The organism is Vibrio sp. 10N.222.55.A1, from assembly GCF_041473835.1.
Taxonomy (GTDB): Bacteria; Pseudomonadota; Gammaproteobacteria; order Enterobacterales; family Vibrionaceae; genus Vibrio; species Vibrio crassostreae_C.
This window is the reverse complement of the sequence record NZ_JBFRSX010000028.1, coordinates 57,672-99,902: the sequence shown is the minus strand read 5'-3', so window position 1 is coordinate 99,902 and position 42,231 is coordinate 57,672. Positions and strand designations below refer to the sequence as shown.

Genomic DNA, 42,231 nt, shown 5'->3' with positions numbered 1-42,231 from the left:
ATAGAAATACTGCTCTGAATTTTCAACTATTCATCTCACTTTTATATTTAAATATGTAATAGAAGAAATACTATTTGTTTTATTCCTAGGCTCTGTTTATTATTAGGAAGATTATTTAGTTTACCTTGATGGAAAATATCATGTCTGAATTAACAAAAACTCTATTAAATATCCGCAGCCTTCGTGCGTTCTCACGTGAATTAACTCTTGAGCAACTTGAAGAAGCGCTAGACAAGCTGACTATTGTTGTACAAGAGCGTCAAGAGTCTGAAGCTGAAGAGCGTGCTGCTAAAGCAGAGCAAGAAGCTAAGCTTTCTGCTATTGCTGAACAAATTGCAAAAGACGGAATTGATGTTGCCGATCTTATTGCTGCACTTTCTGGTGAAGCAAAATCTAAAACAACAAAAGCTAAACGCGCTCCTCGCCCAGCGAAATACAAATACGTAGACGCAAACGGCGACGAGAAGACTTGGACAGGTCAAGGCCGTACGCCCTCAGCTATCCAAGAACAGCTAGATGCTGGTAAATCTCTAGAAGAGTTTGCTATCTAAACATTTAGTTTACTTAGTGAGTAATCAATTACACGCTAAGCGATAGAATTAATATTTAAGTCGACCAAAGTATTATTTACGACTTCAATATATTCAGAAACAAAAAAGGCTCCTTTCGGAGCCTTTTTTATATTTGTACTATCAGTATTAGAAACCAACTGATACTGATAGTACTACTGATTAAAGAAAGTAACTTATCTTTCCCAGTACGCTTCTTCTAGGCTATCTTCTCTTTCAGGAAGGCCACGAGATAAACGTGGAGAGTGTTGAACCAACACTTCATAGCTAGCACGGTTAGAATATTTACAAACTTGTGAGAACGAAGAGTACGTCAAGAATGAATGTTGGTGTTTACTTGAGTTTGGCACGTTTTCTTTGTGGTACTTATTAGCAGCCATATCATGTAATAAAGCTGATAACGCAGCATCACCTGCACCATTGGTATTTTTGATCTTTTCTGGTCCACCCATGTATGGCGCAATGTGCGAATACACTTTAGTTGGGTTTTCACATAAATCTTTATGCGCAGGACGGCTAAATTCAAAACGGTTGAATTCCGCAATTGAACCTGGAAGTAAAGGCAGTGACGTTTCACGCTTAGCTGCATCTTCTGTATAACCAGCCATAAATAGGCCAACAGGTCCCGCAGTACATAGAACAAGGTCTACCCAGTCTAGCGCTTTATCTGATGCAGCCAGTGGATCGCTTTCACCCGTTAACGCTTCAGCTTCGTCTTCATTCATTGCAACAACCGTTACGTGTTGCTCAAGGAAATCTTTCCAGAATTCTGGATCATCTTGAATAACGAACTTAGTACCTAGTGTAAGAACGACTGGCACATCGTATTTCTTCGCGTATTCGATCGCTTTCATTGTTGCTTCAGGCATCGGGTCGCCTGGCTTACAGCGAACTAAATAAGCCGTTAAAACTAAAGCAGAAGCACTTTTGAAGATTTTTTCAGGAATGCTTTCTGGTTTTAATTGGTTCATTTGTCCTTCGCTAATTGCGAAAGTACGTTCACCGTCTTCTGTAATTAATGCAAAGCAGCGACCAATTGCGCCATCTACCCCTTGTAAATGGTTCAGATCCATTCTGCTTGATGTATTACATAAATAGCGGTAACCGTAACTACCAATCTTAATATCTTGGCTCATTACACCAAGCAGTGTTGAACGGTCATCCGCCAATACTGAGTAATTGTGTAATGTGTTACCAATTGTGCCACCAGCGTATTCATTGGTAATCAGGCACTGCTCTTTTAATTCTTGATACAAAGATTCAGCGGCTGCGTCGCCAATAACCAGTGAATGTCCCTTGCTCAAACCATACTTCTCAATAAGTTCAGAACTCACCTTTGCTTCAATATCCACCAATGTTTGGTCAATACCGATAATATGAGTGCGTGACATTCTTTTACTGCTTTGAGCTTGGCTCACTAGAGGATCACGAGCGTGAACCGGAAAGTAGTGCTTTGATTTACGTTGTCCAGGGAATTTCATAGGGCTAGTCTAAGTCAAGGGGAAATAGGTGGCGGATTCTACCGCGCTATATTTAACGCGGCAATCTTTCAAACTATAGCAAACGTTTGCTGAAGGTTTTTTTTATTCCCCTTCCATAAAGCTTAAATCAGGCAGCATGCCCAAATGCTCTGCGTAACGTTTTTGATTAAACTCCGCGCCGTTTTTCATAACGTCAAATACTTCAATTGCCAGTGCACATGCCATAGCCGCAATTGCTTCTTCACGTGGAGTGCCTGTCATCATTAAACGCATCAACGTCTCTTTCACTTTCACTGGTTCGCCATCTTCAAGCTGGTTCTCGATGATCTCAATCAGCTCTTCTTCTTGCATAAATTCATTTTGTTCAGACATTTTTTTATCTCAGGTCTTGGATTTCGAGCGACTATGCCACATATACTTCTGACATCCTAGCGACTCACCTCGCTCTCATGCGATTCTCTAACAAAGTCAGCGCACTATTTGTGCAAATGAAACTGTGATTCCGGTCTCGGATCTGTCACGGCGTTTCTCTTTCTGTTAGAATCTGCGACCAAGTAATAGTAACGGTGTTTAGACATGTCAGATATCAGCTCTGGAAACAGCGAAAAGAAAGTAATTGTCGGTATGTCCGGCGGTGTAGATTCGTCAGTATCGGCGTATCTTCTTCAGCAACAAGGCTATCAGGTAGAAGGCCTTTTCATGAAAAACTGGGAAGAAGACGATAACGAAGAATACTGCACGGCAGCTGAAGATCTTGCTGATGCTCAAGCGGTATGTGACAAACTAGGTATCCACCTTCACACTATCAACTTTGCTGCAGAATACTGGGACAACGTATTCGAATACTTCCTTGAAGAGTACAAAGCAGGTCGTACACCTAACCCAGATATTCTTTGTAACAAAGAAATCAAATTTAAAGCATTCTTAGAGTTTGCGGATGAAGTGCTAGACGCAGACTACATTGCGATGGGTCACTACGTTCGTCGTACTTTCCCAACTCAAGAAGAGCTTGATGCTGGCGTAAAACCAGAAATGCTACGCGGTCTAGACAGCAACAAAGACCAAAGTTATTTCCTATACACGCTAAGCTCAGATCAAGTGGCACGCAGCCTATTCCCTGTCGGTGAATTAGAGAAGCCAGAAGTGCGACGTATTGCTGAAGAGCAAGACTTGATCACAGCTAAGAAGAAAGATTCAACAGGCATCTGCTTTATCGGTGAGCGCAAGTTCACTGAGTTCCTAGGCAAATACCTACCAGCACAACCGGGTAACATCGAAACACCTGAAGGCCAAGTGATTGGTCAACACCAAGGTTTGATGTACCACACGCTAGGTCAGCGTAAAGGCCTTCATATTGGCGGCACTAAAGGTGGTGGCGGTAACGAAGAACCATGGTTTGTTGGTGAAAAAGATCTGAAGCGTAATGTTCTGATCGCAGTACAAGGTAAAGATCACCCTCTTCTAAAATCAGAAGGTTTGATCGCTTCTCAGCTTCACTGGGTAAATCGCACACCAATTACTGAAGTTATGACATGCACGGTAAAAACACGTTACCGTCAAACCGATATTCCTTGTACAATCATCCCAATTGATGATGAGAACATTAAGGTTATTTTTGATGAGCCACAGATTGCTGTGACCCCTGGTCAATCGGCAGTGTTCTACCTAGACGACGTTTGTCTTGGTGGTGGTATCATCGAAAAGCGCATCTAATCAATCAAACGATAAACGATAGAAGACAACTAGGAGTTACTACGTGGCTAATACACTTTATGACCGTACTATTGCTTTCGCCGGAATTTGCCAAGCTGTGGCTTTGGTTCAACAAGTAGCGAAAGACGGCCATTGTGATAAAGATGCCTTCGAAGCTTCACTCAGTGCCATTTTAAATACCAACCCAGCGAATACCGTGGGCGTGTTTGGACGTGAAGCGAACCTAAAGCTTGGCCTGGAGTGCTTAGTAAAAGGTATCGATAGTACTCCAGCAGGTAGCGATATCACTCGTTACATCATCAGCTTGATGGCGCTTGAGCGTAAGCTGTCTTCTCGCAACGACTCTATGTCTCAGCTTGGTGACCGCATTCAAACTGCAGAGCGCCAAACTGAACACTTTGATCTGTTTGACGAGCAAATGATCAGCAACCTTGCGAGTATCTACCTTGATGTCGTCAGCCCTATCGGCCCTCGCATTCAGGTTTCTGGTACTCCGTCTGTACTTCAGCAGACATCGAGCCAACATAAGGTTCGCGCACTGCTTCTATCAGGGATTCGAAGCGCTGTGTTATGGCGTCAAGTTGGCGGTAAACGTCGCCACCTTATCTTCGGTCGTAAGAAGATGATCGAGCAGGCTCAAATCCTACTAGCTCGAATGTAGTTTATTAGCTCGCGCCTCGTCGCGAGCTTGTTTTTTGTATCAACACAACTCTCACGCAAACGATTGCGCAATGTGCGTGACAATTGAGATTGTTACTGGTATAAACCTCTCAAAATTTAGAAAACTCAATTCAGGAGAACACCATGGAACTGTCAGCATTGACTGCTGTTTCACCAGTAGACGGCCGTTACGGAAGTAAGACTATTGCATTACGCAGCATCTTTAGTGAGTTTGGACTACTAAAGTACCGCTCTATCGTTGAAATTCGTTGGTTACAAAAGCTTGCAGCAACTGATGCAATCAAAGAAGTACCAGCGTTCAGTGCAGAAGCTAACCAGTTTCTTGATGAACTAGCCGCTAACTTCAGCGAAGAAGATGCTCTACGTATCAAAGAGATCGAGCGCACGACTAACCACGACGTTAAAGCGGTTGAGTACTTCTTGAAAGAGAAAGTTGCTGGCGTTCCTGAACTTCACGCTGTAAACGAATTTATTCACTTTGCATGTACTTCTGAAGACATCAACAACACCTCTCACGCGCTTATGCTTAAAGAAGCTCGTGACACAGTGATTCTTCCAGAAATCCGTAACGTAATTGATGCTATCAAAGCACTTGCGAACGAGTACCGTGATATTCCATTACTGTCTCGTACACACGGTCAGCCAGCTTCTCCTTCTACTATGGGTAAAGAGATGGCTAACGTTGCGTACCGTATGGAACGTCAATACAAGCAAATCGAAAACGTTGAGATCCTAGCGAAAATCAACGGTGCTGTAGGTAACTACAACGCACACCTTTCTGCATACCCAGAAGTTGAATGGCACCAGTTTAGCGAAGAGTTCATCACTGAATCTCTTGGCGTAACTTGGAACCCGTACACAACTCAAATCGAACCTCACGATTACATCGCTGAGCTATTCGATGCAATTGCTCGTTTCAACACTATCCTTCTAGACTTCGACCGTGACGTTTGGGGTTACATCGCTCTTGGTCACTTCAAGCAGAAGACTATTGCTGGCGAAATCGGTTCTTCGACAATGCCGCATAAAGTTAACCCAATTGACTTCGAAAACTCTGAAGGCAACCTTGGTCTAGCGAACGCAGTATTCAGCCACCTTGCACAAAAACTTCCAGTTTCTCGCTGGCAGCGTGACCTTACTGACTCTACGGTTCTTCGTAACCTAGGTGTGGGTGTTGGCTACGCAATCATTGCATACACTTCGACTCTGAAAGGTATTAGCAAGCTTGAAGTTAACCGCGCTGCGCTACTTGCTGAACTAGACAAGAACTGGGAAGTATTGGCTGAACCAGTACAAACAGTAATGCGTCGTTACGGCATTGAAAAACCATACGAGAAGCTAAAAGAGCTAACTCGTGGTAAACGTGTAGATGGCGAAGGCATGCGTGCATTCATCGATGGTCTTGAGATTCCTGCAGACGAGAAAGTTCGTCTGAAAGAGATGACTCCAGCAAACTACATCGGTCAAGCAATCGAGCTAACTGACAAGCTGTAATATTCGAATTTCGAATCGCAGAATAGACTAAGGCTTCCCATGTGGAAGCCTTTTTATTGCGTGGAACTAAATCTATCGCCACAAGAATCGTCAACATAAGAACACCAAGCCTTCTCCAATTGATCGACTCGTCTCCTACTGATTCAATTTAATCACCTAGCGACAACTGCACCTCATATCTCATACTTCATGTCTCAACACTTGTTATCTTAAACGCCAAGATCAAAAAAGACCTCCCGAAGGAAGCCTTTCAAATGTATCTTGTCGATTAGCGACTGAAGAATACGTAGCGATTACATGTTACGTAGAGAAGCAATACGCTTGTCTAGCGGCGGGTGGCTCATTAGAAGCTCAGTTAGAGACTTCTTACCGTTGATACCAAACGCCATCATAGAACCTTCTAGTTGTGGCTCATGGCTCACCTTTAGACGCTCTAGCGCTGCAATCATCTTCTCTTTACCAACCAAGTGCGCAGCACCTGCATCAGCATGGAACTCACGGTGGCGGCTGTACCACATGGTAATGAAGCTCGCTAGGAAACCAAATACCAGTTCCAGCACCATAGACACACCGAAGTACACCATCATGTTGCTGCCACCCTCTTCTTCGTTGTCATTCGACGCAACAATGTTGGCGATGAAACGAGATAGGAAGATAACGAACGTGTTCACTACACCTTGCATTAACGTCATGGTCACCATATCACCGTTCGCGATGTGGCTCACTTCATGCGCTAATACTGCTTCAGCTTCATCACGCGTCATGTTGTGCAGCAGGCCTGTTGATACTGCTACCAATGAATCGTCACGCTTAGCACCTGTCGCGAATGCGTTGATGTCTGGCGAGTCGTAGATCGCCACTGTTGGCATACCAATACCAACTTGTTGAGATTGACGGCTTACCGTCTCCATCAACCAATGTTCTGTTTCGTTACGTGGGCTTTCAATGACCATGCCGCCTACAGAGCGTAGCGCCATTTTCTTCGACATCATTAATGAAATGAATGAGCCGCCAAAACCAAATACCGCAGCCATCACCAATAAGCCTGATAGGCTACCGGGTTGCATACCTGTGACTGCGTATACAATATTAAGAACAACACTTAGTACCAATACAACCGCTAGGTTAGTTGCAAGGAACAACATTACTCGCTTCATTACTTATCTCCGCATGAAAGCTGTTTTTATAAAACTTATTGTTATAGACAAGGCAGACAGCAATAGTTTCAACCTTGAAGACTTATACTTACTTATACATATAGTCTTAGATTAAGAAAACAAGGTTAAGCATTAAATTGCAACATTTGATTACGAGACCATATCCGAATTAAATCCACTCTATTAGACCTAAGTCGTATGGTGTCGATATAACAATCCGTTTACAGTGACTTCAGATGATTTATTGGCTAGTCCATGTACAAAAAGGAAAGGATCATGGTTGAAGGTACTAACACTCAAATGGCTATCGATTTACTGTGCTGTCACCTAGGGATTACTGAAGAAGAAGCGAAAAAGCAGGTTGGAATCCTAACACCGCAAACGGCACAGACAAAAATCACAGAAACTCAGCAAGCTTTAATGGGACTGACTAAAGAACATTAGTTCTAAGCTTGTTTATTAAAAGACCGGTTGTTTATCAACTCAAGGTCTAAAGGCTTAAAATAGCAAAAGGGCTGCAATCGCAGCCCTTTTCTTATTTAGTACATAACGTGGTAATTAAAGCGCAAGCAAAGGCTGCACATCAATGTACTTACCAATGTTTTTAGACTTCGCTTTTGGGACGTAAGGGATTTCACCTAACTTAGGTGCACCTAACTTATCTTCAAGCATCGCAATAATATCTGCGTAGTGCTCAGTACCTGGATTGATACGGTTTGCGACCCAACCTACTAGGTTTAGGCCATCAGCACGAATCGCTTCTGCCGTTAATAGAGCGTGGCTCAAACAACCAAGTTTAATACCCACAGTCAGTACCACTGGCAGTTGCTCTTTTTTAACCCAGCTAGAAAGATATTCATCGTCTGAAACCGGGACTCGCCAACCACCAGCACCTTCAACTAACACGATGTCAGAGTTTTTCTTATGCTCTTCTAGCTTCGCTGATAATACCGCCTCATCAATTACAACACCATCATGCTTAGCAGCGATGTGAGGCGATGATGGTAGCAACAACGCGTATGGATTGACGTCTTCGTAAGCAATATCTTGCGTCGCCGCTTCTTGAAGATGCAGTGCATCACTATTACGTAGTCCTTCAGGGGATTTTTCACTCCCTGCAGCAACTGGCTTGTAACCAATTGTTGATAAATCTTGTGCGGCCAAAGCTTGAAGAATCGCTTTTGAAACCACAGTTTTTCCCACTTCGGTATCCGTACCTGCAATGAATAATGCATCAATCATAATTGAATAACCCCTAAACAAACTTGATATGTTGCTGGTAAGAAACCTTGATGGTTCTTAAACTCTCGATATTCCCGATCAACAAGCTGCAACATGCGACGACTTGTTAAACCTTGTGAGCGACCACTTACGTGATTAGCGCCGATACCTTTAAGGTCGCGCATCAGTTCAAACGCAGTGTCGTACCAAACGGTGATGGTGGGCAAGTCTAGTTGATGAACGGTACAGCTAGATTGCGCTAACGCAATTTTTACCTTATTGATTGTAATAAAATGGTTAACGTGTTGATGTGCGTCAATTTTGGACCACGACTTTTTCAGTTCAAACAGCGACCCATCAAGCAAAGTTGAGAAAATAACACGCCCACCAGCCGCTGTAACACGCTTCATCTCTCTCAAAGGCGACGACAAATCGTCACACCATTGCAACGCAAGGCTAGAGAAAACGATGTCAAAGCACCCATCTTCAAACGGCAATTGTTCGGCATCGGCTTGTTGATATAAAGATACAGATGCACCACACCGCTTCTCTGCTGTTGCTAGCATTCCAACAGAAAGATCAGCGCAAACCACTTCGGCGCCTCGTTTTACAAGTTGCTCGGAGAAATAGCCAGTACCACAACCTAGATCCAGCACCTTAAAGCCTGACAGATCGCTGGGTAATTTATCCAGTAATCGGTGGCCAACATCGCGTTGAAATTCAGCGTGTTTGTCATAGGTTGTTGCCGCTTTACCAAAGGCTTCGGCAATCGCACTCTTATCTTGGCCAACGTAATTATGCACTACTGCTTCTTGTGACATTTACTGAGCCTCTTTATTTGATTCAAAGCTTGGATGGATACCCGGTTCAGTGCTTAAGTCGATGTTTCGTTCAATGGCTTGATGCAACGACCTGGTTAACTGGAGAATCTGTTTTGGGCTATGGTTAGCTGTTAACGTGATTCGTAATCGAGCAGTTCCAGCAGGTATGGCTGGCGGCCTTATTGCGGTCACCCAAACTTGGTTTTGCTTTAACTCTTCAGCTATTGATAATGCCGCTTGTGCTTCACCTATCACAAATGGCTTAATCGGAGTCTGAGTATCCACAAAGCCTTTCAAGCCGCTCACCTGCTCTGCATAGAGAGACCCTAACTCAGTCAGCTTTTCTCGGCGCCACTCTTGAGTTTGAGTCATCTTACAGGCATGAGATAAAGCCACCGCTTGTGAAGGTGGCATCGCCGTCGAGTACACATGATGACGAGCAAACTGAGTTAAGTAATCACCCACTTCTGACGAACAAAGAATCGCAGCACCAGAAACGCCAAATGCTTTGCCAAAGGTCACCACCAAAATATCGGGGGAGATTTGTGCTGCACTGCAACTCCCAGCTCCTTTATCACCTAATACGCCGATACCGTGGGCATCATCAACCGCCAACCAACTGTCGTATTGATGAGTCAGGTTAGATATCTGGCTGAGAGGCGCTTGATCGCCGTCCATGCTGAATACGCCCTCAGTGACGACCAAGGATTGTAGAGATCGGCTTAATAGAGACTCTAGATGCTGCGTGTCGTTGTGTTTAAAGCGTTTCATGGTTGCATGAGAAAGCATCCCCGCTTCCATCAAAGAGGCGTGATTAAGCTTGTCTTGCAGCAGAGAGTCGTCTTTTTCGAGCAGAGAAAACAACAAGGCTTGGTTCGCACTGAAACCAGAACTAAAGAGAATCGCACGTTCAAAGCCCAACCATTCACACAGCTGAGCTTCTAAATTTCTATGAGCAGGACTAAAACCCGTGACCAATGGCGATGCCGCACTGCCAGCACCATAAAGGGAAAGCCCCGCTTGCCACGCCTCTACCAATTCAGGGTCGTTCGCCAAGCCTAGGTAATCATTACTCGAAAAATTAATAAAGCGAGAACCTTCGCAATTAAGCAAAGGACCATTACTGTTTTCGAGCACTTTAAGTTGACGAGTTAGCCCCTGCTCACGGCGTTGAACAAGGGCATCTTTGATACGGGATTTAAACAGTGGCATCGTAGAACATGTCATCTTTCGTTGGACGAGCAGCAACGCGCTCCACTACTTGATCTAACAGTTCGTTTTCTTGAATTTCATCAGGCTTCTGAGCCACTTGTTGGCTGTTGATGCCTAACTTCTTAAACAGCTGCATGTCCGTGTCTTCATCTGGGTTTGGCGTAGTCAGTAGCTTACAACCGTAGAAGATAGAGTTCGCGCCAGCCATGAAGCACATCGCCTGCATCTGTTCATTCATATTCTCGCGACCTGCAGATAGACGAACCGCTGACATTGGCATCATGATACGAGCAATCGCAATCAACTTAATGAAGTCAAAAGATTCAACATCATCGACGTTTTCCATCGGTGTGCCTTTCACTTTCACGAGCATGTTGATTGGCACACTCTCAGGGTGTACCGGAAGGTTCGCTAGCTCTACCAGCAGGCCTGCACGGTCATTGGTACTTTCGCCCATACCAATAATGCCACCAGAACAGATCTTCATACCGGCATCACGTACGTGAGATAGCGTATCTAAACGATCTTGGTAAGTACGAGTGGTGATGATGCTGCCGTAAAACTCGGGAGACGTATCAAGGTTATGGTTGTAGTAATCCAAGCCTGCATCCGCTAACTCGCCAGCTTGATCAGGGGTTAACATGCCTAGTGTCATACAGGTTTCTAGACCCATACCTTTCACACCTTTGATCATATCAGTCAAGTGAGGCATATCGCGTTCTTTCGGGTTTTTCCACGCCGCGCCCATACAGAAACGAGTCGAGCCCGCGTTCTTGGCTTTTTGCGCCGCATCCAAAACACGCTCTACTTCCATTAGGCGTTCTTTGTCGACATCCGTTCGGTAGTGAGCACTTTGAGGACAATACTTACAGTCTTCAGGACAAGCACCAGTCTTAATCGATAGAAGCGTACTCACCTGCACGTGGTTGTGCTCTTGGTACTGTCTATGAACCACTTGAGCTTCAAACATTAAATCCATAAACGGTTTTTCAAGCAGTGCTGTTACTTCAGCAACTGTCCAGTCATGACGAACTTCCACGTGTCGATCCTTTTTTATTATTTGATGTTTCATCTCTATCAATAGAGATTGCATTTATGCTTGGCTAGTCTACCGACAAGCTTTAGACTGTCAACACATTGATAATATCAAAAGTTTACATATGGTTATTTTTTAACCGCACCAAGAATGGAAGTTACTATGGATCTCGCCTTTGATCGCCAGCATATCTGGCATCCCTACACATCAACGTTAACACCTCTGACCTGCTACCCAGTCACCAACGCAGACGGTGTTTACCTAGAATTAGAAGGCGGAAAACGAATTATTGATGGTATGTCATCTTGGTGGTCAACCATCCACGGCTACAATCATCCAGAGCTAAACGCTGCAGCTCATAGTCAAATCGATAAGGTTTCACACGTTATGTTTGGTGGCATCACCCACCAGCCCGCTATCGATCTATGTAAGAAGCTTTTGAATCTCGCGCCAAGTAATCTTGAGCATGTATTTTTGGCCGATTCAGGTTCAGTTGCCGTAGAGGTTAGCCTCAAGATGGCATTGCAATATTGGCACGCTAAAGGACAACCTCGTTCAAAGTTCCTCACACTAAGAGATGGCTACCACGGTGATACCTTTGCGGCGATGTCAGTGACCGACCCTGACAATTCGATGCACAGCCTCTACAAAGGCTTTTTGCCGGAACATATTTTCGCTGATTCGCCAAAAACAGGCTTTTGGGATGAGTGGAACTCAAGTGACATCGATAGTTTTAAAGAAAAGCTGGCAGCACACCATCAAGAAGTCGCAGCGGTGATCTTAGAGCCAATCGTTCAAGGGGCTGGTGGCATGCGCATCTACCACCCTGAGTTCCTAAAACAAGTTCGCTTACTGTGTGATGAATTCAACGTATTGCTGATCTTGGATGAGATTGCGACCGGGTTTGGCCGTACAGGGAAACTATTCGCTTGTGAGCATGCCGATGTTCAACCGGACATCTTATGCGTAGGCAAGGCTTTAACTGGTGGTTATATGACATTGTCAGCGACGCTGGCGAGTAAAGAAGTTGCTGACACGGTATGTGGCGGTGAAGCGGGCTGCTTTATGCATGGGCCAACCTTTATGGGCAACCCATTGGCTTGCGCAGTCGGTGCGGCAAGTTTATCCATCATCGAGCAAGGCCATTGGAAAAATCAGACTCAACAGATTGAACAGCTCTTTTCTGAGTTGTTACCACCGTTGCGAGAACATGAACTGGTTAAAGACGTGCGTTGGTTAGGCGCTATTGGCGTCGTTGAAACTCACACACCCGTCGATATGGAAGCCATTCAAGCTCACTTTGTAGAGCAAGGCGTTTGGATCCGTCCGTTTGGTAAGCTAATTTATATGATGCCTCCGTTTATTATCAAACCACAACATATTGAGCAATTGGTCGCTGCTATCGACACTGCATTACAAAATACTCATTGCTTTAAATAAGGCGTTTATTGCTCTAAACAAGAGCGACGATTATTTCTATATATCTTCATTAATAAATCATTTAATTAAACTAAAAGGCCTTACATAAAAGTAAGGCCTTAACTGCTTGAAGGTAACCGTCAGTTTAACGTAATTGGCTATCTTTACTTGCTCGACGGTTAAACAATGAATGTCGATGTGCGTCATGCTCTAATATTGACTGACATTCTATACACAAACGAACGCCTTTGATCGCGAGTCGTCTTTGTTCCGGAATCTCATCACCACACTCATCACAATAACGCAAACCCTCACCACCTCGAAGGTTTCCTCTTACACGAGAGATCTCATCATCAATGGTATTTTGTATTTGCTGGCTGACACTATCGTCACCAGCCCATCCTACGGCCATAAGCCCTCCTCAGTATTTGAACGAGAAAATCTATACCTACCGCGGTAAGAGCATATTATAGCCACATTTAAGGATTGTAATAATTATCAAAATCAATAAAACACTATTACACATAGGTAACAAAAATTATTTATTTCTCGCCACTGCACTATTCTATAGGCAATAAAAAACCCAGCCTGTTGGCTGGGTTTTATAAGTAACCTAATGCTTAATCAATCTAATTAACCAATGTGCGTTACGCCGCCCATGTATGGTTGAAGTACTTCTGGGATAGCAATACGGCCATCTGCTTCTTGGTTGTTCTCAAGGATAGCAACCATAGTACGACCAACAGCAAGACCAGAACCGTTTAGTGTGTGTACAAGTTCAGGTTTTTTCTCGCCTTTACGACGGAAACGAGCTTGCATACGACGCGCTTGGAAATCCCACATGTTTGAACAAGAAGAAATCTCACGGTAAGTCTCTTGTGCTGGAACCCATACTTCTAAGTCGTAAGTTTTCGCAGAACCGAAGCCCATGTCACCTGTACATAGAATCACTTTACGGTAAGGAAGCTCTAGAAGTTGAAGTACTTTCTCAGCGTGGCCAGTTAGCTCTTCAAGCGCTGCCATTGAGTCTTCTGGCTTAGTGATTTGTACTAATTCAACTTTATCGAATTGGTGCATACGGATAAGACCACGAGTGTCACGACCGTAAGAACCCGCTTCAGAACGGAAACACGGCGTGTGAGCTGTCATCTTAAGTGGCAGTTCAGCTTCATCAGTGATCGTGTCACGAACCATGTTCGTTACCGGTACTTCCGCAGTAGGGATAAGCGATAAAGTCTTAAGAGGTACGTCACTTACTTGCTCAGTTAGCGGGCTTGTGTGGAACAAGTCTTCGCCGAACTTAGGAAGTTGACCAGTACCGTAAAGGCTATCGTGGTTCACTAGATACGGTACGTACATTTCTGTGTAGCCGTGCTCATCAGTGTGAAGGTCCAGCATGAACTGAGCAATAGCACGGTGTAGACGTGCAAATTTGCCTTTCATCACGATGAAACGAGAACCCGAGATTTTAACTGCGCTAGCAAAATCAAGACCGCCAGACATTTCGCCAAGATCGACGTGATCTTTCACTTCAAAGTCGTAAGTCTTAGGTTGACCCCAACGAGAAACTTCTACGTTATCGTCTTCATCTTTACCATCTGGCACTTCTGCATCAGGTAGGTTAGGAATAGACATTGTGATCGTTTCTAGCTCAGATTGAAGATCAGCCAATGCTACTTTAGCTTGGTCTAGTTCTGCGCCTAAGTTGCCTACTTCTGCAAGGATACGCTCAGCTTCTTCATGGTCGCCTTTTGCTTTCGCTTGACCAATGGACTTCGATCGAGAGTTACGTAACGCTTGTAGCTCTTCAGTTTTCATCTGAAGGGACTTACGTTTTTCTTCAAGTTCACGAATTGTCTCTACATCAAGGGTGAAGCCTCGACGTGCTAATTTTGCCGCTGTTTCATCCAGCTCAGCTCGAAGTAATTTAGAATCCAGCATTGCTAATCCTATGCTTTAGTTATTTGAATATTCAGTAGTTTGCTACTGAATCACTGCTAAACCCCTAAAACTGGTGCTATTTCGACCAATTTCTAACGATTTAATTGAATTTTTATGACTAGGTAACGATATCCAAAAAAGACTACTTTTCATAGCGTTTTTGTGGGCTTTTTGCGTCCAAATCCGCCAGATAATCTAGCTTCTCGCCAATTTTGGTCTCTAAGCCTCGTTTTGTTGGGAAATAGTATTGCTTCTCTCCCATTTCAGGAGGCAGATACTTTTCCCCAGCCGCGTAAGCTCCAGGTTCGTCATGAGCATAACGGTATTCTTGCCCGTAGCCCATGTCCTTCATCAAAGTTGTGGGTGCATTCCGTAAATGATGAGGGACTTCATATTCAGGCAGATTGTGCGCGTCTGTTAACGCTTGCTTCCAAGCTGTATAAACGGCGTTACTCTTTGGTGCACACGCGAGATAAACAACCGCCTGTGCAATCGCACGCTCCCCTTCAGCAGGGCCAATACGTGTAAAACAATCCCAAGCCGACATCGCGACTTGCATTGCGCGAGGGTCAGCATTGCCAATATCTTCAGAAGCAATCGCCAGCAAGCGTCTAACGATATACAGAGGATCGCAACCTGCCGCAATCATGCGTGCCGACCAATATAAAGCCGCATCCGGGTTTGAACCACGAATTGACTTATGAACTGCAGATATTAGGTCATACCAAATATCGCCTTTATTATCAAAACGAGCGACTTTCTCACCGGCCACTTCAGCCAACAGCTGCAAGGTTATCGATTTCTCACCTTTATCGTTGTCTTCTGCCATGTCATACAGCAGTTCAAGATAATTAAGCGACATACGCGCGTCGCCGTTAACCAGTTCTGCAAGGCGATCTAAAACATTATCAGCAAAATCAGCAGGCACATCACCTAACCCACGTTGCTTATCTTCAATCGCTTGGCGGATGACGAGGGAAATATCCTCGGTATTGAGAGAAGTCAGTTTGTAGACACGCGCACGTGACAACAAAGCGTTGTTCAACTCAAAAGAAGGGTTTTCTGTCGTCGCACCAATAAAGGTCACGGTACCATCTTCGATATGAGGCAGAAAAGCATCCTGCTGACTTTTGTTAAAGCGATGGACTTCGTCCACAAACAGGATGGTTCTGCGCCCTGCTTGCTTGTTCTCACGCGCTTTTTCAATCGCAATACGAATGTCTTTTACGCCCGAAGTTACCGCCGATACGCGTTCAACTTCTGCATTCGCATAGTTTGCCGCTACTTCGGCTAACGTCGTTTTACCGGTGCCCGGAGGCCCCCACAAAATCATCGAGTGGATATGACCCGCTTCCAATGCTCTGCGAAGTGGTTTACCTGGGCCTAATATATGTTGCTGACCGATATACTGTTCGACAGTTTCCGGTCTCATACGAGCAGCAAGGGGACGAAAATCTTCGTCCCCCGCAAAATCTAAGCTGTAATTACTCAATTGCAATCTCTTGATTCGTTGATGGCATTAATGCCTATCGACGTACTACCAAACGATCTGCTTCTTTAGATCAGTTTCTTTGGTCGTCGACCTCGACACCTTCCGGCGCCACAAAAGTAAAACGGTCTGCTGCAGGTTTACCCAAATCAACATTGCTAAAGGTAAACTCACCTTTTTGACCGTCTTGTTCAATCACATTAAAGCCCTGAACAATGCCCTTTTCGGTGATATTAATCTGGAAGTCACCCTGATTAGAATCGACAGCAGTTGGCGTTAGCGTGAATTGGTTACCCGTTTGCGCCACATTATAATTATCCCAATCACTTTCTTGGTTACGTGTAAGCAGGACAAAAGGTGTCTGTGATGTCGCTTGCTCTTGCCAATAAATGCTCACTTGCTCAATGAACGGGCTGTAGTACCACAAGCTTTGGCCATCAGATACCAACAAGTTTTCATCAGGGAACGTGGTCTCCCAGCGGAACAGGCTTGGGCGTGCAATCTCTACCGTGCCCTCACCTTCCATAACAACATCACCATCAGGGCTGGTCACGACTTGTTTAAAGTCAGCGCTGAAGCCTGCGTTTAATGCCAAGCGGCTACTCAACTCTTCTTTCGGAGAAGCAAACACTGAGAAGCTCATAAATAAAAGTGCGAATACTTTTTTCATCAATAATCCTGTTAGAACATAAGTCGGTCATATTTTCGATTTGACCGACTGAATAGTTATGAGTTCCTACCGGAACTAATCTTTTGGTGGCGCTGGTGCTAAGACTTCTCGGTTACCGTTATGACCTGGAGCACTTACGATACCTTGAGCTTCAAGTTGCTCGACAATACGTGCAGCACGGTTGTAGCCAATCTTGAATCGACGCTGTACGCCTGAAACTGAGCCACGACGTGAATGAACAACGTGTTCTACCACTTGATCAAACAGAGGATCGACCTCTTCATCACCTTCCATCTTCTCACCCGGAAGCAAGGTTTCTGGGGTTTGTTCGCCGTTGGTGATTTCATCAATATAGTTTGGCTTACCACGCGCTTTCCAGTTATTCACAACTGCGTGTACATCGTCATCAGATGCAAAGGCACCGTGAACACGAGTTGTATGGCTAGAACCCGGTGGCAAGTAAAGCATATCACCCATACCCAATAGTGATTCCGCACCACCTTGATCAAGGATAGTTCGTGAATCCGTTTTGGTTGATACCGTAAAGGCAACACGGGTTGGAATGTTCGCTTTGATAAGACCAGTAATAACATCCACTGATGGACGTTGCGTCGCTAGGATCAAGTGAACACCCGCCGCACGTGCTTTTTGTGCCAAACGTGCAATCAGTTCTTCAACCTTCTTACCAACCACCATGATTAGGTCGGCAAATTCATCAACGATAACCACAATGTAAGGCAGCTTCTCAAGCAATGGCGCTTCTGGGTCCATGCTGTCGCCCGGCTTCCACAGTGGATCGTGAATTGGGTGACCCGCTTCCGCTGCCATCTTAAGCTTATCGTTGTAACCTTTAATGTTACGAACGCCTAATGCTGACATCAGCTTATAACGTCGTTCCATCTCGCCAACACACCAACGAAGGGCGTTCGACGCATCTTTCATGTCGGTTACCACTTCAGACAATAGATGAGGAATACCCTCATAAACCGATAGCTCAAGCATTTTCGGGTCGATCATGATGAAGCGAACATCTTCCGGTGATGCTTTGTAAAGCATACTCAGAATCATTACGTTCACACCTACCGACTTACCAGAACCGGTTGTACCTGCAACCAGAACGTGAGGCATTTTCGATAGATCAGCAATAACGGCTTCACCAGCGATGTCTTGTCCTAGAACCACTGTCGTTGGCGATTTCGCTTCTTGGAACTGAGGGCTAGCAACCACGTCTGAGAAGAATACCGTTTGGCGACTCATATTCGGCAGTTCTAAGCCAACATAAGGTTTACCCGGAATCACTTCTACGACACGTACTGCCAATGCAGAGAGCGAACGCGCTAAGTCCATAGAAAGGCCAGAAATACGGCTTACTTTCACACCTGGAGCCAGATCAAGTTCGAATCGAGTGATTACTGGACCTGGGAAAATGTCGACAACGTCTGCTTTGATCTTGTAGTCCGCTAGCTTAGATTCAACAAGACGAGCAATTGCCTCTAGCGCATCACGGTCAATAAAGGTTTCACGCTTTTCAGGGTGGAATAACAATTCAAGCGTGGGTAATGGCTCAGCAGGCTTAGGTAAATTAACATCTTGTTGAACCAAGAACGGATTCTGCGCCGCTGCCATATTCGCTTGGGCTTCAGAAACAATGCTTTGGAATGCGGCGACATCTTGATCTTGATGCGCAGGTTCTTCTTCCGTTACTTCTTCCCAAGGAAGATCAACAGTTGGCTCTAGGTTTTGTGCTGTTGGCTGTTCAGGTTCTGAATGTTCTTCTTGATAAGGGAAAGGTTCAAACTGTTCTTCGATTAATGCTGCGTCAGCTAATTCAGCTTCAGCCTGTTCTGATTCAAGCTCTGAGCCCTGTTGGTAGCTTTGCTCTTCCGTCACATCAAACGGTGAAGGTTGTGCAGAGAAATCGTCTTCCACGGTTGCTTCTGGCTCGCCCATAGGTGAAGCGTATAAAGATTCAGGTTGAACATCTTCAGAACCAAATTCGCCATTTACTTGTGGTGAGCTATCTAATTCTGGTTCAGCACTTCTAAGGTCAGCATGAGCAGGGCCAACTTCTGGTTGTTCGTTCTGCATGTATTGTTGGTAAGCAACCTGAGAATCACGCGCGTCAACCTGATCTTGTTCTGCTAGGTCATCTTCATACATGGCCGCATTTTCTAGCTGCTCTATCGTTGCATTCAACTGTTTAGAGCGCTCAATACCTTCTTCTAGCGGTTCTTCTGGCGCTTGGTAAACAGCTGCTGCAGGGATCGTTTGCTCTGACTCAATTACCGCTTGAGGCTGAACCTGAGGTTGTTCATGAACAGGAGCTTCTTGTTTCGCAGGAGCATCGACAGGCATATGAATATTGTAATGACGCTTCGGCGATGCAGCATTGTCTCGCGCATTTGTCGCCACGTCTGACGACTCATTGGTCGCAGAAAAACTCATCGCAGGATCTAGCCGATCATGCTCTGTTGATTCTTTGTTGCCTTCTATAGCAGGAACATCGCGGTAAGTTGGCGCTTGATGCTGGTGATGACGTTCTTCGATTAAATCGCGGTCTGCTGATTCTCTTAATTGAGGCTCAAGCAGCTCTTGGTCTTGGCCACGAGCCTTATTAACAGTAGACGTGAAAAATTTGATGGCACATTCACCCAACCATTCCACAATGCTTAGCCAAGAGATACCGGTTAATAGAGTGAAACCAGCACCCCATAAGAAAAGAAGAACCAGCGTACTACCAAGAACATTCAACGTTGGAAGTGCAAGGCTTGTTAAAACGTCACCTACCACGCCACCGGATGAAAAGTACCAGATGTCGTCAAAGTTGATATCCGCTAAACCACAACTCGTAAGAATTAGGATAGTCAGGCCAAGTAAGCGAGTGCCCCACAGCATGAAGTCGATCTGCTCGTCTTCATTACGTTTGCGGAATAAAACCCACGCAGCAACCGTCACTAAGATAGGCAGAGGGTAAGCCAAAGAACCAAATACGAAGAAAAGCGTATCCGCCAACCAAGCACCTAGGTAGCCACCCGCATTTTGAATGTCACCACCCCACGCCGTTTGCGACCATGATGGGTCTGCAGGACTAAAAGTTAATAACGCAACGGCAAGTAGAATAGAGAAGAGAACACCGAGAATCAGACTGCACTCTTTGAGACGTTGAGAACCACTCAAACGAGGAGACTGAGGCTCTTCACTCGTTTTAATGATTGTTTCTACTTTATTACTGCTCTGCTTGAACATAAACCAACTTAATAATTAAAAGGGATAAAAACATCTCGAGCGGCCAAAGCCGCTCGTTTCAATGAAACTACTGTTGATTTAACCATATCAAACAGAAAAACCCAATTCCAGAAAGCAAGAAAGCGGAACAAATGTCCGCTTTCTTTCATTTCACCAATTGTGACTAACGAGTTTTAATCACAAGTTGATTGGTTTGTTTCACTTCTTCCATTACTACGTAAGTTCGAGTGTCGTTTACGCCCGGTAGACGAAGTAACGTATCACCCAGTAGCTTACGGTAAGCACCCATATCAGATACACGTGTTTTTAGAAGATAGTCAAAATCACCCGACACTAAATGACACTCTTGGATGTCATCCAGTTTCTGCACAGCGGTGTTGAATTGTTCGAACACATCTGGCGCACCACGGTTCAACGTAATTTCAACAAACACTAAAAGTGAAGCATCAAGGTACTGTGGGTTCAGCAACGCTGTGTACCCAGTAATGTAACCTTGACGTTCTAAACGACGAACACGTTCAAGACATGGAGTTGGAGAAAGTCCTACTCGTTTTGAGAGTTCAACGTTTGAGATACGACCGTCTTTTTGCAACTCATTAAGAATGTTGCGGTCAATACGATCTAGTTCCTTGGACGGCTTCTTATAATTGTCTGCCATTTTTTATTCCACCTTATTACTTCCTTGCAAAAAAATATACTACAACTTTTTAATATTCAGTATCAAATTTTATCTAAACCTATCTATACTAGATATTAATTCGACAGAATTACCCTACACATAGATAAAACAACCAAAATAAAATGAGGAGTCAGGATGATCATTGGCGTACCTAAGGAAATCAAGAACCACGAATACCGCGTTGGTATGACCCCAGCTAGCGTGAGAGAACTAATCTCACACGGCCACCAAGTTTTTGTAGAAACCAATGCCGGTACTGGTATCGGTTTTTCAGACGATGATTACATCGCTGTAGGCGCATCCATTCTTCCTACTGCTGCTGACGTTTTCGCGAAAGCAGAGATGATTGTAAAGGTTAAAGAACCTCAAGCTGTCGAGCGAGCTATGCTTCGCGAAGGGCAAATATTATTTACCTATTTACACCTTGCACCAGATTTTCCACAAACTGAAGAGCTTATCAAGAGCAAAGCTGTCTGCGTAGCCTATGAGACTGTAACAGATAATATGGGTCGCTTGCCACTATTAGCACCAATGTCTGAAGTAGCTGGTCGTATGTCTATTCAAGCAGGTGCACAAACATTAGAGAAATCTAACGGTGGTTGTGGTCTTCTTCTTGGTGGCGTTCCAGGTGTTGAACCAGCAAAAGTTGTTGTTGTTGGTGGCGGTGTTGTAGGTGCTAACGCAGCACGTATGGCTGTAGGCCTTCGCGCTGATGTTACAATTCTTGACCGTAACGTAGATACACTGCGTCGACTTGATGAAGAATTCCAAGGTCGCGCAAAAGTGGTTTATTCTACTGAAGACGCCATTGAGAAGCATGTTCTAGAAGCAGACCTAGTAATTGGTGCAGTACTAATTCCTGGCGCAGCAGCTCCAAAATTGGTTACAAAAGAGCACATCGCTAAGATGAAGTCAGGTTCAGCAGTTGTTGATGTTGCAATCGACCAAGGCGGTTGTTTCGAGACTTCTCACGCAACCACTCACGCAGACCCAACTTACATTGTTGATGACGTAGTTCACTACTGTGTTGCAAACATGCCTGGCGCTGTTGCTCGTACTTCAACTTACGCACTAAACAATGCAACACTTCCTTACATTGTTAAGCTAGCGAACAAAGGCTACCGCGAAGCACTTCTATCTGATGAAGGCTTCCTAGAAGGTCTAAACGTTATTCACGGTAAAGTAACTTGTAAAGAAGTTGCAGAAAGCTTTGACCTTGAATACGTAGACCCAGCAGAAGCAATCGCAATGTTTAACTAATGATGTAATGACTAACTGAACGCAATAATCTTCTCGTTGAAGCGTTCAGTTAACTCATACACATTAAACAAAAAGCCAGTACGACATTATGTCGCGCTGGCTTTTTTGCATTAATGGATTTAGTTAGTAAAAACACGTAACAGTACGGTTTACCACTAGCGCTCGATTTTAACCCCATGAATCAATAGATTTCTTGGCGTAATACTGCGTTCACAGAACTCTTCAATCGTAGCTTCATAACCTTGCTCTTGCAGATAGATAGCGCGATCTAAAGCCAGCCATATCTCTAATGGTCGTCTAAAGACTTGTTGAACCAAACTCAGCTTTTCCATTTCCCAGAAAAGCGCTTCGCCTTGAATCAAATAAGAGTCAAAATCAATATCTGAGCCCAGCGATAGCTCTTTCACTTCAGATGCCCAACGGCAGAAAGATTCAAAACCCTCAGCTAACTCTGATTTTTTGATGCTCGGTACAGGAATGTATTCGTCAATGTTAAGTTCAGCCTTAAGCAACTGGCTGAAGCCTAGACGATAGCTCATCTCTAGTTGACGATGTCTTTTTACTCTTTCACCACCAGTAACGGTTTCTTGAAGCGGGATTCTCAAGTCGCTCTTACTTAACGTTAATGCTGAGCTTTTCGCGATAGAAGACATCGCTTGATAGTTTTCGTCTCGAATAAGATGATAACAACAAGGAGAAATAGTGACCGCTGGTAGCCCATGTGACACTGACTTTTTAACTAGCTCAACATGAAGATCACCACAAGCATGAAGGGCCACGGCATGTTGGTACGAATTAAACACGTCATCGGCCTTGTCTGAAAACGCATCTCCTTGAACAAAATCCATCGCTAACTTCTGGTCATCCGCAATCTTTTGTCCGCTTTCGCATAACGATTGCTGCCATTCAAAGCTAGTGACTTTTTGATCCGATTGCTGAGATAGGATTCGACCAAGAAAGCCTTTACCAGAACACCACTCGAGCCACTCTTTGCCATGGTGATGGCATAATGCAGCCTCGCCCATTGTGACAATTTGATGTAGCTTTCGGCCAGGAATACCATCAGCAGTACCACGTGGGAGGTCTAAACCAACCAAAGCAGTGTTATCGAACTGGATGTTTTGGGTAGCAGTTTCTAATTCAGGTAGGAAACGAGTCAGTTCCTCAATCAAAAGCTGAGGCTGCTCTTTTAAGGTTTGAATGCTTTCATTATCTAAGCTTTCTAACCAATCAACGAGTGGACGATTGACCTCTTTCCACGGCTGCTGTTGAGTTTGGCATAGGTGAAAAGGCTCTGAACGCCAGTAAATCTGGTGCTCTAGCAAAAATGAATCGAGTATTTTAAATCGTGAATGCATGCTTCCCCCTATGATGCGTGGATTGTAGGGGTAAGAGGTCGAAATGGAAAGGCCCGATAAAGAAAACGAAAACTAAAAGCCCAAAAGAAAAACGGCCTGCAAATACAGGCCGAATAAGAATCAAAATTTACACGATGAGATTAACGAACTGGCAGTTCGATATCTTTAAACATCTCTTCGATCTCTTCGTTCGATTTCAAAGAAATAGCTTGCTCAACCACAGGGCGAGTTAAGTGCGGTGCAAAACGCTCCATGAAATCAAACATGTAAGAACGCAAGAAGGTGCCTTTTCTAAAACCAATGCTGGTTGTGCTCGCACCAAATAGATGGCTCGCATCAATCGCAACCAAATCAGTATCTTGCTCGTGGTCAATAGCCATACTTGCAATTACACCAACACCAATGCCCATACGAACGTAGGTTTTGATTACGTCTGCATCGGTCGCAGTAAACACAACACGCGGTGTTAAACCTACTTTGTTAAACGCGGTATCAAGCTCAGAACGGCCAGTGAAACCAAATACATAAGTCACGAGAGAGTAAGCCGCAAGATCTTCGATCGTGATATTACGCTTCTGTGCCAGGGGATGATCTTTGGTCACGACGATCGAACGGTTCCAGTGGTAACAAGGCAGCATAATCGCATCTTGGTAAAGGTGTAGCGCTTCCGTTGCAATCGCAAAATTCGCTGTACCTTTAGCGACGGCTTCTGACATTTGGCTTGGCGTACCTTGGTGCATGTGAAGCGATACTTTTGGATAGCGCGCCGTGAAACCTTTAATCACATCAGGCAGTGCATAACGAGCTTGAGTATGAGTCGTTGAAATATTCAATGTACCCATCTCTGGATGTGTGTGTTCACCCGCTACCGCTTTAATGCTTTCAACGCGCGCCAAAATCTCTTGAGAGATACGAATGATATCCTCACCCGCTTGGGTAACCTGCGTTAGATGCTTGCCGCTACGCTCAAAAATCTGAATGCCTAGTTCGTCTTCAAGTAATCTAACTTGCTTACTAATGCCAGGCTGAGATGTGTACAAACTCTCTGCTGTAGCTGAAACATTTAGGTTATGGTTTACAACCTCAACAATGTACTTCAGTTGCTGTAACTTCATATCTAACCTCGTAATCCTTTACTCATTTCTGTGCTAACTTATTTGCAAAGAGAGCGTTATAGTCGCGTGTAATATAATTAATAGTTATAACGCTTCGAACACAAAAATGACAGGAAAATTGAGTTTTTCTAGCTTAACAAACAAAAACATCACTAACGCTTTGCAACCCAACCCTCATTCTCATACATTAGTTGGTAAGTTTTGATTGCCGATTTCGCTCAACAAGAGATAATCAGAAATTGCAATTTACGAGTGCCGATACACAATGGAATCGTGTATCCTCTCCAGTTAGCTATAGAAAATAATAAGCAGACTCAAATATATGAATATTGGTTTAATAATCGTCTTAGTAGCCGTTCTTTTGGTGTTAGTTTTAGGCTACAACATCATGCTTCAATATAAAGTTAAGGTAGAAACAGCGAAGAAACAGGAAGCTTCTCGTTATCTAACCATTATTGACGGTACAGAAGAACTGATTGGCAACGCTCATCACATGCCGTTTAGCCAAGATCTTCTTGTATGCTTAAACAATCGAATTCTTGATGCATTAGAAAACATGTATCAACTCGATCCAAAAAATAAGCAGCTTGCCCAACGCATTGAAAGCGTAAAACAACAAATCACTCAGCTAAAAGAGAACTACAAAGGTGGCGAGAGTACCGCTTTCCGCGTACCAAGTAGTGACAAGCAAGCGATCATGATGCTTAAGTTAGTTAAACGCCTGCGTGATACGGTGCGCAACGAGCACAATAAAGGCCGTTTCGAGACTCAAGCTTATGTGGTTGAAAATGCTCGCCTAGAAACAATTCAAATCCGTATTAACATTGAAAATGTTATCAAACGTGCAAACGATTCGATTTCTCGCGGACAACCGGGAACAGCGATTCAGCTATTACGCAAAGGTATTGATGCTTTGGCGACTAAGAACGACTCGTACTCTAATCAAGCCAAAGAAAAGCTTCAACAGATGCTTAACGAGCTTGACCAGAAACGCCAAGACAAAAACGCTCAAGATTTGCAGCAGATGGAATCTAAAGAACGAGAAGACGATATGGATGCCCTCTTCGGTCAGAAGAAGAAATGGTAACAGTCTAACTCAACACTTAAAGGCCGCCTTATTTACATTAAATAGGCGGCCTTTTTTGTAGCTGTTGAATTTCCTTTCTCTGTATAGGGAGATCTCTTGAGCTGTGATAAAATCCCCGCATTATCAACAAACTTTCCCTGACCATGTATCAAGAATTACTCGCTCCAATCCACTCTTTTCTTAAAGCCGAAACGCCAGATTCATGGATAGATGAAGCCAAAAAGCCAGAAAATCTTCACATCATTCTACGCGATCACATGCTGTGTGAACTTAAGGCGGCACAGAGTGCTTTATTCCTTATTCGCAAGTACGCCGTCGATAAAGAAAGCGCGAAGCAACTGAATGAATGGATTTTGCCATACGAGCAATTTGCTTACCGTCGTATCGGAGACTTAGAGTCTCTGCGTGGTAAAAGCAACGTATCCAAGCAAATCACAGCGAAAGAAGGCTGTAATTACGGTGCTGACCTAATCGATAAGATGGTTTTACTGATCAAAGAAGAGCTGCATCACTTCTACCAAGTCATGGAGTTGATGGAGAAGAAAGGCGTGACTTACCAGCCAATCGAGGCGGGTCGTTACGCTAAGGGCTTGATCAAACAAGTTAAGACTTACGAGCCTGATGCTCTGGTTGATAAGCTTATCATCGGTGCGTTTATTGAAGCTCGCTCTTGTGAGCGCTTCGCTAAATTGGCTCCTTTCTTGGAAGAAGACATGGAGAAGTTTTACGTGTCTCTACTTCGTTCAGAAGCTCGCCACTACCAAGATTACCTTGAGCTAGCAGAACAGATCGCAGGGAAAGATATTTCAGAGCGTATTTCGCATTTTGCTCAAGTAGAAGCTGATCTTATCACTTCAGAAGACAGCGACTTCAAATTCCATAGTGGTGCTCCGGTTTAGGCTCCACACAGAACATTCAGTCCAGTTTAGACTAATCCAGACTAAAAAATTAAGGCCAGCAATTTGCTGGCCTTCTTTATTTATATCTCAATCCAAATATAGACTTAAGCAAGCGTACCGTTGATCTCTGCAAGTACAGCAGCAGGGTCTATCGCTTGCGTAATCGGACGACCAATAACAAGGTAGTCTGAACCTGATTCAATCGCTTTAGAAGGCGTCATGATGCGCTTCTGGTCACCAACATCTGCGCCGACAGGACGAATACCTGGAGTAACTAGCTTGAACTCTTGACCAAGTGCATCTTTAAGCAAAGAAGCCTCTTGTGCAGAACATACAACACCGTCTAAGCCAGAGTTTTTCGTTAGAGAAGCCAAGCGCATCACGTGTTGTTGTGGTTCAAGATCCAGACCGATACCCGCTAAGTCAGATTGCTCCATACTGGTGAGTACCGTTACACCGATTAACAGTGGACAATCTTTGCCATAAGGTTCTAAGATTTCGCGAGAAGCCGTCATCATACGCTCACCGCCACTTGCGTGTACGTTCACCATCCAAACACCCAGTTCAGCGGCAGCACGGACTGCTTTTGAACATGTGTTCGGGATGTCGTGGAATTTAAGGTCTAAAAATACTGAGAAACCACGCTTATGTAATTCACGAACAAATTCAGGGCCAAACAGGGTAAACATCTCTTTGCCCACTTTTAGGCGGCAAGATGCTGGGTCAATTCGATCGACAAAGGCTAACGCATCCGCTTGATTATCATAATCCAAGGCTACAATGATTTTTTGGTCGTTCATTTCATCTCCTAACGCAGTTAACTTTCTAAAAATTTCTAATCACCTAAGCAGGTGATAAATAACAGTCATAAAAATGCAGCCCGAAAGCTGCAATTAATAATTTGGTCTTAAAGTGACCACAAATCTATTCACCATCAAGCCCACGAATAGGCTTGATCGTCCCCCACCCTTTACATGAAGGGCAGTGCCAATACAAAGAGTGTGTCGAGAAACCACACTGACGACAACGGTAATGAGGCTTAACCTTAAGCTGTTCACCAACCATAGATTGAAGTGTGGTTAAGCTGTCTTTTGCTCGGCCTTCTTCTGCTTCCGCTAGGTGGTAATCGATTAATCGATAAAAACCTTTCATGGTTGGATTTTTAACAAGCTGCTTTGTCAGTAACTCTTGAGCAGAGCCTACATCTTCATGGTGAGCAACCAATTGCGCCAGCATCAGTTCGGCAGATACACCGGCTTTCTTCTGAATACACGCTTTGAGGAACTCGACCAATTGAGCTTCTTGTCCAAGCTTGTGGTAACACTCAGCAAGGGTTGGCAACACCTCACTGATAAAATCGATATCTTGTTCAAGTACCGATTCAAGACAATCAATTGTCTTTTGGTAATCTTCGTTCGCTAAGTGGAACTTCCCTAGTGCGATACTTGCGCGAACACATTTAGGGTCTTCAGAAAGCGCCTTCTTAAAATGCTGAAGCGCTTTAGAACGATTACCATCGGCTTGTTCTTGCATTGCAAGCTCACACCAGAAATGCGCGACTGTGGCACGCATCTTCATTTTTTTCTTGCCGAGCTTAACTAAGATATTTCCGTAATGGATAGCCTTGTTCCACTCACGGGTCTGCTGATAAATAGCCACCAACTGCTGTAAAGCGCCCTCTTTATGGTCAGGTTCTTCTACAAGTTGTTCAAAGATTTTTTCAGCGCGATCAAGGAAGCCAGAGACCATGTAGTCTTTAGCTAATTGTTGCAGTGCGAGATTTTTCTGATCGAGGGTAAGCCCCGAACGAGAGATGAGATTTTGGTGAATACGAATAGCGCGGTCGACTTCGCCTCTTGAGCGGAACAAGTTGCCCAAAGCCAAGTGAGTATCGATGGTTTCATTGTCTACTTGAAGCAGCTCAATGAAGTGATCAACCGCTTTGTCAGATTGGTCTGACAGTAATAGGTTCAAACCCGTCACGTATTGACGGGAGATCTGGTGTGATTGCTTTTGTTTTTCTTGCTGAGCATTACGATTACCCATATACCAGCCATAAGCGGCTGCGATGGGCAAAAGTAAGAACAGTAACTCTAACATCAAATATAGCCTTTAAGCTTTAGTATCAGCAGGGACCTGCTTTGATTGCTTATTGAGTTGCTTCTTCAAGCGATGAATTTTTAGCTGAGACCGCATGTGCATATTACCAAAGACTAACCAAGCAAGGGCGAAGCCTGAAACGAATACAACACCTAATAAACTTGATAGGTGGAAGTCACCTTGCGCTAGCAGATAGTTGAAATTCACAGTTGTTTGGTTTTGAGAGCCTAAAGCCAGTGCAATTAGGAAAAGTGCGATAACGGCGACTATTTTTATAATTTTCATAGTTCATCACTCATTGGTTGGTTAGCTGTACGATTATGCAGGAAAATTACTAATCAGACCACCATATTATGGTCATAAAAAAGCGGCATACATTATAGTATGCCGCTTTTCTTAATTCCGATAAGTAGGCTACATTCCTGAGTTTACTCGTTCACGCAGCTCTTTACCTGGTTTGAAGTGAGGAACGTATTTACCTTCTAACTCAACCTTGTCACCAGTCTTTGGGTTACGTCCAACACGAGGCTCACGATAATGCAGAGAAAAGCTGCCAAAACCGCGAATTTCGATTCGATCACCACTTTCTAGTGTTGAAGCCATATGCTCTAAAATGTCTTTTACAGCGTCTTCAATTTCTTTTGCAGAAAGATGCGTTTGCTCAGCGCACAGTCTCTCAATCAATTCAGACTTAGTCATAGTTACCCTCGTTGGTTTTCTTTTTAGAAATTATAGACCTATCGGAAAAATAAGCAAAAAAAAAGGAGCCTTACGGCTCCTTTCTTGGCTAGATAGCTATAATTCTCTTAATGAGAAGCTATTATTCGCCTTTAGCAGCTTTGAATGCGTCTGCCATTGCGTTACCGAACGCGCCTTCTTCAGACTTGTTCAGTGAAGCCATTGCTTCTTGCTCATCAGCTTCATCTTTAGCTTTGATAGATAGGTTGATTACGCGGTTCTTACGGTCTACACCAGTGAACTTCGCTTCAACGCTGTCGCCAACGCTTAGGATTAGAGATGCATCTTCGATACGGTCGCGAGAAACTTCAGAAGCGCGGATGTAACCTTCAACGCCTTCGATTAGCTCGATAGTAGCGCCTTTCGCGTCAACTGCAGTAACAGTACCGTTTACAAGAACACCTTTCTTGTTGTCAGCAACGTATGCGTTGAACGGGTCGTTTTCCATTTGCTTAACGCCAAGAGAAATACGCTCACGCTCTGCATCTACTGCTAGAACAACAGCAGAGATTTCGTCGCCTTTCTTGTATTCACGTACAGCTTCTTCGCCGGCAGCGTTCCAAGAAATGTCAGATAGGTGTACAAGACCGTCGATACCGCCTTCTAGACCGATGAAGATACCAAAGTCAGTGATAGACTTGATCTTACCAGTAACTTTGTCGCCCTTAGCTTGCATTTCTGCAAATGACTGCCATGGGTTAGCTTTACACTGTTTCAGACCTAGAGAGATACGACGACGTTCTTCGTCGATATCAAGAACCATAACCTCAACTTCGTCGCCAACATTAACAACTTTAGAAGGGTGGATGTTCTTGTTAGTCCAATCCATTTCAGAAACGTGTACTAGACCTTCAACGCCTTCTTCGATTTCAACGAAGCAGCCGTAGTCAGTTAGGTTTGTAACACGACCAGAAAGCTTGTGACCTTCTGGGTAACGCTTAGCGATTGCTACCCATGGATCTTCGCCTAGTTGCTTAAGACCTAGTGAAACACGAGTGCGCTCACGATCGAACTTAAGAACTTTAACTAGGATTTCGTCACCAACGTTAACGATCTCTGATGGGTGCTTAACGCGCTTCCAAGCCATATCTGTGATATGTAGAAGACCGTCAACACCGCCAAGGTCAACGAATGCACCGTAGTCAGTAAGGTTCTTAACGATACCTTTAACTTCAGTACCTTCTTGTAGAGTTTCAAGAAGTTCGTCACGCTCAACACTGTTTTCAGATTCGATAACAGCACGACGAGAAACAACAACGTTGTTACGCTTCTGGTCTAGCTTGATTACTTTGAACTCTAGCTCTTTGTTTTCTAGGTGAGCAGTGTCACGGATAGGACGTACGTCTACTAGAGAACCAGGAAGGAAAGCACGGATACCGTTAAGTTCAACAGTGAAACCGCCTTTAACTTTACCGTTGATGATACCAACAACAGTTTCAGCTTCTTCGCAAGCTTTCTCAAGTACGATCCAAGCTTCGTGACGCTTAGCTTTCTCACGAGAAAGTTGAGTTTCACCGAAACCATCTTCAACAGCGTCTAGAGCTACGTCTACTTCAGCACCAACTTCAACTTCAAGTTCGCCAGCAGCGTTCTTGAATTGTTCAGCAGGGATAGCAGATTCAGACTTAAGACCAGCGTCTACAAGAACGAAACCGTTCTCGATAGCTACTACAGTACCTTTAACGATGCTGCCTTGTTGGAATTCAGTTTCAGATAGAAACTCTTCAAAGAGTTGAGCAAAAGATTCAGTCATTATTTAATCTTCAATAATTAAACGTCCATGGGTATCCTACCGCATGGGGTTGATAAATTCGCCGGTCATCATCCTTGCGACCAACGTTCGTACTAGCTCGGCGAAATTACCCAGCCAGTTTCGATTCAATATAGTGTAGTGCTTTTTCTACTACCTGCTCAATATTCATTGAGGTGGAATCAAGCACTAGAGCATCCTCTGCAGGGCGAAGTGGCGCCACTGGGCGATTACGATCTCGGTCGTCTCGCTCTTGGATCTCGCTCAAAAGGTCGTCAAATTTAACATCTAACCCCTTCTGTTGCAACTGTTTAAGGCGGCGACTCGCACGCTCTTCAGCACTTGCATCTAAAAATATTTTCGCTTCAGCTTCAGAAAACACAACCGTTCCCATGTCACGGCCATCTGCAACCAAACCAGGCGCAGCGCTGAATGCACGTTGACGACGAAGCAGTGCTTCGCGAACGCGAGGTAAAGCAGCAACTTTTGAAGCCGCCATGCCAGTCTCTTCTTTACGAAGTTCACCAGACACATCTTCACCTTCTAGGATAACCTTAACTAAGTCGCCTTCAGCAATAAACTGCACGTCTAAGTGTGTAGCAAGCGGTACTAAAGCATCCTCTGATTCAGTATCCACACCATGGTGAATTGCCGCTAAAGCCAATACGCGATAGATCGCGCCTGAGTCTAGAAGATGAAAGCCTAGCTTATCTGCTAGCAACATACACAGGGTACCTTTACCTGCACCACTTGGTCCATCAACCGTAATCACTGGGCTTTGAGAAGGCATCTTTTACTCCACGTTTTGTCGTAAGTTTTATTCTGTACTAGCGATTCGCCACTACTTTATAGGCGGCATATTATAGAGAAAAATTGGAACTCGAGCGAGGTAAATCTCAGATAATTCCGTGTTGATGATGCATAAACCAATGCAACTATCTCAATATCCGTTTGCTTAGGTTAATAAGACACGCACGCGCTTTTCGATAGATAGAAAAAAGCCTCGCAATAGGCAAGGCTCATGATTTTTCATTTTGTAGAGCAAAGAAGAACTCGCTCAAAGAAGCTTAGCCAATAATAGCTCGAACCGCTTCTAGGTCTTCAGGCGTATCAACACCAGCAGCCGGTGCTTCCGCCGCAACGTCTACGTGGATTTTTTCACCGTACCAAAGTACTCGTAATTGCTCTAGGCACTCAATACGTTCAAGAGTGCTTGGTTCCCAATTAATGTAGGTATTGATAAAACCCGCTCGGTAAGCATAGATACCAATATGACGAAGCAAAGGAGATTCCGCTGCAGTACCGTTGTTCGCGTAAGCATCGCGATCCCAAGGGATGGTTGCTCGGCTAAAATACAAGGCGTAACCGTCTTTATCGGTTACAACTTTAACGGCATTAGGGTTAAACACTTCATCAGCATGAGTAATTTCCACACCTAACGTTGCCATCGGGGCTGTACTGTTAGCAAGATTGTTGGCAACCTGATTAATGATTGAAGGTGGGATAAGTGGCTCATCACCTTGAACATTCACGATAATATGATCATCAGGAATATTCATAACTTCAATCACTTCAGCTAGGCGTTCAGTGCCCGATTCGTGATTCGGTGATGTCATACAAACGGTCGCGCCAAATGCTTTAGCCGCTTTTTCAACTCGAGCGTCGTCGGTAGCGATAATAACGTTATCGGCACCCGCTTTCATTGACTGTTCGTATACCCATTGAATCATCGGCTTTCCACCAATGTCAGCAAGTGGCTTCCCTGGTAAACGGCTCGATTGGTATCTTGCAGGTATAACAACCGTATAAGACATTACTTACCCTCATCCATAGAAACGGTGCGAGCTTCAGGTTCTAAAAGAACAGGAATACCCTCTTTAATTGGGTAAGCAAGGCGATCAATTTTACAAACAAGCTCTTGCTTATCCTTGTCAAAAGTTAGTTTACCTTTACATACAGGGCAAGCAACGATCTCAAGTAGACGGTGATCCATAGTATTCCATAACCTCTTTTATTCTTTTTAAAATTTGCTGTTGCGAATCTTCATCAAACTGCGCAGAAACTGGAAGATACCACCAGTTATCTTGCGCATATTCTTCGCATTTTACAGCGTCTTTTTCTGTCATAATCAGATTCATACCTTTATTAGCTAAGGCATGAAGTTCATCTTTATCAAAATCTTGATGGTCGGCGAAGCCCTGTGTGAAAACCACATCACCATCAAGATCTTCCAATGTTTTAAAAAAGCGCGGTGGGTGGCCAATACCGGCAAAAGCCACCAGCTTGTGTAATTTTGCCACAGACCTTTTCTGACCAGTCTTTAGGTTAACTGCTTGGCTTGGAAGCAAAGACATCGAGAACTCTCGACCGTGCGCTTTACCGCCATTGTTTACCAAAAAGTCGACTTCATCTAAACGAGAAACCGGCTCTCGTAATGGACCTAAAGGAATCAAACTCTCACTACCAAAGCGTCTTGCGCCGTCGATAACTGCAAATTCAATGTCGCGTTCAAGCGCGTAATGCTGAAGGCCATCGTCAGTGATAATCACATCAACGCCTTTGCTCAGCAATGCTTTCACTGCGTTAGCTCGCACAGGGTCGACTGCGACTGGCGCACCAGTTCGCTTACGAATCAAGCGAGGTTCATCACCCGAATGCTCAGCTGGGGTATTTTCATCCAACACCAACGGATAGCTTGGTGCTTTTGCACCGTAGCCACGAGATACGACTCCGGGTTTAAAGCCGTGAGCCTGAAGCATCTCAACTAACCAAATCACAACCGGTGTTTTACCATTTCCACCAGCAGTAATATTGCCCACAACAATAACAGGTAAAGGCGGGCGGTAGGTCTCTTTATTCCCTGAGAGATAAGCGTCACGACGCCGACTACTGATCATTTTGAACAGCAGACTCAGTGGCCACAAAAGCGGCCAGAGAAGATATTTCAACGGGTGACTGTTAAACCAAATCTTTTCGATCACAACAAGACCTAATTTATCCGCTGAACTGAATTCGGTGTAATTGTGCATAAGCACCATCATGCGCGATTAGCTCAGCATGTGCGCCCCTTTCTACAATATGTCCATCATCAACCACTAGAATTTCATCAGCTTGCTCGATGGTAGAGAGTCTGTGTGCGATAACTAATACTGTTTTGTCTTTCTGCAGTTCTTCTAGTGCAGATTGAATCGCTCTCTCTGACTCAGTATCCAGTGCAGACGTCGCCTCATCAAGAATCAGCACAGGCGCATCTCTTAATAAAGCACGTGCAATCGCAATACGTTGTCTTTGACCACCAGAAAGGCTTGCGCCATTTTCACCAACAACGGTATCGATGCCATTTTCCATGCCTTCGATAAACTCACTTGCATGAGCAAGCTTAGCCGCGTATTCGATCTGTTCACGTGAATACTGTTCTTCTGCTGCGTAAGCGATGTTGTTAGCCACCGTATCGTTAAACAGATGTACATTTTGAGAAACGAGCGCAAAGTGCTCACGCAGATTTCTCAATTCGTAATCACGAATGTCGTGGCCATCAAGCTCAATTGAACCAGAGTCTACGTCATAAAAACGAGTGAATAGGTTAGCAATGGTACTCTTACCCGAGCCAGATCGCCCAACAAGCGCAACCGTTTTACCTTTCGGTATATTGAAGCTGATCTTATCAAGTGCTGGTTTCTCTGCACCGTCATAAGTAAACGTGACATCTTTAACAGCCACTTCACCCATTACAGTTTCAGGTTTCAACGTCCCTTTGTTTTGCTCGGTATCTAGATCCATCAAGCCAAATAGAGTCGTACTCGCAGCCATACCACGTTGGAATTCAGACGTTACGTTAGTTAACGCCTTTAGCGGACGTAATAGACCAAACATTGCAGAGAACACAACGGTAAACGTACCAGCAGTAAGCTCGGCTTTAATAGAATCGACACTAGCAAGGAATAGAACAACAACAATCGCAACTGATGCGATCATTTGAATAATCGGGTTAGCGGCCGCTTGAGCAGTGATTAACTTCATGCTTTGTTGGCGCATTTGGTTACTAACTTTATCAAAGCGGTGTTTTTCTAGATCTTGACCACCGTAAGTTAGAACCACTTTATGCCCTTTCAGCATTTGTTCAGCTGAAGAAGCAACGTGACCCATGCTAGTTTGCATGTTCTTAGAGATCTTTCTGAATCGCTTCGATACGATACTGATCGCCCACGCAACCAAAGGCGCTACAGCAAATAACACCAAAGATAACTGCCAACTATTCCAGAACATCAGCGTCAACAAGCCTATAATACTTGCACCTTCACGGACAATACTGACTAACGCTTTACTGGTTGCTGCAGACACTTGCTCTGAATCGTAAGTAATTCGAGATAGCAATGCGCCTGTCTGTTCTTTATCGAAGAAAGAAACAGGCATGTGCATGAAATGGCTGAAAATCTTACGACGAATTTCCATCACCACATTGCCAGAGACCCAACTCAAGCAATAGGTTGAAACAAAGCCACTGACGCCACGAACGAACATCATGGCAAAGATAATAAGTGGAAGTGTACGTAAAAAGTCAGATTCAGCATTACCAAAGCCTTCATCAAGTAACGGCTTTAGTAAGGAAATCATATAGGTATCAGAAACGGCATTTATAATAAGCGCAATTACCGCAACACCTAGGCCGGCCTTATATAATCGAATATAAGTCCAAAGTCTTTTAAATGTGACCCAGGTAGTTTCATCTGTTTGTGTTGACATAGAATCGCTTAATTTTCTCACAATAATCTATCTATTCTACTCCCTTACGGAGCATCTGCCTATACCACTGCCCGCCTTGTTGTTCTCTAATCGCATGATATTGCCAACCTTCTTTGCTAAGAGTGATGGTTATTTGTCCGCTTTCTCCAGTATCTAGCCAAGTACTCCCCGCTTCCTGATAACGTTCAATAACAAACTCACTCGGCATTCCCCACTGGTTGCCTTTGGCAAGAGAAGCTATCGCCAGCTGAGGAGACACCGCCTCAATAAACGACTTAATCGATGACGAATCGCTGCCATGATGCGGAACCAACATAACATCACTCCTTAGCTGTTCTCCTTCACGAGCAAGTAACCACTCACTTACCAGTTCAATATCACCAGTGAGCAACATTGAGAAATCAGCACTATGATCTGAGATCTTGACCACACACGAATGTGGGTTATACGCCCTCTTTACTTGCTTAGGCGGCCACAACACCTCAAAAACAACATCTTGCCAGTTCCAAACCTCTCCAATAGTACATGTTTGAATATTAGACGGGGCTTGAGTGATAGATTGGCGTTCTTGAATAATGTTCTGACTGGTTCTTATCCACTTTGGCGTATAGTTCTCAAGTAATGCCGGATAACCACCAGCATGGTCAGAATCGAAATGACTCACAATCACGCCTTCTAATTCATAAATCCCCCGCTGATTCAAAGTAGGAATCAACAAAGACTCAACAACCGAGCCTCCTGGCCACGCATTGCCAAGATCATAAACAACAATCTGATTGTTCTTTTCCAAGACCAAAGACAACCCATGCCCAACATCCAAGATATCAATAGTTAGTTTGTCTTGCTGGGGTTTGCTGAACTCCCACCACAGCACAAACACTGCAGTTACCAATATCGATAATGTTCGCTTGAAATACCGACTAACAAAGCTCAAAAACAAGATAAGGAATACTGATAATGCAATCGTCTGATTATCGACTTGGATCCAAAATCGCTCAGAGAAAGGAAGACTAAATACGAGAGGCTCAAGCGATAAGTCGACTAACTTCCACAGCTGACTGACCAAATCATTGTCTAGCGCTGTTATACCAACCACGCCAGACACTGACTCCGATATTAAGCTTAGAAACATTGCCAGAAACAACAGCGGGATCGTCACCATCGATACCCAAGGCAAAAGGAACAAGTTGTAGAAAACAGAGACTAAACTGACTCCTTTGAAAAACAACATCGAGGAAGGCGCGATAAGGAATGTCAGCATCAGTTGAAGCTTAATAAGTTGGAGTGCGTAGTCGATAAATGTAAAGCTTGAAGCTGAGCGCTGAGTATTACAGGCGATATAGAAAACAGCGCCCAATGCACCAAAGGACAACCAAAAACTGCTCGACAAAGCTGAAAACGGCCAAATCAGCAGAACCACGCACACACTTAAAGTAACATACCGAAGCAAACTGATATTTTGCCCACGCCACAAGAAATAACTCGCGATAACGCACATCACCAAAGCTCTCAAAGTTGGCAGCGTGAATCCAGCAAACCAACTATAGAAATACGCCAAGCCGAGCCCGAATATTGTAGGTAACCAAAGAAATGAAGGGGAAAGTAACCTTAATATCTTGCCAATCTGATAGCCGATACCAAAGGCAATCCCAATATGCAGCCCCGAAATAGCCATCAAGTGAATCAGGCCACTGCTTTTAAGCATATCCCACCGCTGAGGCGGAATAAGGTCTCGATATCCAAAACTCAAAGCGATAATGAGATCTTGATTTGCCAGCAGACTTAACCTTTCAAGGCTGGCTTCAAACCATTGGGCGCGTAAGTTGGTGCTAGAATGAATTCGGTACTTGGTATCTGCTCTGTAAGTTGCATTGGCAACCACGCCAGCACTAAACAAGTACTTTTCTCGGTCAAAGCCGGCTTCGTTGAGTTTGCCCCATATCGGCTTTATTGAGGCCGATAAATAGACATCATCTCCAAGCGTTAGCTTGAAAGGAGTAAACAAACGCAATTTTATCAATTGAGGAAAGATTAATTTTTCGCCGCCAATTGATCTGACTACTATTACGCTTTCAAAACCGTGGCTATTTTCACTAAAAAGGCTAACAACCGACGCATTTATGGTAGTATTCTGCCCTGATTGGAATAAGCGACTCGTTTGTATTTCAATCGCATTCCCTAGGCAGATAACTAGTATCAATGCTGTTACTGGACCTCTTGCACTCCGGAAAACGCTATACTTTGTTGGTGCTAGCAGTAACAACAGCATCAATGGTGCCCAAACCCAATGTGGCATCACAGGCCAGAAGCTGGCAGACACAACTGTCGCAGCAAATGAAATCAAGAACCAAGTGTTAAACAAGAGAGTAGCTTCCTCCTATGCCAAGAAAGTTTATCAAACGATTTATGCCTGACCATGATCTAATCAAGCGTCAGAAAGCATTGAAAGTTTTTGGCAATGTTTTGTACAACCCCAACTTATGGTGCCTTAATCGTCGCTCTGCGGCTGGCGCGTTTGCTGTTGGGTTATTCATGGCGTTTGTCCCTCTACCAAGTCAAATGATTATGTCTGCAGGCCTTGCTGTCGCATGTGGCGTTAACCTGCCTTTAGCTGTCGCACTTGTTTGGATCAGTAACCCGGTTACCATGCCTGTTCTCTTCTACTTTGCTTATAAAGTCGGGGCGTTTGTTATGCATGTGCCACCGCAAGCCTTCCATTTCGAATTGTCTTGGGACTTCATCTTGGCGCAAATGAGCACTATAGGGCCTCCGTTCTTATTGGGTTGTCTGATTTGTGGCGTGGTTTCAGCAATGATTGGCTACTTTGGTATTCGCGGTTTATGGCGCTACTCAGTAGTAAGAAGTTGGAAGAAGCGACAAGCAAGGCACTGAACGCCATTTCTTGTTATTCAATCTAACCTTGTATGCGCTTCACTTAAAACGTACACAAGTTAAAATCGGATGAGCTACTTACCTCTGCAAGATTGGCATGTAACGAAAGTCGTAAAGAACACGAATTGAATTCAATAAAAAAGGATCCCACTGGGATCCTTTTTTGTATCGACTGAAAACTGACGGCCTGTTATTTAGGCGAATGCTATTTAGAACTCAGCACTGAGGCTGGATTCAACTTCGCCGCGCGTGATGCTGGGTACCATGTCGCCAGTAAACTCAGCACAATCGCAGTGCCGGAAACCACAACAACATCCGTCATATCAAGTTGTGATGGCAAGAAGTCGACAAAATAGATATCACCGGACAAGAACTGGTGGTCGACCAACTTTTCAAGTCCTTTGATTAGTGTCGTGAGATTAAGAGCGACTAGCACACCTATTGCACTGCCCACTAAACTGCCTAACACGCCTGAGAATACGCCCTGCCAAACAAAGATGCGCTTCACAAGGCCGTCCGATGCACCCATGGTTCTTAAAATCGCGATCTCTGATTCTCTGTCTTTTACTGCCATCATTAGCGTCGAGACAATATTGAAACAAGCCACACCAATAACCAGTACCATCACCAGATACATGATGGTACGAACGAGTTGGATATCTCGATACAAGAAACCAAACTTCTGCTGCCAGCTTCGTAGATACACATACACATCAAGCTGATTGCCCACTTCACGCACAATAGAGTTCGCGTTCAGCACATCGGTCACTTTCAAAGAAACCCCAGTTACCGCCTCACCTAAGTTTGCGTAGACCTGAGCATCACCAATCGGGATTAGCGCCAAACTGTGATCTATCTGACCATTAAGCGTCAGCAAGCCAACCACTTTCACTCGAACACGCTTTGGCGCCTGAACCTTCACAGAACCGTTTACCGCTGGAATCATCAAAGTCAGATAATCACCGACTTTCGCACCCAGCACATTCGCTACACCAGAACCTAAGATGATTTGTTGTTGCCCTGCTTTAAACTCACTCCAAGCTTGCTTATCGATAAAACTCGACAGGCTCGATACTTGTTGCTCAAGTTGTGGGTCAACGCCGCGAACTTCAATTGCTTTGAGTTCTTTGCCCTTTTCAGCAAGCGCTGTAATTTTTACATAAGGCGCAGCAGCAACGACTTTATCGTGCTTAACCGACTCCTCAATCACGTGCTCCCAACGAGTCACAGGCTCATTCACGCCTTCAAATTCACCATGAGGAATGACAGAAAGTACTCGTGATTGAAGCTCTCGCTCAAAGCCATTCATCGCAGATAAGCCGATAATGATCACCGCGACACCAACCGCAATACCAATGGTCGAAGACAATGAGATGAACGACACCATCTTGTCTCGTTGTTTCGCACGGCTAAATCGGCCGCCTATCAATAGAGATAAAGAGGAAAACACTTAGCTCTCCTCTTTTTCTACGTTGACCAGTAAACCATCTTGCATGTGAAGTTGGCGATCCATCTTACCGGCAAGTTCACCATCGTGAGTCACGACCAAAAAGGCAGTATCGTATTCACGGTTCAGTTCACGCATTAAGTCGTAAATAGACAGTGCGGTGTTATGGTCAAGGTTACCGGTTGGTTCATCCGCCAACACTAGCGCAGGCTTATTCACCAATGCACGAGCAATCGCCACACGTTGCCTCTCGCCACCAGAAAGCTCTGAAGGTCGGTGGTCCACGCGGTGACTCAATCCAACTTTGTCCAACAAACGTTGTGCTTCTTGCTTTGCTTTAGCGGGCTTTTCGCCGCCAATCAATAACGGCATCGCCACGTTTTCTAAAGCTGAAAAGTCAGATAGAAGATGATGGAACTGATACACAAAGCCAAGATGCTGGTTGCGAAGCTTCGCCTGCTTATTCGAACTCAAAGATGCTAAATCTTGACCAAGAAAACTCACACTGCCCGCAGAAGCATCGTCTAATGCGCCTAAGATATGCAGTAAGGTACTTTTGCCCGAGCCAGAGGTACCGATGATTGCTACTAGCTCACCCTTTTCGATGTCAAAGCTGACTCCCTTGAGCACCTCAGTATCTAACGAGCCTTCACGGTACGTTTTACGGATATCATTACATTGAAGAAAATTACTCATAACGAAGGGCCTCAGCAGGTTTCACAGACGATGCACGATAAGAAGGGAATACAGTGGCAATCAGGCTAAGTGCAATAGCCAGAACCACAACAACAGCGATTTGAATTGGGTTAATCAAAATTGGTAACTGTCCACCAAAGGAGAATAGAGCAACGCCCATCGCCTCTAAAATAGTATTAAGGTTCATCGCTAGAGCAACGCCTAACACACCACCAGAGAGCGCACCAATCACGCCACTACTTGCGCCTTGAACCATGAAGATCCCCATGACTTGACCATCAGTCATGCCTTGGGTCTTAAGAATCGCGACTTCAGACTGCTTCTCCATCACCACCATGATAAGTGCTGAGATAATATTGAAAGCAGCAACACCGATGATAAGCCCAAGCATTAAACCCATCATGTTTTTTTCCATACGAACGGCTTGGAATAGCTCACCTCGTTGGTCTCGCCAGTCGCTCCACAACCAACCTTCCGGTAATGGCTGAGTTGATAACTCTGCGACTTCAAACGGGTCTTCAAAAAATAGTCGCCAGCCTGAAATAGTGTCTGATTTATAACGCATCAAACGCCCAGCGTCTTGGATGTCTGTCACCATCAGTTGAGCGTCGATATCAGAACCTGTATTGAAAATACCGGCAACGGTGAAATTTCGTTGGCTTGGAATACGACCTAATGGGGTGTATTGGCTAGCGCTGGTCACCATCAAGCGAACTTTGTCACCCATAGATACCTTCAAATTTCTCGCCAAAGTATGACCGAGGAACAACTGATATTGACCCGCTTTAAGTGAAGACAATCTGCCCGCAATCAAGTGGTTCTGAAGAGGGTCATCTGAATTGGGTTCAATGCCAATTAACAAACCCGCAGATAATTGAGCCGGACTCTGAATCACCGCCTCACTGCGGACAATCGGTTCAACGTGACCATTAAGCGAGATTTGCTCTGCAAAATTAGGCGCTTGGGCAGAAAGAGAGGTGGTGCCACCTTGCTCATAAACCACCGCTTGAGGAAGAACACCGAGAATTCGGTCTTTTAACTGCGCTTCGAATCCATTCATTACCGATAAAACAGTAACCAAAGACAGCACACCAATGGTGATACCTGCCGTCGACATATAAGAAACAAAACGGCTAAAGCGATCACCTGAACGACCTTTCAAATAGCGCAGGCCAACAAACAACGAAATAGGATGAAACATACTTTGAACCATCTAAAGGGGATGCGGGTTAATGTAACGGGTATTGCTGTTACTGTGTAGGGGTTAATTGAAAATATAGAGTGAATTAACTCAATTAGTTAGGCTTGAAAAACAGA

General features: G+C 44.4%; 39 protein-coding genes. 10 read left to right on the top strand and 29 right to left on the bottom strand.

Features of this window, described 5'->3' with window-relative positions; genetic code table 11:
- The first annotated feature begins 140 nt into the window (after positions 1–140).
- Positions 141–551, top strand: coding sequence for an H-NS family nucleoid-associated regulatory protein (locus tag AB4493_RS09335; protein ID WP_017060262.1), 411 nt, complete (start codon positions 141–143; stop codon positions 549–551).
- A 194-nt stretch (positions 552–745) separates the two neighbouring features.
- Here the strand turns inward: AB4493_RS09335 and AB4493_RS09330 are convergent, their stop codons facing one another.
- Positions 746–2,050, bottom strand: coding sequence for an inosine/guanosine kinase (locus tag AB4493_RS09330; protein ID WP_017060261.1), 1,305 nt, complete (start codon positions 2,048–2,050; stop codon positions 746–748).
- 102 nt (positions 2,051–2,152) lie between these two features.
- On the bottom strand, positions 2,153–2,422 hold the full coding sequence (locus AB4493_RS09325; RefSeq protein WP_010439986.1) for a hypothetical protein: 270 nt from the start codon (positions 2,420–2,422) through the stop codon (positions 2,153–2,155).
- A gap of 204 nt (positions 2,423–2,626) precedes the next feature.
- Here AB4493_RS09325 and mnmA point away from each other — a divergent pair, with 204 nt between their 5' ends.
- The 3 genes from mnmA (at position 2,627) to purB (ending at position 5,938) form a co-directional block, all read left to right on the top strand.
- Positions 2,627–3,763: a tRNA 2-thiouridine(34) synthase MnmA gene (gene mnmA, locus AB4493_RS09320; RefSeq protein WP_048609389.1), complete on the top strand. Its 1,137-nt coding sequence runs from the start codon at positions 2,627–2,629 to the stop codon at positions 3,761–3,763.
- A gap of 43 nt (positions 3,764–3,806) precedes the next feature.
- Positions 3,807–4,424 (top strand): high frequency lysogenization protein HflD, encoded by a 618-nt coding sequence (gene hflD / locus AB4493_RS09315; RefSeq protein ID WP_146491851.1) that lies wholly within the window; start codon positions 3,807–3,809, stop codon positions 4,422–4,424.
- 143 nt (positions 4,425–4,567) lie between these two features.
- Positions 4,568–5,938, top strand: coding sequence for an adenylosuccinate lyase (gene purB / locus AB4493_RS09310; RefSeq protein ID WP_017065316.1), 1,371 nt, complete (start codon positions 4,568–4,570; stop codon positions 5,936–5,938).
- A gap of 293 nt (positions 5,939–6,231) precedes the next feature.
- On the opposite strand, the gene htpX is transcribed toward purB, so the two are convergent.
- Positions 6,232–7,095 (bottom strand): protease HtpX, encoded by an 864-nt coding sequence (htpX, locus tag AB4493_RS09305; RefSeq protein ID WP_060982833.1) that lies wholly within the window; start codon positions 7,093–7,095, stop codon positions 6,232–6,234.
- Positions 7,096–7,371: 276 nt separating this feature from the next.
- Here htpX and AB4493_RS09300 point away from each other — a divergent pair, with 276 nt between their 5' ends.
- On the top strand, positions 7,372–7,539 hold the full coding sequence (locus AB4493_RS09300) for a hypothetical protein (protein ID WP_017060256.1): 168 nt from the start codon (positions 7,372–7,374) through the stop codon (positions 7,537–7,539).
- Positions 7,540–7,653: 114 nt separating this feature from the next.
- Here AB4493_RS09300 and bioD read toward each other — a convergent pair whose 3' ends face one another.
- Genes bioD through bioB form a run of 4 tightly spaced genes read right to left on the bottom strand, consistent with a single transcriptional unit; the run spans position 7,654 to position 11,388 of the window.
- The gene (gene bioD, locus AB4493_RS09295) at positions 7,654–8,337 is read right to left on the bottom strand and encodes a dethiobiotin synthase (RefSeq protein ID WP_017060255.1); all 684 of its coding nucleotides are present in this window, start codon (positions 8,335–8,337) and stop codon (positions 7,654–7,656) included.
- Positions 8,334–9,137 carry a malonyl-ACP O-methyltransferase BioC gene (bioC, locus tag AB4493_RS09290; protein WP_017060254.1) on the bottom strand — a complete coding sequence of 268 codons (804 nt, stop codon included), beginning with the start codon at positions 9,135–9,137 and terminating at the stop codon, positions 8,334–8,336. Before bioC ends, bioD begins: the two co-directional genes overlap by 4 nt.
- Positions 9,138–10,349, bottom strand: coding sequence for an 8-amino-7-oxononanoate synthase (gene bioF / locus AB4493_RS09285; RefSeq protein ID WP_017060253.1), 1,212 nt, complete (start codon positions 10,347–10,349; stop codon positions 9,138–9,140). It abuts the gene before it with no gap.
- Entirely contained in the window at positions 10,336–11,388 is a 1,053-nt protein-coding gene (bioB, locus tag AB4493_RS09280) for a biotin synthase BioB (protein ID WP_016792500.1), read from the bottom strand. Before bioB ends, bioF begins: the two co-directional genes overlap by 14 nt.
- Positions 11,389–11,547: 159 nt before the next feature.
- Here bioB and bioA point away from each other — a divergent pair, with 159 nt between their 5' ends.
- Positions 11,548–12,825, top strand: a complete 1,278-nt coding sequence (bioA, locus tag AB4493_RS09275; protein WP_372103089.1) for an adenosylmethionine--8-amino-7-oxononanoate transaminase — start codon at positions 11,548–11,550, stop codon at positions 12,823–12,825.
- A gap of 124 nt (positions 12,826–12,949) precedes the next feature.
- Here bioA and AB4493_RS09270 read toward each other — a convergent pair whose 3' ends face one another.
- The 6 genes from AB4493_RS09270 to lrp form a co-directional block, all read right to left on the bottom strand.
- On the bottom strand, positions 12,950–13,216 hold the full coding sequence (locus tag AB4493_RS09270; RefSeq protein ID WP_372154904.1) for a DksA/TraR family C4-type zinc finger protein: 267 nt from the start codon (positions 13,214–13,216) through the stop codon (positions 12,950–12,952).
- A gap of 221 nt (positions 13,217–13,437) precedes the next feature.
- Positions 13,438–14,745, bottom strand: coding sequence for a serine--tRNA ligase (gene serS, locus AB4493_RS09265; protein ID WP_017060250.1), 1,308 nt, complete (start codon positions 14,743–14,745; stop codon positions 13,438–13,440).
- 142 nt (positions 14,746–14,887) lie between these two features.
- Entirely contained in the window at positions 14,888–16,243 is a 1,356-nt protein-coding gene (locus AB4493_RS09260) for a replication-associated recombination protein A (RefSeq protein WP_276605534.1), read from the bottom strand.
- Positions 16,244–16,307: 64 nt separating this feature from the next.
- Positions 16,308–16,904 (bottom strand): outer membrane lipoprotein chaperone LolA, encoded by a 597-nt coding sequence (gene lolA, locus AB4493_RS09255; protein ID WP_017060248.1) that lies wholly within the window; start codon positions 16,902–16,904, stop codon positions 16,308–16,310.
- Between the two features lie 75 nt (positions 16,905–16,979).
- Positions 16,980–20,150, bottom strand: a complete 3,171-nt coding sequence (locus tag AB4493_RS09250) for a DNA translocase FtsK 4TM domain-containing protein (RefSeq protein WP_372154903.1) — start codon at positions 20,148–20,150, stop codon at positions 16,980–16,982.
- 163 nt (positions 20,151–20,313) lie between these two features.
- Positions 20,314–20,808: a leucine-responsive transcriptional regulator Lrp gene (gene lrp / locus AB4493_RS09245; RefSeq protein ID WP_004734558.1), complete on the bottom strand. Its 495-nt coding sequence runs from the start codon at positions 20,806–20,808 to the stop codon at positions 20,314–20,316.
- A 156-nt stretch (positions 20,809–20,964) separates the two neighbouring features.
- On the opposite strand from lrp, the gene ald reads away from it, so the two are divergent.
- Positions 20,965–22,089 (top strand): alanine dehydrogenase, encoded by a 1,125-nt coding sequence (gene ald / locus AB4493_RS09240; protein WP_102332952.1) that lies wholly within the window; start codon positions 20,965–20,967, stop codon positions 22,087–22,089.
- Positions 22,090–22,244: 155 nt separating this feature from the next.
- On the opposite strand, the gene AB4493_RS09235 is transcribed toward ald, so the two are convergent.
- Positions 22,245–23,447: a methyltransferase gene (locus AB4493_RS09235; RefSeq protein WP_372051735.1), complete on the bottom strand. Its 1,203-nt coding sequence runs from the start codon at positions 23,445–23,447 to the stop codon at positions 22,245–22,247.
- 140 nt (positions 23,448–23,587) lie between these two features.
- Positions 23,588–24,562 carry an HTH-type transcriptional regulator CysB gene (cysB, locus tag AB4493_RS09230; RefSeq protein ID WP_017060244.1) on the bottom strand — a complete coding sequence of 325 codons (975 nt, stop codon included), beginning with the start codon at positions 24,560–24,562 and terminating at the stop codon, positions 23,588–23,590.
- A gap of 322 nt (positions 24,563–24,884) precedes the next feature.
- Between cysB and AB4493_RS09225 the strand changes: the two genes are divergently transcribed.
- Together AB4493_RS09225 and miaE are read left to right on the top strand one after the other, a co-directional pair.
- Positions 24,885–25,649 carry a hypothetical protein gene (locus tag AB4493_RS09225; protein WP_017060243.1) on the top strand — a complete coding sequence of 255 codons (765 nt, stop codon included), beginning with the start codon at positions 24,885–24,887 and terminating at the stop codon, positions 25,647–25,649.
- A gap of 143 nt (positions 25,650–25,792) precedes the next feature.
- Positions 25,793–26,548, top strand: a complete 756-nt coding sequence (gene miaE, locus AB4493_RS09220; protein WP_017060242.1) for a tRNA isopentenyl-2-thiomethyl-A-37 hydroxylase MiaE — start codon at positions 25,793–25,795, stop codon at positions 26,546–26,548.
- A 104-nt stretch (positions 26,549–26,652) separates the two neighbouring features.
- On the opposite strand, the gene pyrF is transcribed toward miaE, so the two are convergent.
- The 11 genes from pyrF to AB4493_RS09165 form a co-directional block, all read right to left on the bottom strand.
- Positions 26,653–27,348, bottom strand: coding sequence for an orotidine-5'-phosphate decarboxylase (pyrF, locus tag AB4493_RS09215; RefSeq protein WP_372154902.1), 696 nt, complete (start codon positions 27,346–27,348; stop codon positions 26,653–26,655).
- Between the two features lie 124 nt (positions 27,349–27,472).
- The gene (lapB, locus tag AB4493_RS09210) at positions 27,473–28,648 is read right to left on the bottom strand and encodes a lipopolysaccharide assembly protein LapB (protein ID WP_017060240.1); all 1,176 of its coding nucleotides are present in this window, start codon (positions 28,646–28,648) and stop codon (positions 27,473–27,475) included.
- A gap of 12 nt (positions 28,649–28,660) precedes the next feature.
- A complete protein-coding gene (locus AB4493_RS09205) occupies positions 28,661–28,933 on the bottom strand; it encodes a LapA family protein (RefSeq protein WP_017060239.1) in 273 nt (90 codons plus the stop codon).
- 129 nt (positions 28,934–29,062) lie between these two features.
- Positions 29,063–29,347, bottom strand: a complete 285-nt coding sequence (gene ihfB / locus AB4493_RS09200; RefSeq protein WP_017060238.1) for an integration host factor subunit beta — start codon at positions 29,345–29,347, stop codon at positions 29,063–29,065.
- A 121-nt stretch (positions 29,348–29,468) separates the two neighbouring features.
- Positions 29,469–31,139 (bottom strand): 30S ribosomal protein S1, encoded by a 1,671-nt coding sequence (rpsA, locus tag AB4493_RS09195; RefSeq protein WP_010439921.1) that lies wholly within the window; start codon positions 31,137–31,139, stop codon positions 29,469–29,471.
- 106 nt (positions 31,140–31,245) lie between these two features.
- Positions 31,246–31,926 (bottom strand): (d)CMP kinase, encoded by a 681-nt coding sequence (gene cmk / locus AB4493_RS09190; RefSeq protein ID WP_372122071.1) that lies wholly within the window; start codon positions 31,924–31,926, stop codon positions 31,246–31,248.
- Positions 31,927–32,203: 277 nt separating this feature from the next.
- Positions 32,204–32,950: a 3-deoxy-manno-octulosonate cytidylyltransferase gene (gene kdsB, locus AB4493_RS09185; RefSeq protein ID WP_017060236.1), complete on the bottom strand. Its 747-nt coding sequence runs from the start codon at positions 32,948–32,950 to the stop codon at positions 32,204–32,206.
- Positions 32,950–33,129 (bottom strand): Trm112 family protein, encoded by a 180-nt coding sequence (locus AB4493_RS09180; protein WP_004736429.1) that lies wholly within the window; start codon positions 33,127–33,129, stop codon positions 32,950–32,952. Before AB4493_RS09180 ends, kdsB begins: the two co-directional genes overlap by 1 nt.
- Positions 33,110–34,117 (bottom strand): tetraacyldisaccharide 4'-kinase, encoded by a 1,008-nt coding sequence (gene lpxK / locus AB4493_RS09175; protein ID WP_372154905.1) that lies wholly within the window; start codon positions 34,115–34,117, stop codon positions 33,110–33,112. The genes AB4493_RS09180 and lpxK overlap by 20 nt, the downstream gene beginning before the upstream one ends.
- A 13-nt stretch (positions 34,118–34,130) precedes the next feature.
- Positions 34,131–35,879, bottom strand: a complete 1,749-nt coding sequence (gene msbA, locus AB4493_RS09170) for a lipid A ABC transporter ATP-binding protein/permease MsbA (RefSeq protein WP_017060234.1) — start codon at positions 35,877–35,879, stop codon at positions 34,131–34,133.
- A gap of 31 nt (positions 35,880–35,910) precedes the next feature.
- Positions 35,911–38,241, bottom strand: coding sequence for a DNA internalization-related competence protein ComEC/Rec2 (locus tag AB4493_RS09165; protein ID WP_017060233.1), 2,331 nt, complete (start codon positions 38,239–38,241; stop codon positions 35,911–35,913).
- 17 nt (positions 38,242–38,258) lie between these two features.
- On the opposite strand from AB4493_RS09165, the gene AB4493_RS09160 reads away from it, so the two are divergent.
- Complete coding sequence (locus tag AB4493_RS09160) at positions 38,259–38,771, top strand: DUF2062 domain-containing protein (protein ID WP_017060232.1); 513 nt, start codon at positions 38,259–38,261, stop codon at positions 38,769–38,771.
- 205 nt (positions 38,772–38,976) lie between these two features.
- Here the strand turns inward: AB4493_RS09160 and lolE are convergent, their stop codons facing one another.
- Genes lolE through lolC form a run of 3 tightly spaced genes read right to left on the bottom strand, consistent with a single transcriptional unit; the run spans position 38,977 to position 42,115 of the window.
- Positions 38,977–40,221, bottom strand: coding sequence for a lipoprotein-releasing ABC transporter permease subunit LolE (gene lolE, locus AB4493_RS09155; protein WP_372154901.1), 1,245 nt, complete (start codon positions 40,219–40,221; stop codon positions 38,977–38,979).
- Entirely contained in the window at positions 40,222–40,914 is a 693-nt protein-coding gene (lolD, locus tag AB4493_RS09150) for a lipoprotein-releasing ABC transporter ATP-binding protein LolD (RefSeq protein WP_017060230.1), read from the bottom strand.
- The gene (gene lolC / locus AB4493_RS09145) at positions 40,907–42,115 is read right to left on the bottom strand and encodes a lipoprotein-releasing ABC transporter permease subunit LolC (protein ID WP_102429154.1); all 1,209 of its coding nucleotides are present in this window, start codon (positions 42,113–42,115) and stop codon (positions 40,907–40,909) included. Before lolC ends, lolD begins: the two co-directional genes overlap by 8 nt.
- Positions 42,116–42,231 lie beyond the last annotated feature (116 nt).

Excerpts from the sequence above, each read along its gene's own strand:
- AB4493_RS09335 (WP_017060262.1), top strand. The coding sequence starts at position 141 with ATGTCTGAATTAACAAAAACTCTATTAAATATCCGCAGCCTTCGTGCG.
- AB4493_RS09330 (WP_017060261.1), bottom strand. The coding sequence starts at position 2,050 with ATGAAATTCCCTGGACAACGTAAATCAAAGCACTACTTTCCGGTTCAC.
- AB4493_RS09325 (WP_010439986.1), bottom strand. The coding sequence starts at position 2,422 with ATGTCTGAACAAAATGAATTTATGCAAGAAGAAGAGCTGATTGAGATC.
- mnmA (WP_048609389.1), top strand. The coding sequence starts at position 2,627 with ATGTCAGATATCAGCTCTGGAAACAGCGAAAAGAAAGTAATTGTCGGT.
- purB (WP_017065316.1), top strand. The coding sequence starts at position 4,568 with ATGGAACTGTCAGCATTGACTGCTGTTTCACCAGTAGACGGCCGTTAC.
- htpX (WP_060982833.1), bottom strand. The coding sequence starts at position 7,095 with ATGAAGCGAGTAATGTTGTTCCTTGCAACTAACCTAGCGGTTGTATTG.
- AB4493_RS09300 (WP_017060256.1), top strand. The coding sequence starts at position 7,372 with ATGGTTGAAGGTACTAACACTCAAATGGCTATCGATTTACTGTGCTGT.
- bioD (WP_017060255.1), bottom strand. The coding sequence starts at position 8,337 with ATGATTGATGCATTATTCATTGCAGGTACGGATACCGAAGTGGGAAAA.
- bioC (WP_017060254.1), bottom strand. The coding sequence starts at position 9,137 with ATGTCACAAGAAGCAGTAGTGCATAATTACGTTGGCCAAGATAAGAGT.
- bioF (WP_017060253.1), bottom strand. The coding sequence starts at position 10,349 with ATGCCACTGTTTAAATCCCGTATCAAAGATGCCCTTGTTCAACGCCGT.
- bioA (WP_372103089.1), top strand. The coding sequence starts at position 11,548 with ATGGATCTCGCCTTTGATCGCCAGCATATCTGGCATCCCTACACATCA.
- AB4493_RS09270 (WP_372154904.1), bottom strand. The coding sequence starts at position 13,216 with ATGGCCGTAGGATGGGCTGGTGACGATAGTGTCAGCCAGCAAATACAA.
- serS (WP_017060250.1), bottom strand. The coding sequence starts at position 14,745 with ATGCTGGATTCTAAATTACTTCGAGCTGAGCTGGATGAAACAGCGGCA.
- lolA (WP_017060248.1), bottom strand. The coding sequence starts at position 16,904 with ATGAAAAAAGTATTCGCACTTTTATTTATGAGCTTCTCAGTGTTTGCT.
- AB4493_RS09250 (WP_372154903.1), bottom strand. The coding sequence starts at position 20,150 with ATGTTCAAGCAGAGCAGTAATAAAGTAGAAACAATCATTAAAACGAGT.
- lrp (WP_004734558.1), bottom strand. The coding sequence starts at position 20,808 with ATGGCAGACAATTATAAGAAGCCGTCCAAGGAACTAGATCGTATTGAC.
- ald (WP_102332952.1), top strand. The coding sequence starts at position 20,965 with ATGATCATTGGCGTACCTAAGGAAATCAAGAACCACGAATACCGCGTT.
- AB4493_RS09235 (WP_372051735.1), bottom strand. The coding sequence starts at position 23,447 with ATGCATTCACGATTTAAAATACTCGATTCATTTTTGCTAGAGCACCAG.
- cysB (WP_017060244.1), bottom strand. The coding sequence starts at position 24,562 with ATGAAGTTACAGCAACTGAAGTACATTGTTGAGGTTGTAAACCATAAC.
- AB4493_RS09225 (WP_017060243.1), top strand. The coding sequence starts at position 24,885 with ATGAATATTGGTTTAATAATCGTCTTAGTAGCCGTTCTTTTGGTGTTA.
- miaE (WP_017060242.1), top strand. The coding sequence starts at position 25,793 with ATGTATCAAGAATTACTCGCTCCAATCCACTCTTTTCTTAAAGCCGAA.
- pyrF (WP_372154902.1), bottom strand. The coding sequence starts at position 27,348 with ATGAACGACCAAAAAATCATTGTAGCCTTGGATTATGATAATCAAGCG.
- lapB (WP_017060240.1), bottom strand. The coding sequence starts at position 28,648 with ATGTTAGAGTTACTGTTCTTACTTTTGCCCATCGCAGCCGCTTATGGC.
- AB4493_RS09205 (WP_017060239.1), bottom strand. The coding sequence starts at position 28,933 with ATGAAAATTATAAAAATAGTCGCCGTTATCGCACTTTTCCTAATTGCA.
- ihfB (WP_017060238.1), bottom strand. The coding sequence starts at position 29,347 with ATGACTAAGTCTGAATTGATTGAGAGACTGTGCGCTGAGCAAACGCAT.
- rpsA (WP_010439921.1), bottom strand. The coding sequence starts at position 31,139 with ATGACTGAATCTTTTGCTCAACTCTTTGAAGAGTTTCTATCTGAAACT.
- cmk (WP_372122071.1), bottom strand. The coding sequence starts at position 31,926 with ATGCCTTCTCAAAGCCCAGTGATTACGGTTGATGGACCAAGTGGTGCA.
- kdsB (WP_017060236.1), bottom strand. The coding sequence starts at position 32,950 with ATGTCTTATACGGTTGTTATACCTGCAAGATACCAATCGAGCCGTTTA.
- AB4493_RS09180 (WP_004736429.1), bottom strand. The coding sequence starts at position 33,129 with ATGGATCACCGTCTACTTGAGATCGTTGCTTGCCCTGTATGTAAAGGT.
- msbA (WP_017060234.1), bottom strand. The coding sequence starts at position 35,879 with ATGTCAACACAAACAGATGAAACTACCTGGGTCACATTTAAAAGACTT.
- AB4493_RS09160 (WP_017060232.1), top strand. The coding sequence starts at position 38,259 with ATGCCAAGAAAGTTTATCAAACGATTTATGCCTGACCATGATCTAATC.
- lolD (WP_017060230.1), bottom strand. The coding sequence starts at position 40,914 with ATGAGTAATTTTCTTCAATGTAATGATATCCGTAAAACGTACCGTGAA.
- lolC (WP_102429154.1), bottom strand. The coding sequence starts at position 42,115 with ATGTTTCATCCTATTTCGTTGTTTGTTGGCCTGCGCTATTTGAAAGGT.